Genomic DNA, 57395 nt, shown 5'->3' on the forward strand with positions numbered 1-57395 from the left:
GAGCAAACTGGCCCGGCAGGAAACGAGATCCCGCCGTCCGTCCACACCAGCAACGAGATGCCGCTGTCCGTCGCCCCGCGGATCACGTCGGACCTGCCGGTGCCCGTGCAGATCGTGCAGGGCACCGCGACGATTTCGTTGAACTGTGTGCCGCAGGTCCGTCCCGACCAGCGCGTTTCGCTGCTGCTCGGCAGCCGCGAGATCCCGGCAGTGCCGCGAACCGCACAGACCGGCCAGCTCGCGTTCGTGGTCACCGACGCGGTTGCCGGAGAGTTCTGGATCCGCTTGCGCGTTGACGGTGTCGACAGCCAGCTGGTCGATTATTCAAAGTCGCCGCCGATCTTCATGGACAAGCAGAAGGCAAAGCTCACATGAGCGAGGCGGCAAAATGGGAGGCGCTTAATTCGCGCCATCTCGCGGCCGCCCTGAAGCGGTTGAAGCAGCGGCTTGAACGGCTTGCGAGCGGAGAAAAGTCGAAAGCACAGGACGCGGGCCCGGCTACGCCGGCCGCCAAATCAGGCGAGGGCGGCCTGCCGGCGTTGCTGCTGCTCGAACGAGCGCTCGGCCTTTCGCCTTTCGAGCGCGATCTATTGCTGCTCTGCGCTGCTGCGGAATACGACAGCGCATTTCCTTCCCTGTTCGCCAAGGCGCAGGGCGATCCCGGCCGCATCGCGCCGACATTCGCACTTGCCCTGTCGCTGCTCGACGATCCGACCTGGGATGCGCTGTCCGCGGAGCGACCGCTGCGCTATTTCAAGCTGATAGAGATCAATCAGCCCGGAGCCCAGGCACTGACGGTCAGTGCGTTGCGGGCCGACGAGCGCATCGTCAACTATGTCAAGGGCCTTAATTATCTCGACGATCGGCTGGCGCCCTACGTCGCCGCCGTCGGGCCCGATCAGCCCGCGGCCGAAATGCCGCCTTCGCAGGCCCAACTCGCCCGGCAAGTCACGGCACATTGGCGGCTTGCCGCCGCCACGGCGCCGCCGCCGATCGTTCAGCTGCTGGGAGCCGACGCCGCCAGCAAGGAGCTCGTTGCGCTCGATGCTGCCGCGCAGCTGCAGCGGCAGCTCTATCGCTTGCCGGCCGACGCGCTGCCGGCGCAGCCGGCGGAATTGGAGATGCTGGGCAGGTTGTGGCAGCGCGAGAGCCTGCTGTTGCCGGTCGTGCTCTGGATCGACGCGCAGGAAATCGACGCTTCGGATGCGCATGCCGCGACGATCCGCCGATTCCTGGCCCGCTGCGCAGGGTTCGTGATGCTGTCCGTGCGCGAGCCGTGGCCGCGACTGCCGCGCGACTGCGGCACGGTCGACATCCTCAAGCCGACGATGGACGAGCAGCGGGCGGCGTGGCAGCGGATCTGCGGCGTGGCTGATGCGCAGGGACCAGCGACACTGGCCAGTCAGTTCAATCTCAATATCGGCGATATCACCAGGATCGCGGCGCTCGCGAACGCGAGGCAGGGCTCCGGAAACGCCCCGTTGCGCGACCGGCTGTGGGACGCTTGCCGCGCGCGGGTGCGGCCGATGCTGGACGCACTGGCTCACCGCATCGAGCCGAAGGCGTCCTTCGACGACATCGTCCTGCCTGCGGAACAAACCGGTCTGCTTCACCAGATCGCTGCGCAGGTCAACCAGCGCGGCAAGGTGTATGGCGAATGGGGCTTTGGCGCGAGGGCGAACCGCGGGCTCGGCATCAGCGCGCTGTTTGCCGGCGACAGCGGGACCGGAAAGACCATGGCCGCCGAGGTCATCGCCAACGCGTTGCGGCTGAATCTCTATCGTATCGATCTGTCGGCTGTGGTCAGCAAGTATATCGGTGAGACCGAGAAGAATTTGCGCCGGCTGTTCGATGCCGCCGAGGATGGCGGCGCGATCCTGTTCTTCGACGAGGCCGACGCGCTGTTCGGCAAGCGCAGCGAGGTCAAGGACAGTCACGACCGCTACGCCAATATCGAGATCAACTACCTGCTGCAGCGCATGGAAGCCTACCGCGGGCTTGCGATCCTCGCCACCAACATGCGCAGCTCGCTCGACAACGCCTTTACGCGGCGGCTGCGTTTCATCGTCAATTTCCCGTTCCCCGGCGTCGTGCAGCGGCGGGGCATATGGCAGAAGGCGTTCCCGCCGCAAACCCCCGTGCGCGCACTCGACTACGACCGTCTGGCGCGCCTCAACCTGACCGGCGGCAGCATTCACAATGCCGCGCTGAACGCAGCTTTCCTCGGCGCCCAGGCAGGATCCCCGGTGACGATGCCGCTCGCGCTCGCCGCCGCGCGCGCGGAATTCGTGAAGCTCGATCGCCCGGTCAATGAGACCGACTTTCGCTGGCTCGAATCCAAAGAGGCCATGGCATGAACATCCGCCTGCATATCGAACGCCTGGTGCTCGATGGGTTGCAATTGAATGGGCAAGACAGAGCGCAGCTCAAGGCGTCGCTCGAAGCCGAGCTTGGCCGCCTGCTGTCGGAAAGCGGCATCAACGGCGGGATCGGCGCGGGCGGCGCGCTGCCGCGCATCGATGCCGCGCCGATAAGGGTGAGACGCGACGCGACGCCTGCCCAGATCGGCAGCGGAATCGCGCAGTCGATGTTCTCAGGGATGGGGAAACAATGAGCGGACGTACTCTTGCCACTGCACAGAAGCAGAGCGCGATGGCACCGGCGACGGGCCGTGTTCTTCAACGAAAGTGCGCTTGCGGTACTCACGCCGGTGGCACCAGTTGCGACGAGTGCGCCAGGAAGCGGTTCAATTTGCAGCGCAAGCTGACGATCGGGTCAAGCAGCGATCCGCTGGAACATGAGGCGGATCGCGCAGCGGATCGAGTTGTCGGTACATCAGGTCCGAGCTTCGCAGGCCAAACGCAGGGCTTCCAGCGCTCCGCCGGTATGCCCGCACACGATGGGGAAGTTGTGCCTCCCATCGTCGATCGTGTGCTGTCCGGTCCGGGCGTGCCGCTAAACGCGGAGTTGCGGCGCGACATGGAGCGCAGTTTTGGCTACGATTTCTCGATGGTGCGCGTACATACAGACGAAGCGAGCGCGCAATCGGCACGGGAAGTAGGCGCGAGGGCTTACGCCGTCGAAAACCATATTGTCTTTGGATTGGGACAATTTGCACCGGCAAGTTTTGGCGGCCGATGGCTTCTTGCACATGAACTGGCTCACGTGGTGCAGCAAGGAGCCGTACCGGCTTCTGGCGCCCGCTCTGCGGAGGCTCGGGTCTCTGCCTCATCGAGTGGAGCACTCCGCCCGTCTTCGTCATCGCGAAGCGTGCTGCGGCGTGACGTTACAGGATGCCAAGACTTGCTCAATAGTCCCGGCCCGCCCGTGCCGCCTGCCGCTGGCACCTTCATCCATAGGGCCGTGCTCGCGATTTTCATGGCGACCGTACCGGGAGCAATCAGGATATTCATTCCGGGGGCGTCGGCAAATCCGCAACGCACCGGCGGAGGGAAAACGGTGAAGCCGGAGAAGATTGGCGGCACCAGTCCACAAGCCGGAAAAGGCACGCCCGATCTGGCCGCGCTGAATGCCGCAGGAGTTCTCCAGGTTGCCGAAATAAAGCCGGCAAACTGGAATCAATTGCTCGAAGGCGAAACGCAGGTCGCCACGCGCTACATTGACCAAGGAAATGCGTCCGACTCAGCCCAAGCGGCATGGAGAGCAAAGAACGGTATCAAGGTTGTCGCACCGATGCTGCCTCGGACATTTCCAGTGTCGTCGCTGTTCTTTCCGACGCCAACGAACGTGATCGAAATCGTCCTGAGGTGGTGTCAATCGGGCGTGCTGGCATATGCATTGCGCGCCCACCGTCTTCCCGAAGGGAGCCGAGCGGCGGAGCGAGCACGCGTTCCAAACACCGAATCCCAGCGCCAACAATCTCCGCAAATCGCCCCGCGTCCGGAATCGCTTCAAGGTCCATCAGCGACGCCAAAGCCCGCGCCTGGTCCTTCCACGGGACCAAAGCCAGAGGAAGGAGGCAAGGTCATTCCATTACCCGGAGGGAAAGCACCGGAAGGCAAACCTGGACAGGAAGAACTGCCCGTTGCCGCGAGGTCGACCGTCGACAAGATTCTCGAGTTCATTAAGGACGTGATTGCCAGTGGCGCAAGCATCGAGCAGTCGGTCACGAAGTTCCTCAAAGAGAACCCAAGCGTTCTCGACAACATCGAACTCGCCGTTGCCGCTATCGTGGCTGGCGCCGTCCTTTCTGACGTTGCCTCTCTCGGCACTGCAATCGCGAAGGATCCCGTCGTTCTGGCGATTCTTGCTGCAATGTTGCGAATAGCGGATTCGTTGCGTCCGCTTGCACCTTCGTTGGGTCGTTAATCAATCCGGAGCTGAGCCATCGCCATGACCTCCTTCCCCGGCTCACCGAAATTGCTCAAGGGCGGCATCGTGCTGCTCAATCCGGATTCCGGCGTGCCGGTGCAGATCGTGGTGCTGCAGTACAATCCCGACACGTTGAGCCGCACCCTGCAGCCTCAGGGCATCGGGCCGGAGCCGGGCGACCGCCTCGAGGCGCTGCGGCTCAAATCGCCGCCGCTCGAGACCATCAAGCTCGAGGCCGAGATCGACGCCACCGACCAGCTCGAGACGGCGGCTCCGATCGTCGGCCGGCTCGGTATCTTCCCGCAGCTCGCCGCGCTCGAGGTGATGATCTACCCGACTAGCGCGCAGCTCAACGACAACAACAGTCAGTCGCGGCGCGGCGTGCTCGAGATTGCGCCGATGGAAGCGCCGCTTGCACTGTTCGTCTGGAGTCAGGCCCGCGTGCTGCCGGTGCGGTTGACCGACTTCAGCATCACCGAGGAAGCCTTCGATCCCAATCTCAATCCGATCCGCGCCAAGGTCAGCCTCGGCATGCGCGTGCTCACCGTCGGCGATCTCGGCTTCGCCCACAAGGGAGGCAACCTGTTCATGGCCTATCTGCAGCAGAAAGAACAATTGGCCCGCGTGGGCGCGCAGGGCGTGCTCGGCGCGCTCGGCCTGAGGGGCATTCCATGAAAGCCATGTCGAACCAGATTGCCCCGGCGAGCGCGCAAGGAACGCCGTTCGGGCCCGCAAGCCGCTATTTCGGTCTGGCCACGACGTCCCTGCAGACCCGGGACGGCCTGACCGTCGTCTACCTCACCCGCCGCTTCCTGCCGCAGGCCGATCAGTTCGCGCTGCTGCAGATGCACAGGGTGGTGCAGGGCGAGCGGCTCGACAACATCGCCGCACAATTTCTCGGCGATCCGGAAGCCTTCTGGCGGCTATGCGACGCCAACAACGCAATGCGTCCGAACGAATTGACGGAAACCATCGGCCGGCACCTGCGCATCACGCTGCCGCACGGAATACCGCAACGCTAATGCTGAAGGGATTCTACCTCACGCTTCTGATGGGGCCGACGGTGCCGGTGCCGGCGCCGCAGCCGGTCATTGACGCGCTGACGAGCGCGCAGGTGACGATCAGCGCCGGCCAGGCCAGCGGCTTCCAGCTGACATTTGCGATGAGCAAGAAATCGCCGCTCAACACCCTGCTGCTGCCGGTCGGCGCGTTCGATCCCGGCATCCGCGTGATTCTCGTCGTGACGGTGAACAGCCTGCCCACCGTTCTGATGGACGGCATCATCACCCAGCACACGGTGACGCCGAGCAACGAGCCCGGGCAGTCTACGCTGTCCGTGACCGGCCAGGACATCAGCCTGATGATGGATCTCGGCAATGGCGGGGTGATCGGCGGCCTGCTGGAGGTCGCGATCCCGTTTCCCAGCCTGCCCACGGTCGGGATCGTCGAACTCTTGCTGCTCAAATATGCTACCTACGGCATCATTCCGCTGGTCGTGCCGCCGCTGCAGGTCGACGTTCCCCTGGTTACGGACGGGTGGCCCACCAAGACATCGTTCGACAGCGATCTCAATTTCCTCAAGAGCGCGGCCGAGGACGTTGGCTACGTCTTCTACATCGATCCGGGCCCGGTGCCTGGGACCAACGTCGGCTATTTCGGGCCGGAGATCAGGATCGGCGTCCCGCAGCCGGCGCTCAACGTCGACATGGACGCGGAGACGAACGTCGAGTCCCTCAATTTTACCTATGACGGCATGGCACGGGAGCAGCCGGTGATCACCATCATGGACCCGATCACCGGAAAGATTCCGATCCCGATTCCGATTCCCGATGTCAGCATCCTGCGTCCGCCGCTGGCGTTGCGACCGGCCCCGGCGATGCGCATGACTCAGTTGGAGGATGTCGCAGACCTCGACCCGATCCCCGCGGCGCTGCTCGGCATTGCCGCGTCGGCGAAGCCCGACGCGATCACCGGCTCGGGCTCGCTCGATGTGCTGCGCTACGGCCGTCCGCTCAAGGCGCGGCAACTTGTCGGGGTCAGGGGGGCGGGGACCGCCTATGACGGCCTGTATTATGTCAGCAGTGTCACCCACAGCATCAAGCGAGGCGAATACAAGCAAAACTTTAGCCTTGCGCGCGAAGGGCTAATCTCGATTGCCCCGAGGGTGATCCCATGATGCGTGCCAGGACTAAGAAGCGCTTTTTCGGGAAGTATCGTGGCGTCGTCGAGATGAATGCCGATCCCGAGTTGAAGGGCCGGATCCAGGTGATGGTGCCGGACGTGCTGGGGACGGTACCGACCACTTGGGCGCTGCCCTGTCTGCCGAACGCGGGCGTCAAGAGTGGCGTTCATGTGATCCCGGCGGTCGGCACCAACGTGTGGGTCGAGTTCGAGCATGGCGATCCCAACAAGCCGATCTGGACCGGTTGCTTCTGGGGTTCGACCACGGAAGCGCCGGTAACTCCGCCGCCCCAGAGCAACCCCATCGTGCCTCCCGACGTCGTGGTGCAGACGGTCGCGCAGAACACCATCCTGGTGAGCGGAAATCCTGCAACTGGAATCACCCTTTCTTGCGGTCCGCCGCTGCTGCCGACCTCGCCGCGCATCACCATCTCGCCGGCCGGCATCATGATGACCGACGGCAAGGGCGGATCGATCAGCATCATCGCCGGCGTCGTTGCCATCAATGAACTGGCTCTCGTCGTGAAGTAGTCGCACCGGAGTAGGAACAGTGCCTGGTTTTCTGGTCAATCTCTCGACAACCGTCACCTGCACGCATCAGGGGCCTGCGAAGCCGACCATGACCGCCCCCAACGTCCTGGTGATGGGCGCGCCGGTGGCCCTGCAGACGTCACCCTATGTCGTTACGCTCTGCACGCTGCCGCCGCCTCCGGCCGCCAACGGTCCCTGCGCGACAGCGCCGACCTGGTTCAACGCGGCCAAGAGGGTATTCGCAAATGGAGTGCCTGTGCTTCTGCAGGACAGTCAGGCGCTGTGCGTGCCGACCGGCACGCCCTTGATTATTTCGGCCAACCAGGGCCGCGTATTCGGGACGTGAAGCCATGAACATCGCTTTTCCGTTCCGCTTCGACAGCCATGGTCGCACCGCCGCGGCGGATGACGATACCCATGTCCGCGACATGATCGAGCAATTGCTGTTCACCAATTCCGGTGAGCGCATCAACCGTCCCGATTTCGGCAGCGGGCTGCTGCAGCTGGTATTCGCGCCCAACAGTCCGGAGATGGCAGCGGCACTGCAATTTTCCATGCGTGGCGCGCTGCAGCGCTGGCTCGGCGACGTGATCGAGCTTCAGGACCTGCAAGTCACGAGCAATGATTCGACGCTGACGATCGCGATTCAGTACGCCAGGCGCCAGACCGGCAAGACCGAGGTCGTGCAGATCACTAGGACGGTGTAGGCCATGGCATCAAGTCCCCCCGAAATCTGCCGCGAGCCGCAACGCCGTCGGAAAATCCGCAGCAGCAGTTTCAGCGGCATTGACTATATCGAGGTCAGCGATGACCGGTTGACCTTGACGGTATTTTTCCTGACCCGGATCGGAAGGCCGATCGTTCCGGCAAATGTCAGGATTACCGGCGGCGCGCGGGTGCGCGACATCAAGGTGACTGGCGTTCGACTGCGTGGTTCCGAGGATGCCGGCGGCGACAACAGCATGGAGGTCGCGATCGACCGTGCGGGCGACGGGTCGACCTATTCCTTGAGCCTGGTTGACCTCGATGCCGACGGTGAGCCGACGGACGAGGTCCTGCCCGGGATCGATCCGCGCTATGCGGGAGCCAATTTCAGTTTCCGACTGGACGAGGTCTCGGATATCGACTGCAAGCAGCCGCCGGCCGCTTCGAATGCGGTCCTGCCGCTGCCCGAGATCAACTATCTCGCCAGGGACTACGGCTCCTTCCGCCAGTTGATGCTGGACCGCCTCGCGGTGACAGTTCCCGCATGGCAGGAGCAGCACGTGCCCGACGTCGGCATCACACTGGTTGAAGTCCTCGCCTATGTGGCCGACCACCTCAGTTACTATCAGGATGCGGTCGCAACCGAAGCCTATCTTGGCACCGCGCGCCAGCGCATTTCGGTACGGCGTCACGCCCGGCTGGTCGACTTTGCCATGCATGAAGGCTGCAACGCGCGCGCATTTGTCTTCGTCGATACCGGTTCTCAGGATGTCACCATCGAGGATCCTGCCTCCATCCTCTTCGTAGCCGGCTACAACGGACCTCAACCTGCCGAGGGAGGCCCGCTTCTGCTTGAGAAGCTCTCGTTCGGGCCAACTGACAAGCCCGTGATATTCGAACCCATGGCCGAGCGGCCAATCCAGCTCTACGCCGCTCACAACAGCATTTCGTTTTACACCTGGGGAGATCGCGATTGCTGCCTGCCGGCGGGTGCCACGTCCGCGACGCTGGTTGACGGGAAGGCTACGGTCGCGGCAGAAACTCCCGGACCCGGTTACACCGAAGCCAAGACCGAGTCCAAATACACCGAGCCGAAGCCGCAGGCGCAGGAGATGCCCAGTTCGCGCAAGCGATCGGCCAAATCGTCGGCCGCATACGCGGCAAAGAGTGCGCCGCCAAAGGAGCCGCCGCCACCTGCATATGTAGCTGAGCGCGTGCTCAATCTGCGGCCGGGCGACATTCTCCTGTTCGAGGAAATCAGGGGACCGCAAACCGGACTTGCCTCCGATGCAAATCCCGCCCGTCGCCATTTCGTGAAGCTGACCGAAGCCAGGCAGAACCTCGACCCGCTATTCGGCCAGCCGGTGCTGGAGATTGCCTGGGCCCCGGAGGATGCGCTTCCGTTTGCGCTTCGGCTGTCGAGCGCAATGGAGCCTGCGGCCGGCGATGATTTCAGCGTTGCCCGCGGCAACATCATTCTTGCCGATCACGGCAACTGGACGAGGCAAGGCAGCCGGATCGTCTGGGAGGATTTGTCCACGCCGGTGCCCGGGAAGAAGTTCCGGCCGCCGCTGCAGGCGGGGCCGCTGACGTTCCGCGATCCGAAGCTCGATCCGGGCGCCACCATGAAGCAATTGTTGCAGAATCCCAGATTGGCGGTCCCGCAGCTCGTCGTCTACAGCATTGCTCCGCGGCTCGACGGGACGGCCCCGCTTTTCGACTTCGCAGATCTGCAGCATCCAGCGCAGCTTGCTGCACAGCTGGACCAGGACCAGCCGGATCCGAGTCGCTCGGACAAGACTCTGCCGGATAAGGAAAAGGAGCTGGCCTGGCGCAATTTTCGCGACCGGCTGTCGTTCGCTCCCGAGGAACCGGCACGAACGGCGGATGATCCGGCGACCCCCGGGAAGTCGGCCGGAGCGCTGACGGACAAGCTCAAGTCGCTGCTGCGGGTCTGGACACCGCAGCGCGACCTGCTTGCGAGCCGCAATATCGACCTTCACTTCGTGGTCGAGATTGACAATGAAGGTGTAGCGCACCTGCGCTTCGGCGACGGAAAGAACGGCCAGGCGCCGGAGGTCGGGGAAAAGTTCACGGCAACATATCGGGTGGGCATCGGCGCGAGCGGAAACGTGGGGGCCGACTCCATCACGCAAATCGTCACGAGTTCGGCGACCCTGCACGAGGCTACGATCAGTGCGCGCAATCCGCTGCCGTCGATGGGGGGGACCGATCCCGAGCCGATCGAGAAGGTGAAGCTGCTGGCCCCCAAGGCCTTTCAGGGCGGGCTCGTCCGCGCCGTCAGCGGGGACGATTACGCTCGCCTCGCCGAACGTAACCCAAGGGTCCAGCGTGCCGCGGCCGAGTTGCAGTGGACCGGAACGCGGTACGAGGCGCATGTCGCGATCGATCCACGCGGAACGGAGCAGGTGGATCCGGAGCTGCTTCGGCAAATCCGAGCTTACCTGTTCCGCTACCGGCGCATCGGGCACGACGTGATCGTGGTCCCGCCGACCTATGTTCCGATCGACGTCGCCATGACGGTGCACGTACGAAGCGGGTTCGCCGCGGGGCATATCGAGACGGTGCTGCGCGGCATCTTCTCCGGCCGGACGTTGTCCGACGGGCGGCTCGGCTTCTTTCACCCCGACAATCTCAGTTTCGGCGACAGCATTTATGCCAGCAAGCTGCTTGCGGCAGCGCAAGCCGTCGAAGGTGTGGAGAACGTCATCGTCGTCAGGCTGCAGCGCCGCTTCCAGGTTCCCGACGAGCAGGTTCACGAGGGTGTCCTGCCGATCGGCCCGCTTGAGATCGCCCGCCTCGGCGGCAACAGTGCAGCCCCCGAGAATGGCCGGTTTGTTCTCACGGTGCGAGGTGCGCAATGAACGAGTCATGCGACTGCTGCACGACGGCCGCGGCGCGAGTGCCGATGCCGACGGCCAACCGTCCCGGGCTCAGCGCGTTGAACTACCGGATCGGAAACTATGCGATCTTCGTCGAGGCCATGAAGGCCGAACTCTCTCAATTCGATTTGCCCGGCTTGAAGACCCGCGAGCCTGAAGATCCTGCCATCGCTTTGCTCGACGCCTGGGCGATGGTCGCAGATGTCCTGACCTTCTACCAGGAGCGCATCGCCAACGAAGGCTTTCTGCGGACGGCGGTCGAGCGCCGTTCGGTGCTTGAGCTTGCGACCCTCGTGGGCGCAACACTGCGCCCCGGCGTTTCGGCAACGGTGAACGTCGCATATACGCTAGATCAGAATAGCGCTGCGACGATTCCCGTGGGCAGCCGGGTTCAGAGCCTGCCTGTGCAGGATCAACTGCCCCAGATGTTCGAGGTCTCCGATAACCTCGATGCACGGGCGGCCTGGAACAATCTGGCGCCGCGTCTGACGAGGCCGCAAATCCTGGATGCGAAAGGGGGGCGGACGATCTATGCGGCCGGGCTCTCGACAAATCTCAAGCCCAACGATCCACTGCTCGTGATCGCCGGCGACCAGATGGTCAGAACCGTCGCGACCATCGAGCCCGAACCGCTGCAGGCACGCACCAAGATCGGCCTGTTCAGCCAAGAGGACGAGAAGCCCTCCAACACGGACGATGCCGTGCCGCCAGCGTCGCGGATTACCAATTTCGTTGCGTTGCTGGAACCTCTCGCCAAACCGCCGGCGGCCTTGCCGGCAGCCCCGCTTGATGTCGATCACCGCCTGCCGCTCGCTTTTGCGCCGGGTTCAGGCGCCGTGCCGTTGATGCTTCGACTGTTGAGACCCGAAGCGCGAACGCAGTTCTTCGATGCCTTGCGCCACGCGACGGTGGCGCCGCCCCCAGGCGGTTCGGTTCACGCATTTCGGGTCAAGGCGGCTCCATTCGGACACAACGCACCACCGAAGCCGGTCACCGATGAAACCGGTATCGTCATCGGGAGCGAGGAGTGGCCGTTGTCGGACGCGGTGGCGATCCGCATTGTGATCTCGCCCAAGACGCGGCGCAGGCGGGATAGGGGCGCCGTCGTTGACATCGAGGAGCTGTTCGACGACTCGCGCAAGTCGGTTCTGGTGCAGATTGCACGCGGACCGGAAACGGCGAACATGTCCTTCGAGCTGCCGAGCCGGGACACGAAGGTCCAGGTTGGCCGGTGGCAGGTTATCGCCACGTTCGATGATCGCAATCGTACCCTCACCCTGGAGTTCGACGAATTCGCCTGGTTTTGCAAGATCAGCCATGATGCAGAAAATGCGGTCCTGACCGTGAATACGAACGGGCGGACGTTCGAAATGCCGATCGGTCACACAGCCGAAACCGCGTCTGGCGGCGAACGATTGCGCGTCTCGACGATGCATGCCCTGGCGATTGATCGCGAAGCGGCGGCAGAGCCCACCCGGCGGAACGTGATCGATCTCGATGCGGCCTATGACCAGATTGTTCGCGGCAGCTGGATCGTGATCGATTTCGGGGAGGCGCGCCATCTTCCGGAGCCACGCCGGCCCGTGATCACGCAGGTCGACAAGGTAGAAAAGGCCTCGGTTGCGAAGTACGGCATTACGGGGCGGGTGACGCGTCTGCATCTGAAGGACGACTGGCTCGACAAGGACGCCTTGATGCTGTCGGCCGTGCGGGGGGTGTCCGTGCTTGCGCAGAGCGAAAGGCTCGAGCTTGCGGAGGCGCCGATCGAGGAGGAGATCTCCGGCGACACAATCGAGCTCGCCGAATTCTATGGCGAGCTTCCAACCGGCCGCCGGCTCATCGTCGAGGGTGAGCGCACCGACATCGAGGGAACTCGCGGCATCAAAGGTGCGGAACTCGTCACCGTCATGGGAGTCGAGCTGCTTCCAAAGGACGGCGATCCAGCCTCCTATCCGGGTGAACGCGTTCATTCCCGGATCAAGCTCGCAAGCTCGCTCGGCTACCGCTACAAGCGCGACACCGTCGTGATCCACGGCAACGTTGCCTCGGTTACTCACGGAGAGACCAAGCGCGAGGTGCTGGGCAGCGGCGACGCGTCGCGGGCGACGCAGCAGTTCACTTTGCGGCAAGGACCAGTCACGCACCTTCCCGCCTCGACGCCAAGCGGAACGAAGTCGACGCTCGAGGTTCAGGTCAACGGCGTCCCCTGGACGAAGGTCGATTCCTTCGTCGATGCCGGCCCATTCGATCGCTGCTACATCACGCAAACCGACGAAGTCGACAAGACGACGGTCATATTCGGTGACGGGGTCAATGGCATGCGACTGCCGACCGGCCAGGAAAATGTCACGGCATCCTATCGAGTCGGGCTCGGCTCCGACGGCAACGTTTCAACGGGGGCCATCAGCCAGCTCGCGACGCGGCCGTTCGGAGTCAAGGCGGTCGCAAGCCCGTTGTCAGCGAGCGGCGGCGTCGATCGGGACATCATCGACCAGGGCAAATCGAACATTCCGCGCGCCACGGTAGCGATGGATCGATTGGTCTCTGTCGAAGACTACGCGGCGTTCGCCAGCCTGTTCGGCGGGGTGGGCAAGGCGGCTGCGATTGCCGTGCCCGGCCGCCGGCCCTTCGTCTACCTGACGGTTGCAGGTCCGACCTGGCAGGACAACAAAGTGTCGCAACACGACAATCTGCGGCAGGCGCTCGCGCGGGCTGGCGATCCCAGCATCCTCTTCAGGATCGACACCTGCGAGCTCATGCTCCTGATCGTCGCTGCGAGGGTCACCGTGGCACCGAGCCGCACCTGGGCCAATGTCGAGCCGAACATCCGCGCCGCCCTGATCGAACGCTTCGGATATGAACGGCGCGAGCTCGGCCAGTCGATCGCATTGAGTGAAATGACGGCCGCCATTCAGGACGTCCCGGGGGTCGCTGGCGTGAATGTGGGCATGTTTGACTCGATGTGCGGATCGGATGCCAACCTCGACAGCAGCCTCCGGCAGAAGCTGGCCAGCCTGGGCACCGCGCCGGTGGCGTCCTCGATTGAGGTCCGCTCCGTGCGGATCGATTCCGAAACGCTGCAACCGCTGCCCGCCCAGCTCGCTTTTCTGAGCGCGGAGCTCTCCGACACCCTGATCCTCTCGGAGGCCGTCCAGTGAACACGACAATTGATCATCCCAAGCCGCCGTTGAACGAGCGTCTCTACAGGCTGTTGCCGGTGATCTACCGACAGCGGGACGCAGAGGTAGGTGCGCCGCTGCGCCAGCTGCTCGGGTTGATCGGCGAGCAGGTCGATCTGATCGAGAGCGACATCGCGCAGCTCTACGAGAACTGGTTTATCGAGACCTGCGACGACTGGGTGGTGCCCTACATTGGCGATCTGATCGGATATCGGCCTCCGGCGGGGGCGGGAGCGGTGGTTGGTGTGGGCGCACAGCCGAACGGCAGGATTCTCTCGGCGCGGAGTGAGGTGGCCAATGCCGTCCGTCTGCGCCGCCGGAAGGGATCGCTGTGGCTGCTCGAGCAATTGACGGAGGCGGTAGCGGGCTGGCCTGCGCGCGCCGTCGAGCTGGGTCGCCGGCTCGCGCACAACCAGTCCATCGATCATCTGCGGCTGCGCCATGGGGGAACGATTGACCTCCGGTCGACGGAGCGGCTTGAGCTGCTCGGCACCCCCTTCGATTCCGTGCGCCATGGGGTCGAAGTGCGGACCATCGGCTCCGATCGATCGCAGGGCGCCTACAATGCGGCCAACGTCGCGGTCTATGTCTGGCGGCTGCCGATCTATCCTGTGACGCGAACGATCGCCTACTGCCTCGAAGAGGCCGGCGATCATTGCTACACGTTCAGCATTCTCGGCAACGATGCTCCGCTCTACACTCTGCCGGTCACCGACCCCGAGCCCGAAGACATCGCCGACGAGAGAAATTTGCCGGTGCCGTTGCGGCGTCGCGCGCTCGAGCGGCGCGTAACGATCGACGGCGTCGAGGGGATCGAAGCGTCGGAACACAATTACGGCGAGGGCAGAAGCGTTGCCGTCTGGGCGCCCGGCTGGGCGGGATACTCCGACGCCGCACCCGTGCCGGCATCGCGCATCCTCCCGGCAGATCTGAGCGACTGGCGGTTTCGTCCGCCGCACGGTTACGTCGCCGTCGATCCTGAGCTCGGCCGCTTGGCGTTTCCGCCAACGCAGTCGCCCACCCGGGACGTCATCGTGTCGTACTATTATGCGTTCGGCTGTGACATCGGCGGTGGTGAATATCAACGCACGCCGGATGTTCCGTTCGGCGCGCGAATCTACCGCGTCGGCAAGGGCACCGAGCATGAGACCATCCCACACGCGCTCGAGGTCTGGAAGGAGGAGGGGTGGGAACGTGCTGTCATCGAAGTCGTGGACAATGGCGTCTATGGGGAGGAGATCAACATCGAGATCGGTGCGAAGCGCAGTCTCGAAATTCGAAGCGCCAATCGAAGGCGTCCGGTGATCAATCTGCTTGATCGGCGCGCGGGACGCTCTGACGCCTTCATGGTTCACGGCGAGCCGGGAAGCCGGTTCATTCTCGACGGTCTGCTCGTGAGCGGGCGCGGTATGGAGTTTCGCGGTACTTTCGACGAAATCGCGATCAGGGACTGTACCCTGGTCCCAGGTTGGTCGATTCAGGGCGATGCCAGGCTTCGCCGCCGCACCGAGCCGAGCCTTGCGCTGACAAATGTCTCGGCGTGCCTCAGGATCGAGCGCAGCATCGTCGGAGCCATTCACGCCGTACAGGAGGACGCCGCGGTCGATCCGGTCACGCTGCATGTCAGCGACAGCATCGTCGATGCGACCAGCGATGACCTGCCGGCGATTGGCGCAGATGAAGGCGCGGTTGCGCCGGTCACGCTGGCCGCAAAGCGCGTAACCTTCCTGGGACACGTCCATGTCCACGCGGTCGCGTTCGCTGAGAACTCCATCTTCGCCGATCACGTCAGGGTGGCGCGGCGTCAATGGGGCTGCATGCGCTACTGCTACGTGGCGCCAAACTCGCGTACGCCGCCGCGATACTATTGCCAGCCGGATCTCGCCGAAAAAGCTCTTCAAGAGAACGCGCAGGAGGCGGAGCATCTTTCGCCCGCGGAACGGCAGGCGTTGCGGCACGCGGAACGGCTGCGCGTCGCGCCCAGATTTGCGACGGTCCATTTTGGCGAGCCGGATTATGGCCGCTTGGCCACGGACTGCGCAGAGGAAATCAGGCGCGGCGCCGAGGACCGCTCGGAGCTCGGCGTATTCCACGATCTATTCGAAGCCCAACGTGCGGCGAACCTGCGTACGCGACTTGCCGACCACGTTCCGGCCGGAACCGAGGTCGGGATCGTTTTTGCCAGCTGATGAGGGTATCATGACGGGTGATTTTACGCGTGACAGTTTCGCACCGGAAAAGGGCTTCACACGCGTTCTGATGCAGCAGGGACGCCCGCAGCTCGATGCCGATCTGAATGAGCAGGTCGCTATCTTCTGGCACTATTGGCGAACTGTGCTGACCGATCTGGTTGGACCTTATGCCGGCCCGTATGATCGATGCGGCTTCGGCGTCATCACGCGCGAGGTAACCGCCGATGCGCTGTCGCCGCACGAGCGGGAGGAGTTGCGAGCGCTCTTCAAGGATCCGGGTGAATTCCTGCTTAGCCCCGGACGGTACTATGTCGGCGGCATCCTGTGCGAAAACAGGCATTATCTGGCCTATTCCGCTCATCTGGGGTATGGCGAGAGCCTGCTCGCGCCCAAGCGGAACGTGCCTTACCTTGTCTATCTCGACGTCTGGGAGAGACCGGTGACCTCGATCGAGGACGAAACGATTGGCGAGCCGGCACTCAACGGAATAGATACCAGTCTGCGCGCCAAGGTTGCTTGGCGCGTTCGGATCGCGGAGCTGGACAAGAGCGTATACGGCAGCGGCGATTGCAACAAGGTCAAGGAGCATTGGTCAAGAATCACCCAGGCTTGGCAGCCGGAGCACCGGGGGTGCCTCAAGGTGCGCGTTTCCGATACGGCTGAGGGCGCCGACCGCGATCACCGGCATCAGGAAGCCGGCTACCGCGGATCGCACAATCATCTTTACCGTGTGGAGATTCACCATGGCGGCGTGGCAGGCGGCGGCGCGTCGGGGGCGACCTTCAAAGTTTCGCGCGAAAATGCGTCGGTGATCTTTCGGATTGCCGAGATCGAGGACAATGTCGTCACGCTCGATACGTGGGGCCGGGATATGCGCTTCGGCCTGCGCGCGGGTGATTGGGTCGAACTCGACGATGCGGCCGGGCACGGTGCGACGCCGGGCCATCTGTGGCAGATTCAAAAGGTCGATATATCCCGCCGCCAGATCACGCTGAACGGTTCACCTCGACATGGCAATCTTTCGAATCGGCCCCATCTACTGCGGCGATGGGATCACAAGGCGGGCGATTCCAAACGAGGCGGCCTTGAGCTTCGCGATGGGGCCGTGATCTTGAAAGAGGGGGACGGCAATAACAACTGGCTCTCGCTGGAGAACGGCCTGCGGATTCAATTCCACAAGTCAAACCCTGCCAATGTCTATCGGCCCGGCGATTATTGGTTGATCCCGGCGCGCGTCGCGGCTGGCGCGATGTGGCCGCAGGAACACGGCCACCCCAAGGCCCTTCCGCCACACGGCATCGAGCATCACTATGCGCCACTCGCCATCGTATCGTTTGGGTCGGCTGGCGTACTCGAGACACGAGGCGATTGCCGTCTCAAGTTCAACGTACCTGTGGCTTTCTGAGGTCGCGCGGCCGTGATGGACGAGGCCGCCGCGGACGTGATCCAGCCCGACGGGCCATGGGCGGACGGTTACGCGGCTTTTCCGTCCTTTTGCAGGCACCGATCGTTCCGTGTCTCATCTCGCAGGATGTCCGATCGGCTCGCCGGCGCTGGTGCTCCTGCTGGAGACCGCCCGCAAGCCGACGATGCGGGTCTGGGCGGAGCAGACCGCGTTCGAGCTCAAGGACTTGCTGACACGCAGAGGCTATCGCTGGAACGACGGGAGCGACGGGCGCCCCAAGTCCTGGTTCATAGACGTCGACGAGACCGCCCTCGACGACGAGATTGCGTTCCTGCGCAGCCAAATCTACATGCAGGACGTCGAGCCAACCGTGCAGAGGCTGACGGCGTTCACAAGGTTTTCCGGCCGCATTGAGGCGGCCTAGCGTCCGAGACGCTTCGCGACGCTCCTGCGGGAGTTCGGAGGATTCGCTATGGCCATTGATGCGTTCGCCGGCACCACGCCGCTGTTTCTGCCCGAGCAGTTCTTCGTCGGCCGCCTGGAAGGATGGGCGGTGGTCGAGAGCTCGTCGGCGGGCTTCTGAAGCGCGCGTCGATCGCGGCGCATGGCGAATTGGACGCGGACACCGACACCGTCGTCCTGACCGAAACCTACACCTTCGATGACGGCCACAGCGACACGCTGCGCTGGACCATTCACAAGCTGGGCGACGGCCAATACACCGGCCATGAAAATCGCCTGGACGGCGAAGCCACCGGTGAGCAGGCCGGTTGTGCCTTCCATTGGACCTACACGCGCGACACGCCCCAGGGCGATGGCAAGTCGTTCAAGCTGAACTTCGATGATTGGTTCTACGCGATCGATGACCGCGCCTGCATCGTGCGCGGATCCGCCGGGCGCGCCGGCATCCCGTTCGCGACGGCGCATGTGACGTATCGGAGGGTTTAGGTTTTGGCGACGCGGGCTGCAGCCATGCCTGCGCGCTTCTTTCTCGAACTTAACATTTTTGAATCGCGAAGGCACCGAAGCAGAGTACGGTGAGCGTTTCCCGTGAGGGGATCTTCTGGCGCTGATTGATCCAGGGCGGGGGCGGGGGCGTGAATTTCCAGGTGACGGTTTTGAAGATCCTGGTGAGCTATCCGGACGGCTTTGCCGTCATGGACGACCTCAAGCGCGACATGGCCATCCTGGCGACCAGCGGCCGCGATTGGGCCGACCGGACGAGGCGTCTTGCCAGCCGGGTGCCGGACCTCGACATCTTTTCGCAGGGGCTGGTCGAGCGCATCAGCGGCGGCTGGAGACTGACGTCCAAGGGGCGGGACATATTGGCTTTCATGGAAGCCCGCCCGGCACCAAGCGAGCCCAGTCTCGCGTCCCTCGCCAATGAGACGTCCCAGCCGGTATTCGAGATTGCTCCGCGTCCCCCGCTCCCGCAGCCAGCCGACCGGGCCAAGCGCCGGCGCGAGCGCCGAGAGCGCCGCCGCGAAGCCCGCGAACGGGCGAGGGCGAGCGCGTCCTGAAGCGGGTTGAGGTCGGCACTGAATAAGCGGTCGATCGCTCGCGACACGTGCACGTGGCAGCTCGTCCCTCGTGGGGTCCGGATTGCGGGCGGTCTTTTCCTGGTCATCAGCATCCGAGATCGCTTGGCCAAGATGGAGGGCCTCGAGCGCAGTCGGACGCCCCGAAAGAGCCTGACTATAAGCCGGGCCGTGTGTTGGGCGGCAGAAAATGGTGATCGTTGGGGATTACAGGAGAAACTTGGTTCCCTAGAAAGTTGAGGTGGGGCCTTATCCGCACCAGGAGCGCGAATCGGTCCGGGGCTGTCGATGGCGACATTCTTCAACGAATTCTTTAGGGTCACCGCTGATACGGTCGATGACTACGGGGCTTTCAATGTCTCGCTCATCAACGATCTCCCGCTTTTTATTGACCCTTTTCTGCTGTTCAACAGTGACAAGCCCGAGTACCGACAGCTTCATGGCGAAATCTTGCGGTACATGATCTTCCTCCGCGACAAGGTCGTTGCAGACAAGATCAATCCGGACCTCGTCAAAGCCTGGTTCATGTTTCCGGAAGTGAAGCAGAACTGGCTCGGCTTCTCGCTCCAGGGAAATGGAGGTAGCGGTCTAGGAAAGGACTTCGCCGAAGCTCTGAAGGTCAATCTCGAAAAGCTGTTCGCTGATTTCGGGCAGGAGAAAATCACGAGGAGTAGCCACATCGAAAAGGTCTGCCTCGTTCGTAGCGGTGTGGGTCGCGACATGATCAGTGACTTCACCACCAACCTGCTGAAAGACTACCTGTGCCGCTATACAGAGCGCTTCGCCGTCGCGCACATTAATGCTTCGCTCCGGCGTAAGGTCCCGGTCAACAAGGCCATATTCAACTATGAAACGGAAACGTGGGAGCGTCGAGTTTACGATCTGCCGTGGATCGCTGATTTCGTTCTGCTCACACCAAAGGACATGCTGACGCGGGATGAAAATTGGATCAACCGCACCGACATGATCCGCGACTTCGAGAGCATTCCTGTCGCCATTCCGGACTCCGAACTACGCGGCCAAGTGTTCAACTATTTCCAAAACCAGCTCATTCGCCTCCGCGATCGGCCGATCACGCAACGCGAGAAAGATGAAGCCGCTGCCCGCACGATCATGCAGTTTCCTGAGCTGGTCGATTACTACATCAGAAAGAAGGAAAACTCAGGGGAGGAAGCCAAAGACATCAGTTCAGAGAAGGTGAGCGAGACCAAACGGGCGTTCGAGACGCAGGTGAAAGAGTTGCAGGCTGCTCTCGCGCAAGAAACGACCTTCTACAAAACTGGAAATTCAACTTACGCAGAGGCTCACCAGCGTCTGGCCTACCTGAAGGACGTTATCGAGAACAAGGGAGGCCATCGGATTTTCTATCATAAGGGCAAGGCAGTGCAGCGGGAGAGCGATCTCCAGATCATCTTCCGTTTCGTCTGGTTTGGCTCCCCCTCAGACGTTGGGACCGAGGCAAACGATGGGCGAGGACCGGTCGATTACAAAATCGCTCGCGGTGCCAAGGATAAAACCTTGATCGAAATGAAGCTTGCCAAGAACACTGGTCTCGAACGCAATCTAGAGAAGCAACTACCGATCTATCAGGCCGCCAGCGACGCTAGGAACGGTATCAAAGTCATCATCTACTTCTCTGAGGAAGAAAAACTTCGTGTCGATGCCATCTTGCGCAAGCTCAAGCTGACCGATCACAAAGACGTGGTGCTCATCGACGCCCGAAACGACAACAAGCCGTCAGGCTCGAAAGCCTAGACAAAATCACGCGTAAAAATGAATCCCCGCATTAGGCGATCACTTCGATGTTCGCTGTGATGAACGTCTACACTGAGGACCAGGCCAAGCTGACGCTGCAGGTCGCGGAGTGGTGCCACTACCTGGAAGACTTCCTGATGTACGCGATCTACAAGGCCGCGAAGTGGGCCGTGGTCGGCCGGACCAAACTGCCCAGCGTGGCTGAGTTCATCGCAGATGTGCGGCTGGCTATCGGGAGTGGAGTGTTGGCGAGGGACCGGCTGTTGCGAGGTCTGTTGTCCAGCAGGGCTGAGTTAGTTCCGCGGCGCCGGGAATATATACCTCTGGCGAACAACCTCACGCTGTGCTTGATGACGCCCGTGGTCAGCGCTGGCTGTAATCCACATAAGCCGTCGTGCACGGCGGCGGAAAGGAGACGAGATGCTCATCAGCATCAAAATCGTGGTCACAATCAAGAAGTGATCACCGGGGCCAGGATACTGGCCCCAATTTAGGAAATTGGTCTGGTTGAAGATTATCCTAAGAGGCCGTCCTTTGGGGCGGCCCTTTTCATTTTCGGCGCCTCGAAACGCTCTCGCTGCATCGCAGCAAGTGTTCGTCATGTGGTCACGAGGGGCCCTGCGTACTCTCATTCAAGGATACGCAGTTATGAACGACTCCATCGAACTCACTCTCCTCTGGGGCACCAAAATCAAGGCGCTGGTCGTCTACCCTGCATTTTGGGTTTCATTCTGGGTTTGGGCATTCTACTTCTGGCCCGCTTCTAGCCCATTGACCCTGCGTGCTTGTTTCGTTCTATTTGGTCAAATCCCCGGTTAGAACATGCCCACACTCGAATTCATCCGCTCGGACATCGACCGTATGCGCGCGCAAATTGGCCGCCAGCGGAAGGAAATCCTCTAGCTCCAACGGGCCGGGATAGGGAAGGCTTCGGCTGAAGCTCTCCTGGCCCGAATGCAGGCGAAGGTGGACGACCTTGTTACCGGCGGGATGAGATGAAGAAAGCCGTGCCGCCTGAGACGAAGCGGGTGCTGGGTGGCCGGAAGTGGTAAACCACCGATTGAGCCGTCGTGACCTCCCGGTAATAATGAGCCGGGGGGAAGCAAAATGGAGTCATGGCTTATCGTGCTGGTGATCGCTGGCGGGTGGTACCTGTGGCAGCGCTCCAAGAACGTCGAGCGGGCAAAAGTCGCCAATGAGCGACTGGCGAAAGACAACCGCCTTTACGAGCGTATCAAAGCGGGAATGCGCGAATACCACTGGCGGGAGCGGGACCAGCCCCTCTGGCGGGCCAAGCATTGCGAGATGGTGTTCGAGACCGCACATCTTCAGGCCTTCCACCTCGACAATTTCGCTGAGACCCGCGTGGGGTTCTATTTCAAAGACATCAACGAATACGGGATGTACAGTTTCTTCGCCGGCAACGGTGACGATTTCATCGAGAGCTATTACCGGACCGACAGCACCTTCCAGAAGGAAGGGATGCTTCTGCACGACGGGGACTGACGATGGAATGGGGATACATCCTGATTTTCGCCATGGGGGCGCTTGCTGGCTACGGGTATCGTCCCAAGGCAAAACCTGCGTCGCAGGACACCTCCGTGTCATCGCGGGTATCGGCTGTCGACCGCGGCAACCTCATCCACGCATATGCACGCGAGCTGTCCAACTACCTCATCGAGCTAAACCCGGATCGCTATTACACCATCTATACCCGGGCGCTGGCAGAGCAGGAAAAGCTCTTCGCAGCGGATGCAAAAGTCCGAGAGGCCCAACTCCTCATCCTAACCGAGCGATACCCCGTGTACGAGAACTTCGACTTCGTTGGGACGCGCCCCTATGTTCTCTACCGGGAGACCCTTGAACGCTATAGCGAGGACGACCTTGAGGAGCACTTCTTCAACCTGGTGCGATTCCACTCGCTGCAGCGTGCGGCGTCAGACGAATGGCGCATGCAGATGCCGATGCTCAGCAAGAAAGAGGAAGACCATCTATACGGCTACGTGCTGAAGGTGAAGGACGCGAAGTTCAAAGAACGCATGAAGCAAGCGGTAAGGGAGTTCAACGCCGCGCGCAGGAGTGCCCTGACCGAGTTTCAACTGTCTGACGGTAGCCAGCTCTACGAGTCGGCCGAGATGGCGGTCTACAAGCTCTATGACATCGCGGAATCGGTGGAAGGATTCTGGTTCAAGGACACCAACGAGTACGGCGTCCATTCCGTGTTTTACGGCGATGATAAATCGTACGAGAGCTTTTACCGGAGCGATCGGACCTTCGAGAAGCGGGGAGTCCTGCATACGCTTTGACGAAATGGTTTGGCGGGATACATCGCAGCCACATGGCTGATGCAAGCCGCAGCTCCCATGTGGAAACCGCTGGGTTTCTTGGAATGAGCGAGAAGACACTTCGTGAAACTTACGGACACCATCACGCTGACTTCCTGAGGGGCGCCACGAACGCCATTGGTACACGGCGGACACCGAACAAGAACGTAGGGTTGGTTGATCGATTGGTTGAACGAAACCGCCCGCTCTGAAAACCTCCCAACCTCTTGAAATCACTAGTGGGCCCGGCAGGACTCGAACCTGCAACCAGACCGTTATGAGCGGCAGACTATCGATCGCCTTCGTTGATTTTACTGCGGTTTCGCCTGCGTTCGATCGCGTTTGTTGCGCTTCGATGAGGTCCTTTCGGGTGCGAAACTGGTGCGGTTGCCAGTTCGCGGTGCGGAGGTGATTGGCTCAACAGTCTCGACCTCTCCAGACGCTTTGCCGTCGTACTTGGTTCGGTGCCCCTGGCCGACAGTCAACTAACACAATAATCATCTGAAATTAAAGACATTTTCATGTTGGGTTGCGTCGAATACCGACAGGAATACCGACAAACCGGCACGCGATATTAGCTGCGAAATTTAAATGTTGGCTCGACGGCAGCTAGGCGTGCGTCACGCCGTTTCCATCTGTAATCGTCTCGACCGGAATCGAACCCTGACTGGAAATCGCGACAGGGGGATTGCTTCCGGTTCATCCGATTTGCGCGCTACGGCTCGCTGCGGTTAGCGAGAGAATCAGAGCGTCTTTTATTCTGCACGAAGGCGCCTTAGCCGTCGAAATATCTATCTCACTCCGCGGGGGGAGATTCGATTTGTGGCAGAGATCATTGAAGTGCTTGCGGAAATTATGGTTGACAGTGACAGTATCAAGCGGCGCCGGCTCGTCGAATTCAAGGACGGTTGCCGCTATGGCAAATTCGGGGGGACTAAGGCTTATGAGCTGATCGCCCACGACAGGATCAGGGCTTACAAGATGGGAGGTAAGACGATGATCGATCTCGACAGCGTCGATGAATACCACGCTTCGCTGCCAAGGGTTGAAACAAGGGCAAGCTAGGTCGCCGATCTACACAGGTAGGTGCATCGCCGTGCGAGACATTGAGCAACCAGCCCAATACTGCACTGAACGCTGGCGCAGCATGCAGTAGTCGCCGCCATGTCGCGCGCAGTAAGTATTGGTGCTTACCTGCGCTTGCCGCTTCTAACCTCACGGGCTCTGGTTAGGTCCTGTTGCGCCTGTTGAGGTTCGCCGAGCTTGGCCTTGCACTGAGCGCGTTGATCGTACAGCTCAGCAAGGAATTCAGCAGAAGCCAACGGCGAAGTTGCTTCAATGGCATTGCCTAAGTCCACCACGGCTTCGCGCACCCTGCCCATTTTGAGATAGATGTCGGCACGGTGCTTGAACAAGCCTGGTGGGTTTTCGGGATAATAAGCATCGGCGGCATTAAGGTCATCGAGCGCGAGTTCAAGCTCACCGTATTGCTGGTGCGCCTCGCTCCTGGACATCAAGGCCATGAACTGATCGTCCTTGCTGCCGAACTCGATGGCCTTGGTGAAATCAGCCAGCGTTTTCGCCTTTCCGGCCGCTCCCTGTTTTTGCCACAGCAGGGCACGGCAGTAGTATGAGCTGGAGAGAAGATGGTTCCCGTCGATGGCTTTGTCATAGTCGGCAATCGCGGCTTGGTCTCGCCCCTGTGAGGTGTATAGGCCGGCTCGCTGGAAATAGCCCTGCGCAAAGTCGGGATCGATTTCTAAGGATCGCGTGTAATCGTCGATCGCGTGTTGTAGGGCGTCCGGGTTGTGGCCTTTGTTATGGTACTTGTTGCTCCAAGCCACGCCGCGATTGAAATACAGGTCGCGGTCGTTGGGTTTGATGCGGAGCGCAGCCGAAAATGACTCGATCGCGGCTTCCAGATTTTGCTTTCGCAGGTTCGTTTGGCCTTGCTCGATAAGCCGGTCAACCGGATTGCGTGAGGCCTCGGCTGTATCCTGTTCTTGTTTCAACAGGGCCGCAAAGCCGGCGATCTCTGCGTTGGAGCGCAGGTAGTGCGAGATGGCCGAGCCCTTGCTCAAAATGAACGTCCGGTCGTTGCTGACCGTCAGGGTGAAGCCCGCCGCTTCAGCCCGCAGCAAAGCGTCGATCGCCGCGTCGGTAGTGCGCTCACCCGTGGCTGTTTGGCTGAATTGCTCGCGCTTGTACCGCTCGCGCAGCCGTGCAAGCTCCTGCCTGAGCAGACCGATGTTTAGAAGGCCATCCTTATCGATGGCTTTGGCGATGTCGCTGGCCAGGTTCATCATCGCGACCCCGACTTCCTCAAAGGAGTAGCCTTTGTTGGTGTAGGTGGTGGCGAAGTCGCCGATCTTTTCGACCAGGAAGTCGTATTGCTGCTGGGGTTGTTGGGGAATGCCGACATCCATGATGGAGGAGCCGAGCGAGCCGAGGGCTTTCTGCGCCTGCTCCAACTGCCGGCTGAGGGAATTGATCGCCTGTGTGATGCCGGCTGGGCCTTTGCCGTAGGCCTGGGCCGACATGCCAAAGGTCAGCAGCGGGTGGGCGATGGCGAGGAAGGTGATCTTCGTGGTGTCGTGTATCTGCACCACGTACTGCTTGAGCGCCGGGACCAGTTCGCCCTCAGCGCTTTTCTTCGACTTGTTGCCAAACAATCCGAACATGGGCGGTCTCGATCCCCTGGAAGCGCCTTGCTTAGCATGGCGCAACCAAATGGAGAACCGGTCTGTGGGCTGCTACCGTTCGGTCGATCCCAGACGAGATACCCAGGCATAGGCTGGCCGGCGAGCGTACCGCTCCAGCGGTTTCCGTTGCGCGGCGGGCGCATCACGTTGCCCACAACTCGATTTCCTTCATGGCGAAATCAATTACCTTCGTGATTTTTCCATCGGTCAAACAAACGGACGTGTCGATGGTATGGAGGATCTTGCTCTTCCAAAAGAGCTCATTGATCCGGTCGCGCTCCGCCTCGCTCGCAAAACTTGATTTTACGAACCTGCCTTCAATGAATTCGCTCTCGAAAGCTAAATGAGGATGAAGCTCGCCGGTAACGTCGTTGCCAGTGCCATCCATGATGACCAGTTCCTCGCATTTTCCATAGTAGACCGGAACGATTGCCTTCAGATCATCGCTGCGAGACGCGATGTCATAAGCTTGCGTCTCGGCTTCGAAAACCTCTAAGCAGTGAGCTAAAGGTTTGCCATCGATAGCTTTGTATATTTTGCGAACCCGCTTGCGGGCCTTATCGACGAACACGACGCCATAAGCGCCTTCGTCAAACCAGATGAACTCTGTGCCCTTGATCCTCAATTTGCGCGCCGCGTTTGCAAAGGTCATGCTGTTTCGTCCGTTTCATCAGCCTTCGACGATGATCTTGATGTTGCCGGGATCAACACCCAGCGAAATAGCAAGACGCCGCTTAGCTTCTGCGATGGTCAGCCCTTCCTCGGCCTTCGCCTCGTCCTCATCGATTTCATTGTCGGCCGAGATCAGCGCTGTCGCGTCTAGAGGAATTTTCGCGAAAGGCGGATACTTATTGCCGGCGCCAGCGCCAACGTGATGCACGGGATTGAAGCTCTCGTTCGCATATAGAGAGAGCCAGACGCCGCGGCCAACCGGAATGGTGTGTCCCGCCTTGAGGCGCGCTTCATAAGTCCGGTTGAACCGGTCGCGCATCTCGTCGCCGGGAAGAAGGTGGATGTTGGCGAACTGAGGGTTCTCCTTATCGTCAACAGAAGCCGCAACGACAGCATCGACCTGGTCGAGAGTGCGCCAGCTCTTGTCGCCTTCGACGCGGGGGAACGCGATCGAGCGATCCTGCGTCGTGCGAATCGAGACGACCTTGCTGTCTTTGCCTTTGGTGATGCGGCGAACGCTGGACTTGCCGCTGCCGGCGACGCGCGAAACCTTCCAGCCGTCCTGTTCGAGCGCGGCCACGGCCGCAGCGAACAGGGCCGCTTTCATCGTGATTTTCTTGGGCGATCCGTAAACATTTGCCATAAACAAACTCCTTTATTGAAAGAATGGGCTTCGTTATTCGTTTATGGGAAAATTGTCAATTTGTTGATATAAACGAATCAATAAACAAATTCTTGTTTATGGCGACTGGGCTCGAACTCATTTTGCATCAATGGTTTAGGCCGGTGGGGCGCCAATCCCATATTTGTCCTCCGAGGAGAACGATGATGTCGAACGTGAGTGCTTGGCGTGCCCTGCTGGATCGGATCGTGGGCCGAGGCAAACTTGTATTCGATAACGCCTCAGTGCCTCTCGGCGATAAGGGCACGAAAGACCCCAAGGTGTGGGCGCTGGCGCTGCTGGCTCGCACCGTCAGCAATATTGACGGCGCGATCTTGTTGCTTGATGCCGGGCATGTCGTTGAGGCCCGCACGCTGATACGCTGTGTGTACGAGAATTTTTTCTGCGCCGCTGCGATCGCCAAGACCGGCGACGACTTCATCCAAACCATGGAGCTTGATGACGCGGCGAGCCGCAAGAAGCAGGCAAAGCGCCTGCTAAATTGGTCAGGAAAGCAAGACCAGCCGCTAGACTTCGCTGAAAAGCTCACGGAGTTTGCCGCGGCATTGGACGCCAAACACCCAACGGCGCCATATCTCAATCACCAGAAGACAGCAGAGTCTGGCACGGTAGCCGACGCTTATATCTTCTATAACGTTCTGTCGAACGACGCGGCGCACCCATCGGCGACCTCGCTCAGCCGCTACATCACTTGGAATGACGATGAAACAGAATGGACGCTCTCAGCCTATCGGTCCGACGATCTGGATGAAATAGATGAAACGCTAGAGCTGGCGTGCGGCGCGATATTGGGCGTAACCGTGGCAGTCAATGAAGCTGTTGCTGGCGGCAATGTTGGCGAAAGTCTCTTCAGGCTCAGCGACGACTTCAAGACGCTAAGCAACGCAAGTAAGGCAGCTCGCGACAACAAGGCCGCTTGATCGGCGTGGAGGCGATCATGGAAGGGCCGGACGCCTAGGGGCGCAACGGCAGAACGTGATGGCAGACATTGTGGGACGCGTTGCGCGGTTTTCAACCGGTCTCGCCGAATTGCATCTGCAAGAGTGGCGTGTTGCACGAGTCAAAATATATGCAACAGGGGTAGGCACTCGCTTTTGCACGCTTTGACTGTTGCATAAGTCTGTTGCAAGTTAGGGGCACTGAAATACGGTTATGCCCGCGTGTCGACCTCCGAGCAGGATCATGCTGCGCAGATCGACGCCCTTAAAGCAGTCGGCGCCGTCAAGGTCTTCAGCGAAAAGATCAGTGCAGCGAAGGCCGAACGGCCGCAGCTGGCCCGGGCCATTGAGGCGCTGGACCAGGGCGACGTGCTAGCGGTGGTCCGGATCGACCGTCTGGCGCGTTCATCGCGCGACTTGCTCAACATCGTGCATGAGATCGAGCCTCGGGGCGCCATGTTTGAATCGTTGACCGAGCCATGGGCGAACACCAACAGCCCGCAAGCCGCCGCGATGCTGACCATGCTGTCCGCGTTCGCGCAGCTCGAACGGGCGTTCATCCTGGCCAGGACCAGGGAGGGCAGGGAGCGGGCCCGTGCGCAGGGACGCCGGTTCGGGCCAAGCCCAAGCTCAGCGAGCAACAGATCGCGCATGCGCGGGATCTGCTCCGTGAAGGGCGCGGGTTACGCGAGATTGGCGCATTGATCGGCTGCCATGCATCGACGTTGTCGCGCACGCTCCAAATTAAAAACGAAAAGAGGAAGAAACCGCATGACGGCCATCACCCTGAAACGTGTCGACCAGCAGCGGAATATGTCGCGCTTCTATAAGCTGGACGTTCAACCGACGCTGTTGGGCGGTTGGTCGCTTATAAGGGGGTGGGGCCGCATCGGTCGTGTGGGCACCGTGCGCATCGAAGCGCACCCCACGCGCGGCCTTGCTGATATGGCACTGATCGCGGCCTGGGCCAGGAAACGCGGCCGGGGTTATCGCTAGCGTCACGGTGCATCACGGCGGCCCAGATAGAGCGTCACCAGCACGACCACGATAAAGGCCGCAAACGTCCAGCCATTATTGATGGCCGGCAACAGCGTCATCAGATCAGAAGGCTTCATTGGTCTCTCCGCGTTGGTGCGCGGCCGTCCGATCTCATCGCTTCGGAATCGGCGGGCGCCAAGTTCAACGCGAACCTAAACCGGATTCGCCCGCGTCAACCGCTCTGGAGGGTCGACGAGGGGGCGAACCAGAGGACGTGCCCTCTAATGGTCTATGAGTATCCTGGATGGTTCTGAACCATGGGTATGGTTCAGTTGACTATACTTTGGGTGTCCCCACCGACGCCCGCCGCCTGTCCTGAAATTCGTCCGCCGGATGCACCAGAATTCGCCCTCGGGCGTCTCAAGATTCGCCCCTCCTTACATTGAAGTCGGAGCGTTCACGCTCAATATGCAGCGGGGCAGACGGCGTTGCCGCAGATCGCATGGAGATATCTATGAGCGAAAATGTTGCGAAGAAAGATGATGTCGAAAAAATCAGAGTCAACGAGGCAAAATGGTCGAAGCCGTTGATGGCCGCCGGCTGGACTGCCATGCCGAGCGTGATCATCGAGAAGCAGGAAGCGCTCGGGCTCGATGCGCTCGACATGAATATCGTGCTGCATCTGTCGCACTATTGGTGGACGCCCGACAACCTGCCGCATCCGTCGGTCGAGCGGATTGCCAAGGCGGTCGGTGTCAAACCCCGCACCATCCAGAAGCGGATCAAGGCGCTGCACGAGCTCGGCATCATCGAGCGCGAGGAGCGCCGGCACACCCGCTTCGGCAGCGATACCAACAAGTATGGATTTAAAGGATTGATTGAAAAGGCAACGCCGTTCGCCAAGGAGAAGATCGCCGAGATCGCGGAGCGGCAGAAGGCCAAGACCGATCGGCTCAATCGCAAGAAGCCAAAACTGACCGTAGTGGCCGGGGGCGCCAGCTGACCGCTGGCGACCGCGCTATCGTTCGCTGACCTGGGCGCTCTGCTCGAAGGTGATGCCGGTGGGGCCGATGTGCAGCCGGTAGCCGCTGTGGGCGGCGATCATCACCAGCAGCGGCGCGATCGCCGCGGCGACAGCCTACGTGGAGCTGTCCCTACTTCAAGAGATCGGGATTGTCCGTAGCCGGCGCAGGACGGCCCCCATTTTTGGCCGTGTCGGCCGGCGACCTAAAGACAGGCCGTCGGTGTCTGTCGTAGGGTAGCGGGAAAATGCCTCGAAGGACGTGACGTCGGATGGATAGCCAGGAGATCAGGGACGCCGTCGAAGCTGCCGGCGCCGGTTGGAAACTGACAGACTACGGCGGCAGCGACGCTTTCCGCTCGATGGTCGGGCTTTCGTTGGGATCCGAGACCGCGCGGCTCTTGGAGCCGGCGAGCCGCGCCGCGCACGAGTTCAAGGCGCCCCACCTTCCGGATCGGTTCGATTGGCGCCATCATCAGGGCGGGGATTGGGCCGGACCGGTCCGAGCGCAGGGCAGTTGCATGAGCTGCATGAGCTTCGCCGTGACGGCCGCCATGGAGGCGGCGATCCGGATCCGATCGGGCCGGTCGGGTACCGAGCTTCGACTTTCAGAGGCCGACCTGTTCTTCGGTGCCATGGGCCGCTGCGACGTGGCATGCGTGGAGCCGCCGGCCATCCTGAATAGGGCGCGCGATCATGGCGTATGCCTGTCGTCCGACTTTCCGTACGAGCCGAGGCAGCTCCCGCACCGCCAAGTTCCTCCCAAGTACAAGCTCGCCTTCTGGCAGGCGTTGCGATCGCGGCCGCAACGACGGGCGGCCATCGCGGAGGACGGTCCCATCGTCGCATGCATGCAGATATTCGAGGATTTTCTCGTCTATGGCGGAGGAGTGTACCGCCACGTCGCAGGAAACGAGCTTGGGCTGCACGCGGTCTGCCTGGTCGGCTACGATGACGTCGACAAGTATTGGATCGCCAAGAACAGCTGGTCGGAAAGGCACGGCGAAGGCGGATACTTCCGGATCGCCTACGGCGAATGCGGCATCGACGACGCGCTTTCGTCATACGCGATCACTCTGGGCGACGAGTTGTCCTGACGATGAGGATGCTCACGACAGCGTCGGACAACGAGGTCGCGATTGGCGAAGATTTCGAGATCGCGATCGAGGAGCCGGGCGCGTCGGGATATCGGTTTCGCGCCTCGTTCGACGAGCGGTTTCTGTCGCTTCTCAGCGAACGCCACTCGGTCTCGAAGCCGTTCGGGAATGACTGCACGGCCCAGTTCAGGTTCCGAGCCCGGGCGTCCGGCAATTGCGAACTAGCGTTCACTCTTTGCGCGCCTTGGGATCCGGAGCCCGGCGCCGTGCGAACTTTTCTTTTGCGTATCAAGGGCAGTCAGGATTGATTTCGTCGAGCCGACGGCATAATGCATATTCATTATGCCGACTGACGTCGAGTTGATATCCGCCTTGAGAGACCGCATCGAAGCGAAGCTGGCGACCCAGACCTCGCTCGCCGCGGAGCTCAAAATGTCCCAAGGCCACTTATGTAAGCTATTGAAAAAACAGAAACTTGCTAAGAAATCGCGAGGTCGGATAACGGACTATCTGCAGCGGCCCGATGTCGCCGACGGGTCCAGCGACGAGCTGATCGTGACGCGTCGCGTGCTTCAAAGATGTCAAACAATGATGCATAATATGCAATATTTATTGACCGACGTGCAACGAATGTGTGATCAGATCGCTTCTACCGGGCAGAAAGCGAAAAAATGAGCGAGCGACCCAAACCGAGCAGCGCGTCCGTTGCCTCCGCGGAGCAGTTGCTGTCGCTCGTCCGCAGTTTCGTGAAGCGCGACGACAAGCGCTTCGTGTCCGTGGCGTTGCAGGTCGCGGACAGTGCCGCCAAGCGGGGCCACAATAGGGTCGCCGAAGAGATGCAGGCGATGATCGCGGAGGCGCGGGCATCGCTGTCGGCGGTCGAATCGAGCAACGATCCCATCCCGCTGGTAAGGCCCCGCGGTGAGTTGGCCGGCATCGTCTCGATCTCGTTTCCGCGGCTGAAGCTTGCCGATCTTGTGCTGCCGCACGCGCTTTCCGATCGACTACGCAAGATCGTCAAGGAGCATACCGCGCGGGCCCGTTTGGGCGACTTCGGCCTGCAACCGAGGCGTAAATTCCTGCTGAGTGGACCTCCGGGGACCGGAAAGACGATGACCGCCGCCGCGATCGCCGGCGAACTGCAGCTCCCGCTCTTCACGGTCCTCTTGGACGGTTTGATCACGCGATTCATGGGTGAGACGGCGGCGAAGCTGCGTCTGGTGTTCGATGCGATGGCGAACACGCGAGGCGTCTACTTCTTCGACGAGGTGGACGCGTTGGCGACGGCCCGCGGGGCCGGCAACGACGTCGGTGAGGCCCGCCGCATATTGAATTCCCTTCTGCAGTTCCTCGATGAGGACAAGAGCACGAGCGTCATCTTCGCGGCGACCAATCATCCCGAATTGCTCGATCGAGCCGTGTTCCGCAGGTTCGACTCGCAGCTCCGCTACGCGCTGCCCGGCCGCGATCTGGTCCGACCGCTTCTCGAAAACAGTCTGTTGGCTTTCGATCTCTCTTCCATCGAATGGGAAGCCGTCGAGCGCGCGGCGGAGGGGTTGAGCCAGGCCGACCTGGCCCTGAGCGCCGACGATGCGGCGCGCGAGGCCGTTCTCGAGCACAACGGCGTCCTCGGCTCGGAGCTTCTGGTCTCCGCGCTGTCCGAACGGGGAATGCATCACCGGTAGTCGGTTTCCGGCTTTTGGGATGCGACGAGCCAGCCCTGGCCCTCTGTCCCGGCCGTCCTCCGACGATAAGGACGGGGAAAACCGAAAATCGGCGGGGAATCCCGGATTGCCCAAGTTTCCGAGTGGGTTAGATACTGCGGACCATGGCGTCCGATGACAAGCATCTGATTCTCCCTCGGCTCGGCAGAAGCATCGCTTTCACGCCGGTAGGCAAGCCGATCCATCCGATCGTTCCCGAGCCGGTGGACGACCGGCCCGAGCATGCGCGCAATCTCATCGAACGGCTTCACTCGGCGCTCAGAGGATCCTCGGAACGTCTGGACGCGCAGAGCGAGGTGCTGCCGCGCGACAGAAGAGGCCTTCTGTTGGTGCTTCGGCCCCGCGACGGATCAGAGATCGACCTGTCCTTCTTCCGCGGCACGTCGCACAAGATCGAACTTCTCGCGGCGAGCGGGAGAGGGCGCCGTCAGCGGGTGCGGGTTTTCGTGCCGGAGCGGCGGGTAAGCAAGATCACCGAGGCCATCGCCCAGTACGGCGATTGGGAGGAAGGAGAGCGAAAGCCGAGGTTCACGGACTTCTTCGAGCAGCTGGGCGACATCAATCTCGCCGCTGTTTCCAGATTCTGGAATGGGCCGGAAAATGCTTCGATGCCGTCCAAAAAGGACGTCGCGGATTGGGAAGTATGGATCAGGCCAGCAGTCGCCGAGGACGTGAAGCGCGTGGCCCCGGAATTCGACGTCTCGGTCGATCCTCACGCGACGAGCTTCAGCCGCGTGGTCGTTATGCAGATGCGCGCGCGGTTCGCGAATCTCGAACGGCTCCTGATCGCCACCGCGTCGGTGATCGAACTTCGTCCGGCGTCCGAACTCACGGTGCCACCGATGTCCATGACGCCTGTGCAGCGGAGGAATCTAGCGAGCGCGCTAGCGGGTCGCATCGTTCCGGCTCCCGAGGGTGCGCCGCTCACCACGATCTTCGATACTGGCGTCCGATACCAGCACGCCATGCTGAGCGCTTCCCTGCCGGAAGCTCGCGCTCACACTCTACTTCCCGCCTGGCAGAAGGACGATACCGACGGTCACGGGACGCAAATGGCGGGCGCCGCGCTGTTCGGCGACTTGGAGAAGCTGATCAGAAAAACTGATCCGATCGTGCTCCAGACCGCGCTCGAGTCCGTGACGGTCTTGGGCGCATCGGGTTCGCGTCGATTTAATCCGAGCCATCAGCTTCGCGAGGCCATCCGGCGGGTCGAGCGCACGCCGGGACGTCGCATCTATTCGCTTTCCCTCGGAATGCCGAACAATCGGAACGACGGACTTCCCACGGAATTTTCGAGCACCATCGACCAGCTCGCGTTCGGCGACGACACGCACAAGCGGTTATTCTGCGTCGCCGCGGGCAATCTGGCCGAGAGCGGCGATCTCGTCGTCGGCGACTACATCGGAACGAACGACGCGACCGGGATCCAGACTCCCGGCCAGGCCGCGAATGCGCTAACCGTCGGCGCCTACACGGAGAAGACGGACGCTGAGTGGGGCGAGCGCGCGCACGCCCCTCGCGGCGATCTGTGTCCCTCTTCGCGAACCGCGATTGCCTGGCGCACGCATCTCGCCCACAAGCCCGACATCGTCATGGAGGGAGGAAACCGCGTCGTGGAAGCCGACGGCGTTTCGACCCGCATGGCCGAGAGCCTTTGCGTGCTGACGACCCATAACGAGATTCCCGGTCGGCCGTTCGCCGCCGCTGCCGAAACGAGCATCGCCAACGCCGCGGCCGCGGGCATGGCCACGAGGGTCGCGGCGCTCTACCCCGAGCTCTGGCCCGAAACGATCAGGGGTCTCATGGTCCATTCGGCCCGGTGGACGCCCGCCATGTTGAACAGGTGGGAGGGATCGACCCGAGCGGCCGCGCAGGACATCTTGCGCAGATTCGGTTGGGGCGTGCCCAGCGAGGAGCGCATGCGGCGTTCCGTGGACAACGTTCTCACGCTGATCGAACAGGACCGCCTGTCGCCGTTCACGCAGAGGCCCGGAGGCAAGCCGACCTACGACAAAATGAACTTCTACCGATTGCCATGGCCGCGCGAGGCGCTCGACTCGATCGCGAGCGAAAAGGTGAAGCTCCGCATCACGCTCTCGTACTTCGCCGAGCCGTTCCCCTCGGCGATCACGTTCGACAGCGAGCAGGACTATTTTTCGCACGGACTCACCTTCGACGTCTGCGAGCCGGACGACGACGACAACGAGGCGATCGCGCGGATCAACGGGCGGCACCGCAGGGCGGGCCACAGGCCCGGCGGAAAGCGCCGAAGGAGCAGGTGGATATTGGGATCCGAGGCGCGTGCCGTGGGAACATTGAGACAAGACGTCTGGGAGGGCACCGCGGGAGATCTCGCCACCATGAACCGGATATCCGTCGTTCCCGAACGGGGATGGTGGTCTTCTTTTCGGACCGGGAAGGATGCGGACGAGACCGTACGGTACGCTCTGATCGTCAGCATCGAAGCGCCGGAGGCGGCCGTGGATCTTTTGACCGAAACTTCGCAGGCCATCGCGCAATTGCGCACGCCGGTCGAGGTCTGACCGGTCCGCTGGTGGGCGATGGAAAAGCAGGGAGGACACCAGCTTGGAGGCCGGTTTGGCCTCTCTTCTGTTCGTAAGTATCCGATCCGTTGCAAATTGGTGGATATCCCAATGCAAGGTTGCTATGGGAACAAAAAGTGATCCCACTGTTCGAGGTCGGCTTTGACGGACAATGTTCTTTTGCGCTTCCTGACCAGAGGTTTGATCGACGTTGGCGGCGACGACGCCAAGCTCGACAGGCTCGGGGCGACGGCGGCAGATCTTGCCCGGGTGCTCGAGAGCGCGCCTGCCAAGGCCATACCGTTCGCGTTAATCGCGTTCGACCCCCAGGCGCCTGCCGGCGATCCGGTGGTGAAGGAGGTGCTCGAGATTCTGCAACAGAAGTGGACGACCTACGTCAACACCTTCTCCGGAACGCCCGTCGGAGTTGTGAGGGCATTGCTGCTCGATGCGCTGGCGCAGGCCGCGAAGAACGACGATCGCATCGGCGCAGCCTTCGTGGCATCGGCGCGCAATACGTTGCCGTTGATGGAAGCGGGCCACGAACAGGAGATTTGGGACGAACTGGTCCGCGAGATCGAGGCAAGGATCGATGCCCGTGCCGAGGCGGAATGGGCGACACCTGCGTCCATCGTCTTGCCGGCACTGGACTTCGAATTCTCGGCGCCGGAGCCGGGGCAGCCGAAGCGAAAGCCTGTCGATAGAGAAGCCCTCAAAGCCGGGATTCGGGCTGCTTCGGGCCCGCAGTATCAGAATGCTCAAGGCGCTCAGGCGACAAACGGCAACCCGCAATGGCCCGCGAATAATCAGGCCTGGGTCACGGAATTCGGCGAACGCCTGGCGAAGTCGATCGCAGATGCGGTCGACGTCTCGGTAGGTTCGCTGGTTCTCCCGGAAATCGACCTGTCGGAGCCCCTCCAGACGCTGGCTGGAGACGTTGCGGGGCACGTGGACCAAGCGCTGAACGCCGTCAGCGCCGCCACGGCCGGTCTCCAGCGCAGGGCCAACCTTCTCTGGTGGAAGGAGGCCCGCTATTCGCCGAGCGCGCAGGCGAGCTATCGCGAGCTATCACCCCGATCCGCCGCGACCTTGATGGCTTTCGACATGCAGGGGCACGTTCCGGTCTATTCGCCCGCGAGCGTTCCGGCCTTTCTCTTCGAAGCGGTGATCGGCCTTCCTACCATCGAAGCGAAGCGGAGCTACGGCATCTTCGAACTCGTCGACGACGCACAGAAGGATGACCGGCTTTCGTCGCTCCGTGAAAAGCTCGCCAAGACGTTCGCGCGGCCTGCGGGCCGGACCCCTGTCCTGTCGCTCATCGCCTACCCCGACCTGCTGGCGTCGAAGAAACCCGAGGACTTCCGTCGCCTGACGGGCGTTCCGGCCGAGACCGAACTGACGTTGCCGCAATGGTCGACTTGGGTCTTCCGCGAACTGCAGGGCGCGGCGGCCACGACCCTGAAGGCCGAGGCGAAGGCCGCGCCGCGGGAAGCGCCGGCCGCATGACGCAATGCAGCCAAAAGAATTGCAACGTTCCGGATCTGGGGTGCGACCTCGGATATCCGAACTATATGGTTTGCCCCCAATGGCAGGGGGGCGCGAAGGCCGAATCCCAAACCCAGGCGTCGTTGGACGAAGTGCTGCTTCCCTGGTCGGGAAATTCGTTGGGCTTGGCCGATCTGGCGTTCGTCTCGGGGCGTGCGCGGCCGTTCCTGGTGGGCGTCGTAGGGCCACAGAACGCGGGAAAGACGACGCTGCTCGGCGCCTTCTACCTTCTTCTCGGTCGAGGCGCGATCGGCGCGGATGACCGGCAGTTCGCCGGTTCGTTCTCGCTGGCCGGCTGGGAGGCGGTAGCGGGCACTTTGCGATGGAGCCCGGGACAACCGCCCACCTTTCCTCCGCACACGACCAGCCGCGGGGGGCGAGCCCCGGGTCTGCTGCACGTTTCGTTTTGGGATCCTCGGCGGAGCTTGGCCGCCGACTATCTGTTCGCCGATGCGCCAGGCGAATGGTTTCAGAAATGGTCGGTCAGCCGCGATTCTCCCGAGGCGCTGGGAGCTGCCTGGATCGCGGATCGCGCCGACGCCTTCGTGTTCACCGCCGACTGCGAATCGCTTTCCGGATCCAGCATGGGGACGGCGCGCGGAGAACTCCAGCTTCTCGCGAGACGTCTGGCTGCCGAGAGAGGCGCCCGTCCGGTCGCCCTCGTCTGGACGAAAACCGACGTCAAGATCTCGCCCGAGATGGAAAAGGCGGTCCGTCGCGCGGTTTTCGACCAGATGCCCGACGCCAAGGAGTTTTCGGTCAGCGTGATGCCACCGGAAGCCGATCCGCTCGGCATCAGCACCGGTTTGATCGAGCTGTTCCGGTGGATGCTGAGCATCCGGAGGCCACGGATCGAGCTTAAAAATCCCTCGAGCAAGCGAAGCGATGCTCTCTTCAGGTTCGGAGCATCGTCACCATGACGGAACGTCACAATTCGATACTTCTATTGGGCGAAAGCGGAGTGGGCAAGACCCACTACGGCGCTCAACTGCTCAACCGCCTGATGAACGTCGAAGGTGTTCTCCGGATGGAAGGGCAATCGACGAACCTGCTTCCTTTCCAGTCGGCGATGAACAGTCTGCAGGAAGGGCGGGCGGCTGATCATACGGCGACCTCGACCTACTCCGAAAGCGTCTGGCCGATCAAGGACGGTACCGGTCGCCGCGCGGATCTTGTTTGGCCCGATTACGGAGGCGAGCAGATCAAGCGGATGATCGAGACCCGCCGGATTCCGAACGCCTGGCGAGAACGGATAACAACTTCGCCGGCCTGGCTGATGTTGGTGAGGCTGCAGGCGCTGCGGATCGGGGACGACATCTTTTCGAAGCCGCTCGCTGCGCTGCGGAGTTCGTCGGCCGTGGCGGCCGACGGGCAGGTCTCGGACCAGGCGAGAATGATCGAGCTGCTGCAGATGCTGCTGTTCGTCGGATCGATGGGCGACCGGCCACTGGAGCGCCCGCGTCTCGCCGTTCTTCTCACGTGCTGGGACGAGCTCGGCTTCGAAGGCGCTCCGGAAGCCGTACTGAAGGAAAGATTGCCGCTGTTCTGGACCTTCATCAGATCCAGTTGGCGCGCGCCGACGGTGCTGGGCGTTTCGGCGTTGGAGAGGCCGCTCAGTCCGAACGAGCGCGACCTCGATTACGTCGCGAAAGGTCCCGAGAATTTCGGCTACGTGGTGCGCGCGGACGGATCCCGGTCGCCCGATCTGACTTTGCCGATACAGCTCCTTCTGGACGACGGGAAGTGATCGCGCAGTTTCGTACCGAGGCAGTCGCGTGAAGATCTCCCAGGCGTTATTCGGCGAGGTGAGAGGTGGCCATCAGCTGAAGGCGGCCAGCGAGGGTCTGAGCGTACCTGCGGAACTGTCCGCGCGCCTGGATCTCCCCGATACGGCTCCGCCGGGCACCGATTGGTCCCCTTTCGTGTCGGGCTTTCCGAGCGGCGATCGGTACGTCGTCGCCAGGACCTTCCGCGATGCCGCAGCGAGCCGATCGGGCATGGTGGTTTCGCATGCGCTGATCGCGCCTCTCGACGAGCTTGTCGGCGTTTCGAATCTGAGCTTCCTGTTCGAGCGGTTGATCGCGTCGCCCGATGCACCGCCCAACATGGACAACCTCGATCTTGAGCCGGTCGAAGACATGCCAACGGCGTCTCCCGAGTTGCAGGCAGCTGCGGCCCTCCTAGCCGAGCGGGGAGAAGGTCCCGTAGTTCGGCTCGGCCATGACGGATTCGAGGATCTCATCGTATCACTGTGGGCCAACCTATGGTCCGAACTCCGCCGAGGGTTCGCGTTTCGGCTCAGCTTCGGGCCCGGCGATGTCGTGGAGACCCCTGCACCCGTCCTGGTCTGCACGCCTCCGTCCCTGTCCGCGCGTTGGCGAGGGCACCGTCTGTTGGAAGCGACACCCGAAACGATGTCGATCGCGGCATCGATGTTGTCCGGAGGAAGAGAAGGCGAAGTGCTCCGCGCCTTCAAGGCCGATATCGGCGCGAAGGTGTCGGAGTTCGCTGAGCTTCCCTACCTCGAGCAGGCCTATCGGATGGCCAAATTGGAGCCGGAGACGTTGCTGAACACCGTGCGGATCGCTCGTCTGGTGGAGCGCATTTCGCCCGACCCGTCCGATGGCCGCGACGGAAAGCGGAAGGTGCTCGATCGCCTGCTTCTACAGTTCGAATCGGCCGACATGTCGGACGTGCTGTCATTGCGCAACGTCTCGTTCGTCGGATTCTTGCGATCCGAACAACTATGGAGCAGGTTGACGCGCTGGATCGCGGACCACGAGTTCGAGCCGACCGAGGACGTATCGCTCTTCAGGGCCATCGAGGACGCTCTCGCTCCCCGCTCGGACCCGCCGGTGCCCGACTGGCAGGCGTCTGTCCGATCCGGGCTTTTCGAAGCGGCGCGCTCCGCGCGTGCTCCGTTTGCCCGGGCCTTCTGGCGTTTTGCCGAGGCGCGACCCGATCTGGTTTTGGCGCTGTGGGAGTGCATTCTGCCTACGGCCGATCTGGAGGCCCGTCTCGTCGAGACCGTTCCCTCCAAGCTGAGCGTGGATGCCGTCCGGACGCTTGCCCCGCTCGCCTCCGACAAGCGCTTCTACCGCCTTCATGCCGTCGCGGTCGCGGCGGCGTACGAGCCAGCGATGGCCGTGCGGCTCCAGGTCGCTGCCGAACCGGCGCCGCGGTCGGAGGGAATACGTCTTGTGCTGGGACGGGGCTCTCCGTCCGAAGTGGTGAGCTGCGCATTGTCCTTGGCCGACGATCGCGTCGTCGAGATCGCCACCTCGCTTGTGGTTGCCGATCCGACGCTGCTTGCCGACGTCGACATGACGCACCCGGTCGCATGGGAAATCTGGTCGGCTGCGGTGCGGTCCGACGCAGGGGCGTGGAAAGGGCCCTGCGATCCGGTCGGGGTCTTCCATGCCATGCTGACCGAGATTTTGGACGGCGTCGCCCGGTCCGGCCAAACGATCGATGGCTTTTCGCGCACACCGCTCGCCGATCTTGCGACGTTCCCTCGGCGTGCGGATCTATGGCCCCGGATCAACGAGCCGGCGCGGGGCAATCTGATGACGGCGACGGCCAGAGGCTGGATCGAGCGCTGCGCGACGAAAGATCCGGTCTTGCCGATCGAACCGGATCTGCAGGTAGCCGTTCTGCGCGAGCGGAGTCTCGAGGACCTTCTGAGGAAGCTCGCCGCCTCGAACCTGGGTAGGGCCGTCGAAATCGTCGACGAGTTGCCATCGCTGGGCGAGAACCGCTTTTTGGATGCATTGCATGTTGCCGGTGCGCGTTCGGGCGTGATGGCTCCGCACGATGCCGAAGCGCTAGGACGCCTGCTGCGCGATCGCGGCTGGCGGCGCACGGCCGAGGAGCTGCTGCGCTCGCTCCGGATCGGCCGGCAAGACGTGCGACCGGCCCTGAGGGTCTGCGCAAGCCTGCTCGGCTATTGGGATCGTTGGTACTGGGGACTGAAGGAAATCACGGCGGACGAGAAGTGGAATTCTCTCGAAGAGTTGGCCGCGGACCTCTACCCTTGGGGGCCCGACCAGGACGGGCTATGGGAGCGGGCCGGAGGGCGCGGCGCAGATCTCGAGCACACCGGAAGCGGCCGCCATCAGTGGCGCGCTGCGCTCAGCAGACTGCGACGAGGCCAGAGCGCCCCGAGCGTCCGCTCTCTTCTACGGATCATGTTGGATGACTACGCCTCCAACGAACGTTTGAGGTTTCTGGTCGACGATCGCGAGTTCGGCGGTCATCGATAGCTGCGGCAGCCGAGGCGGGCAGGATGTTCGAACGGGGACGAGCCTTGGTGATCGGCGTGGCCGGCTATTCCGACGCGGCACGGCTTCCGGACGCCGTGCTGAACGATGCTCGCGACATCACCTCCGTGCTTCTGTCGCCTGAGCACTGCGGTTTCCTTCCTGCGAACGTTCGCACGATCACCGACGGCGATGCGACGCTGGTCGGCCTGCGAACGTCTCTAAGGGACCTGGCCCGATCCGCCGACCCGGACGATTCCGTGCTCCTCTTCTTTTCGGGCCATGGAGGACGGTTCGCGGGCGATCAGACCAGTTTCCTGATGCCGATCGATTTCAGGGCGGACGACCCGCACGGAACGGTCCTCATGGAGGACGAGTTCTCCGAAGCTCTGGCCGCCATTCCCTCCAGGCGCTTGCTCGTCCTCGTCGATGCGTGCCATGCCGCCGGGGCGGGTACGTTCAAGAGCGCAGGGCCGCAGATCGCGCTACCGGGTCTTTCCGAAAAGGCGCTGCGCACTTTCGCGCACGGGAACGGGCGGGTGGTGATCGCATCTTCGCGGACGGACGAGAATTCCCACGTCCTGCCGGGCGCGCGCAACAGCGTGTTCACCGGCAAACTTCTGGAAGCATTGACGGGTGCCTCGCGAACCGGAAGCGACGGGGGCGTCCGGGTCCTCGACCTGTTCAATTACGTGGCCGAACACGTCAATCGAACGATGAACGGATTGCAGCATCCGGTGCTTCGGGTTCACGACCTCGACGATAACTTTACGGTCGCCTTGACCGGCGCAGACGCCGATATCACGCGACAGGCCTCCCATTCGCCGCGCGACCTGGAAGTCCTGCTGCCCGATCTCTATCCGATGGGGCCGACCGATCGGGATATCTGGCTCCGCGCCGGAGGCGACCTCTCCTTGCTCAATTTGCATGGAACGGGCAAATCGAATTGGTTCTCCGCGTTGCGGGCGCTGCGACGGGGAGGTGGCGGGCGGGACATCGACCGGCGCACGCTGATCGCAGCGGCTCTGGACGATTACCCGAAGCATCGCGAGTTGCTTGCTCTCGACGCGGGCGGATCGAACGGTTAGACGCCCGAACGGGCCCCATGTCGTTCGATCACTTGGCAAGCGACCGCGGGAGTTCAGATTGAAGCACGCCGCTGTGCTGGACGACCTTCCGGCATAGCTTGCTGGCCGCGCCTGTTCATAGTTGAGCTGGTCTTGCGATGCTGGCGAGCGGGTCGCCGAAAAAGCAATACGCCGCGAACGTGTCCTTCGCCTCGGTGTAGGCCTTGTCGCGGATCTGCGACATGATCAGGCTGAACGGCTTGCTCGGATCGTTCTTCACCGCCTCGTAGAACGCCCGCGCGACCTGATGCGCGATGCCGTCGTCCACGCTCCATAGCGGCGCGATCACGGCGGCAGCTCCCAATTCGATGAAGGCGGAAGCGAATCCTCTCACGCCGACCAACGCAGGCTTGAGCCTGCCGATCTCGCACGCGTTCAAAAACACGAGAGGGCGCTTTTCGGCGATGACCGCCGCGAGGTTTGAAATTCCCAACAACGTTGTCGTTGTGATGCTCGAATCTTCCAGGCGTATCGTCTGGTCGACTGCGGACGACTCGCCGTGGCATACGAAATGAATGAGCGATCGCGACTGCGCGAGAAGCTCCTTGCGGAATTCTCCGAACGTCGCCGGATCGACGCGTCGGCCGCCGTATGCGGCGAGCACCATTTCGGCTTCCTGCTCGGCGCTGGCGAGCCTGGCCGCGCCGGAATATCTGGGAGCGACCACGAAACTATCGACGAGCTCGATGCTCCACGCCGGCGATATTAGATCCCGATCGGTCCATCGGCCGATTCCGAACTCGACGCCGAGCGGATTCCGCTCCTGCCACGTCTTTCCGACGATGCGCCGAGGAACCATGAGCTCCCAAGGAAAGAAGGCTTCCTCCGATACGATCGCGATCGTCGAGAACGGAGCGTTCGCGTCGATCAGATCCCAGAATGCCTGCTGGAAGTTTTTCGGCGAGGCGGTGAACAGCTGCTTGCCGGCTCCGCGCAGTTCGTCGGTCAGCATTTCGGAGGGTGTCTGGACCGACGTGAAGCGGTCCATGAATCCTGCGACGATTCGGCTGGTGTCGTCTCCGGGACTCCAGGGCCCCCTCTGTGGAGTTCTGTACTTCTCCAGGTGCGGAGAGCTGACCAGGCAGACGAACTGCCGGCTGCTGCCGGGCGGATCGGCGACGATCGTGACGACGAGATCGGCTCGGGGGGCGTCCGGCGGCGGAATCACCAGCTTGGCCGGCGGGTTCACGGTCGTGCCGGAACTCGAGTCGAACTCCACGATGCGCGCGATCTTGCCGCAGGCGCGTTGTTCCGCGAAGAACACGACGATGAGGCAGGGCGTCTCGCCACTGGCTTCGTGGCCTCGGACGACCTTCAGATGGAACGGTGGCAACGATACCGTAGTCTGCGCGGTTTCGAGAATGAAGGTGGTCCGGTCGTGGCCCTCGATCTCAAAGTGACTGGAGGGGACGAGAACGGCTTCGATGCTCGTTCCGTCCGGTGCGACAACGGTGGACGCGATCTCGCCCGTTCTGGCCGGCGAGACGTCGAGCCATACCTTCACGCTGAGCGCAGAACCGGCTCCCAGCGCTCCCTCATGGGTGATGTCCATATGCGGGGTCCGCTCGACGGTCGGTCGGAGAGGCCGCTCCGTCCGGTCACCGCCCTCCTCATCGGCAGTCGGCAACTGGAAAGTCTCGGGCATCGGGAGCCCAGGCAGATGACGGAGTATCAGCACGTCTCCAGACGGCATAGTCACGACGTCAGAGCTCTTCGTTAGGACGTCGCGCTCTCGCAGTCTCGAGATGACGCTCGTTTCGATGTCGCGCAGCTTCGATACATCATCCGTCGGACCAGCTGCTCGAAGGAGCTGCAAGCAAATATCGAGAATGTAGGCGGAGCAACGCTCGAACCACTCGTCCGATTCGGCGAGACGAACGAAGATCCGGAGTGCCGGCTCCAGCTGCCTGTGTCCAAATAGGTCGATCGCCCGGTGGAAATCGTCGGCAGGCGGCGGATCGGCATCCTGCTCCGTCGCATCACTCATGGCGGCCCGCCCATCGGATCTGCCGGCGGTATGCTAGATGCGTCGCGTCGTGCCGAGTTTCTATCGAGCCCAAGTCGCAACTTCCTACCCCATCACCCGCTGACGCGAAGCATTGCCGCGGTCGTCCGCGCGCGGATCGCGGACACTAGACCATTTTTCCGCAGGAAACCATCCGATCGTTCCGCGCGGTGTTCCACCGCGCACCGGAGAACATCGCAGCGTCAGCGCGAATCCCAGCCCACGCGATGCCGATCAGGTGCCGGAGACGATCGTTCCTCCATGGCAAAGCAATCCATCCTCGTCGAAGTAACGCTCTCGCAGCGAATTGCCGTCGAGGTCGACGACGGAAAAACCCATGTACGCCCAGTGTTCCAAGCCGCTCGCGATGTACCGGCGGTCTTCGAAGGTCGCGGGCGCCGGATAGTCGTCTCCCTCCGCGTGCGTCATGTAGACCGGGACGCCTCCGTTGCCGACGAGCCGTGCGTACTCGAGGCCGCCATGGGCGGAGTGGAGTACGCATCGATGTTCGTGGCCCCAAATCGCGCCGAAGATCGCCTTGTCGGCCAATAGAGGACCGAGCTTTTCGCGCAGAACCTTGCCAACGTTGGGGTCGTCCTCGTATGCGCTGAAGAATTGATGATGCGTCAGCAACACGGCGCGTTGCCGGTTTTTGGCCAAGGTCTCGGCCAGCCAGGTCGCCTGCGGATCCTTCAGACCGTCGTCGTCGTACGCCGTGTCGAGACCGATGAACTGCCAATGGTCGTTGGCGAGACGGAAGAAGCTCGAGCGGGCCTGCCTCGCGAATCGTGCGTCGGCGAGCAGGGTGCCGTAGTACGCATGGCCGCCCGAATACATGTCGTGATTGCCGTTCAAGGACCAGGATCCGATCTTGTTCTCCTCGCCGGGCTTGACGGGCCAGTATGGAAGGAAGCGCTTCCGGTATTCGTAGTCGAAGCCGGAATAGTACACGTCGCCCAGGTGGATGACGTGGCATTCCGTCCCGGCGGTCATCGCCTCCTCGATCAACCGGCGCATTTGAGCGGCGACCTTCTGCGCTCGTGGCAGGCCGCTTCCCCAGTCGCCCACGAACACGAGCCGGCATTGGTCCGCCATGACGTGTGTGGGCGCGGGCTCAGGATTAAACGGATGCGGATTTCGGAACTTGGAGATGCCCATGGCGACGAGGGAGCTCACCCAGCCCGGGTCGGTCACCGAGAACTTGTCGAGGACGCGGCGCGAGGAAGGGGGAAGGCCGGCCGCCAGCGACCTGTCGGTCACCGGCGCTGTCGTCTCAACGCCGCGGCGCGGAGACGCCACGGCGCTCTCGTCGACGTGGTCTCGGCTGTCGGGATGATCGAAGTATTCTTCGAGCGCGCTCTGAGTGATGCTGACGACCGGATCGCTGCTGATGAAGCACGTCTCGTCCAGCGACGCCGAAGCCTGCCCACGCCGCCGCGGTCGAGCTTGGAAACCGGTCGCTCCCGAGGACCGACCCTGCTCGCGGCCCTTCGCCGCTTCGACGTCCGAAACGGCGTTCGAATATTCCTGCTTCTCGACGACCGGCTCGTGATCCGACGCAGTCCCGCCCCGCCGTGCCGACGCTCGCTTCTTGAGTTCCTCAAGCACCGTGTCCATCTGAGCAAGGACGAATTCGCGGTTCAAGACCTCTCTGATCATTCCAACTCCATGTCTCCGGGTGTCGCCCTGGGCGGCAATTTCGTGCGCGACTTTCAGGCGGCGGGCTTCGACGCCATAACGTGGGAATTGTACCTGTTCGCGGCGCCCAGACTCACTCCGTGGCCAAATTCTATCACATCGCAGCCGAAACTGTGTACAAGCCCGGGCCGCAGCGCGTCTTCGGTGCGCCTTGGGCTCGACCGATTCTGCAAGGGAATGTGCGATGAAAAAGCTGGCGGGCGAGGAAAGCATCGGCGGTTACTGACTAATCAAATGGATGGAGTTTCCGGTTACGCCTTCAGCTGCGCCGAGCTGTCTACAAACGCCTAAGCGTCCGCTGGCGAACGCAAGCTATTCCAGGGTCTCGAGCAAGACCAATACCGCTCGCGGGACCCGCCGACTGCCACGGGCAGGCCGCGCAGTTCCGGGTTGTCCCGCTGCTCGATTGACGCATAGAGAGTTGTCCATGTCGACATGGATGATATTGCGCCGATGGGCGGTGGCCCCGTTTGGCCGTCGGTCTCGTCGGTTACGGCGCTGGCTGATCTTCCTTCACGCCGCGGGCGACGATCCGCAGCGATCCGTCCGGCAGGGGCCGCTGCAGCTTCAATGCGTCGTCCGGAGGGGCGGTCATCCAGGTCTCGACTTCCTCCGGCTTCGTCAGGATCACCGGCATTGCCTTTGGGTGGATGGCGCCGACCTCGGCGTTCGGCTCCGTCGTGAGGAAGTCGTTGGTCGTCTCACCTTCCTTGACCTTCCGGACCGACGTCCAGTTGGTCCAGATCCCTGCGAAGCAGGCGAGGGGACGGGTCTCGTCGAGCGCAAACCAGATGTCGCCGCCTTCGACCTTGTTGAACTCGCTGAAGGAGTTGAACGGGACCACACAGCGGTTTTCGACGCCGAGCCAGCGGGCCCAGTGTTTGCTCTTCACGTTGCGGATGTTGGTCGTGCCGCCGTCCGGCTCCATTCTGAGCAATTCCTTGAAATCAAAGGTCTTGCCCTTGGCCTGCAGCTTTTCGGCGCGTTTCTTAGTGGCATCCATCAGCGCCTTTGACGACGACGGCATGCCCCACCGAGCCGTGGCGAGTTCGCGGCCCTCGGCTCCGTTGCGCACGATCGGCGCCGTGTAGTCCGGAAAAACTCCGGGCATCGGAGCCAGATTGCCAACATATCGGTTCACGACGCGGAACAGCGCGATAATGGCAGCTTGGTTGGTCGTGATCGAATAGAGATTGCACATCGGTCAAGCTTCGTTTCGAGGATGGCGAGGCTGCCAGGCCAGTTGTAGCAGAGTCGCGGACGGACGCCGGCCCGCCTTGGCGCATTTGCGGCAGCGCAACCGGCTGGCAAGATCGTGCACGAACGTGGTTGGCGGATGCTTCATCGCCGCAAGGTCGACGTCGCTCGGCGTCTTGCAGCGCGTGCACCTGATCTCGAGCCAAGGGAAGCCTGCGTTCACGGCCTGGTCGATGGTGGGCGACGGATCGATCGGTTCGCCGTCGCTCCACATCCGCTCGTTCCAGCTTTCGCAAAACAGTCTGTCAGCTTGCTGGATCATGGCCTCACCCTTGGCCCGCATCTCCGCCGATTGAGCAGCAAGGATATTGGCCATCGCGCGCGCCTTGCCGAGCTCTTTCGCCAGAGCCTTGCGATCGCCGCCCGACAGCGGTGTAGGGTGATACTTCGGGGCCATCCGGATATCCAGGCGCTAAGAGATCGGATCGGCAATCCGGAGCGGTTACGACGTCTCGAACGCCGGCCAGCACCCGTCTTCTTCATGTCTGCCGGTGCGCTGCTGGCAGGTGTTGTCGAGCAGCCGCTGCGCCATGTCCTTCCAAAGCGCGTTGTCGCCATACAATCGGACCGCATCGGCCACCGTCCGCTCGCAGCGACGGCATGAGATGCGCAGCACGTGGCGTTGAATCTCGGAAAGACGTCGCTGCCGCCTCTCGGCTCCGCTCTCGTCAGCGCGAGGGTCCTTCAGGACCGATTCCCAATATTCCGCCGGGAGCGGCGCATCCGGAGCCGCCGTGGAGGGGCCCGGTCTCCGGGCCGCTTCAGCGGCCAGCTTTTCCATCTGCTTTGGGGTCGGCATGCGCCAGCTCGCGGGTCGATCGGTCATTACGAATTAGAACATATAAAGAACAAATGTCGAGTCCGCTCTGACCCTCATCGGGAAAAAATCATCCTCTTGGGAGGGACGCGGTGTCGGAACCAGGCCGGGCCGTTCGTCTTGAATCCGGCGTCAGTAATGGAGTTCCCCCGCGATGGCCCCGCGCGCGAATTGGAAAGGCTTCCTGCGTCTTTCCCTCGTCGCCTGTCCGGTAGCGCTCTATCCGGCCACGTCGGAATCCGAAAAGGTCTCGTTCAACCAGCTCAACCGAAAGACCGGGCACCGCATCAAGTACGCCAAGGTGGACGCTGATACCGGTGAGGAGGTCGACAACGAGGACATCGTCAAGGGCTACAAGGTCGACACCGACACATTCATCGAGGTGACGAAGGAAGAGCTCGAGAATGTCGCGCTGGAATCGACGCGAACGATCGAGATCGACGAGTTCGTCGACCGCAGCGAGATTGATCCAAGATATCTCATCCGGCCCTATTATCTGCGACCCGACGGTAAAGTTGGGCATGACGCTTTCGCGGTCATCCGCGAAACCATCCGCGAGATGAACAAGGTCGCGATCGGTCGTGTAGTTCTCACCAATCGCGAGCACATCATCGCGCTGGAGCCGCTGGACAAGGGGCTGATGGGGACGCTGCTGCGCTATCCCTACGAAGTCCGGTCCGCGGACGAGTATTTCGACGATATCCAGGACGTCAAAGTCACCAAGGACATGCTTGATCTGGCCAGGCACATCGTCAACCAGAAGGCAGGCCACTTCGAGCCGGACAAGTTCGAAGACCAGTACGAAACTGCCCTCATCGATCTCATAAACCAGAAGCGCGCCGGCAAACCCATCGCCGCGAAGGCGCGTCCCCGCGGGGAGAACGTCGTCGATCTGATGGACGCGCTGCGCAAGAGCATTGGAAGAGAAGGGGCGGCCGCGATAGAGGCACCGAAGAAGCCAGGTAAAAAGCCGCGCAAGGCGGCGGCCGGGCAGAAGGAAATGCTGATGCCAATCGCAGGCAAGAAGCCGGCGAAAGAGGCCGCGGGGAAGAAGCAGGCGGCCAAACCACAGCGGAAGTCGGCTTAGGTGAGCCGCGCATGAGCGATTGGCTTCTTAAGGCACCCCAGCATAGCCTCTGAGCCTGCTTCGTTCGTTTTGTGGTCTTCGGCTCTAGGCGCTCAATTGCTGCGGGACGCGACCATGGGTGCAGCGCACCATCCGCAAAGTTTAGCACGCCTGAATTTCCAAGCGGGCGAAAGCGCGGTAGGATTAGATTTTCCCTTATGGGACAACTCATGTTTGACACGGCAACCACTGCGCTTTTGCGCGCAATTCTTGATGAAGTCTGTGAAAGCGTCTCGCATCGCGAGATCGGGGCACGTACCCACGCCGCCTCGAAAATCCTAGAGGCTGCGACGAGAGGCGAGATCTCCCCCGAGGGCCTCAGACAGGTTGGTCGCGCCGCCCTCTCGCGCGCGCCGACGATGTGGCGCTGATCGCGAGGGCGGCGTGAACTTCCAGGTCACGGTCCTGAAAATTCTGGTCGCTTATCCGGACGGCTTTGCCGTCATGGAGGACCTCAAGAGGGATATGGCCATCCTTGCGACGAGTGGTCGCGACTGGGCGGACCGGACCAGGCGCCTCGCGACCAGGGTGCCCGGCCTCGATATCTTTTCACAAGGACTGGTCGAACGCATAAGCGGAGGGTGGAAGATCACGTCCAAAGGGCGGGAGGTGCTCGAATTGATGGAAGCACGGCCAACGGTGCTGGAAACGGCACAGGCGCACCCCGCTGAGGACACGAGCGCGACCTCGCCTGCGCCAGTTCCTCCGCTGCGGCAGCCCGCCGATCGTGCCAGGCGGCGACGCGAACGACGTGAACGCCGCCGCGAGGCTCGCGAACGGGCGAGAGCCAGCGCCTCCTGACCCGGATTCAAAAATGAAGCCGCCGCTTGGCGCGACGGCTTGATTAGTCTCGGACCGTCGACAGCCTCCCAGCCCCAAGCGTACCGCCGTTACCTTGAGCGGCCATGCCGCTCCGAGCTACCGAACGTGTTTCGATTCGGCTATGGGACGGCGACTTGTGCATGGATCCTTCTATAAACGGCATTGGCGCGAAATGGCGAGGTAGGAAGCCGAAGCCGTGCGGTACCGCCAGCCGCGATGTCCTGCCGGCGACACCCACGCCCAACACTCCGGATTTAAACGAAGAGTCCGCTCCTGCTGACGGGAGCACACGCCGTCTTAGGCGTGCCCGGAAGCATCGAGGAGGACGCAGGGGCCGGGAGACTGCAAGGCTAGGCGGTAGCCTTCAGAGAATCGAGACGCTTGCGAAGGAATGCCAGCACCATGATCTCGTCGGAGGTGAGCTTGGCGTACTGGCGCCTGAACTTCTGGGCGATTTTGGCTTCGATCATCTTCACAAGGTCACCGGACATGTAGGCGCTCAGGACTTCGGGATGCACATAGCACTTCCGGCAAATAGCCGGTGTGTTGCCGAGTTGTCTCGAGACGCGCTCGATGGCGGCGACGATGTTGCGTTTCGCCTCGGCCTGGCTGTCGTACTTCTTGAATTCGGCCAGGGCCAACGCCGCCAGAACTGTCCCCGCCCAAGTCCGGAAATCCTTGGCGCTGAAGTCCTCGCCCGTGATGTCTTTGATGTAGGCGTTGACGTCGCCGGAATCGACGGAGCGTGGCTGTCCGTCGTCGTCCAGGTACTTGAAGAGTTCATGTCCCGGGATATCCGCGCAGCGCTTCACGATCGCGGCAATCCGCCTGTCCTCGACGCGAAGCTTCCAGTGCTTGCCCGACTTGCCGTGAAGTCGAACCGAAGGACGCCGCGCCCGACCGCGACGTGCTTGCGGCGCATGGTAGTGAGCCCATAGGACTTGTTTTTTTCGGCGTACTCCGTGTTGCCGACCCGGATCAGCGTCTTCTCCAGAAGACTGACGATCGTGGCCAGCACCTTCTCGCGAGGTAGTCCGTCCAGCTTCATGTCGGCTTCGACCCGGGCGCGGAGCGCCGGCAGCGCGGTCGCGAACTGGATGATGTGCTCGTACTTGTTCTGGTCACGAAGTTCCCGCCACTTCGGATGGTAGCGGTACTGCTTGCGGCCGCGCGCATCGAGCCCGGTCGCCTGGATATGGCCGTTGGCTGAAGGGCAGATCCACACGGATTCGTAGGCCGGCGGGATGCCGATCGACTTGATGCGCCGGATGACGGCGGCATCGGTGATGCGCTTTCCGTCCTTGTCGTAATAGCTGAAAGTGGTCCCGGTCCGCTTGCGGGCGTAGCCCGGCGCGGAGTCGCTAACGTATCGAAGCCCTTCTTCCGCGATGGTGGCCGCCACTTCGGCGGTGCGGTCCAGAACGTGTTCTTCGTTGCCGGTCTGTCGGAGCATGGGCCTGTCCCTCGGAAGCACCCTGGAACGAGGCTCCACTCCCTCGTAAAGGGATGAAGATACGCGTTAGTTCCGCTCCGGTCGGCAGCCGCGAAGCGTAAATTCGGTGGCCGCCGACAACATTTGGACGTCAGACGGAAGCTGACCCGGTTCCTTTCGACACGGCGCTGCACAGTCGATGAGGGCGTTGGGGGCTAAACTTCAGACAATCGCCACAAAGTCCACCGACACGTTGCTTACAGTCAGTCTCCACCAAGGCCGCTATGTCCCAATATTCGCTCGATGTATTGCGTCAGCGCTATGTCGTCGAGAAAAGACCGCTCGAGACCAGCGTCGAACAGATCTTGCGGGCCGACACCCGCGCGGGAGCCCGCGCCATCCTGGCTTCGATCGACAAACGGCGTTTCGAAAACAGGTCCGAAGGGCAGCGCCTCCGCAAGATGCTCAGCTTCGAGACCTCTCTCTGGGACAGCGGCGTTCATGCCGTGGCCGGCGTGGACGAGGCCGGAATGAGCCCTCTCGCCGGGCCAGTCTCCGCCGGCGCCGTGATCCTGAAACCCGGCACGCGGATAATCGGGATCGACGACTCGAAAAAACTCGACGCCGCGGCTCGCGAGGAACTCGCGAAGGAGATCAAGGCAAAGGCAGAAAGTTGGTGTGTGGCGTTCGTCGAGGTCGAGGAGATCGACGCGATCAACATCTATTGGGCGGGCATTCAGGCCATGCAGCGCGCGGTCAGGGGACTAGGATTGACGCCGCAGCACTTGCTGATCGACGCGAAGCGGTTGAAGGAGATCGACATCCCGCAGCAGGCCATCATCAAGGGCGATGCCAAGTCCGCCAGCATCGCTGCTGCGTCGATCCTGGCGAAAGTCGAGCGCGATACGGTCATGCGGACTCTCGACATTCGTCACCCCGGCTACGGCTTCGCGGATCACAAGGGCTATCCCGTACCGGCTCACTACGAAGCTCTTGCCAGGCTTGGTGCATGCGCAGCTCACCGTCGGTCGTTCGGACCTGTACGCAAGGCTCTCGGGTTGCCGCCCCTGCCGCCGTGGCCTTCAGCAGCAGAGCGCGAAGCAGGCTGACCCCGTCGGACCTCTCTTCTCGGCGGCGCTATTTGCGCGACCAACTCTTTTCGCGAACCACGTCCTTGGCCTTTTTGTCGGACCGCAGGCCGAGATAGACCGGCTGGCGCAGCTCGCCCCTGCTGGTCCACTCGGCGAACTTCACTTCCGCGACCAACGAAGGATGCACCCAGGTCGTGACTTGCTCATCCTTCACCTTGGCTGGGAACGGGGACTTGCCTGTCTTGAGTCTCACGAGCTTGCCGTGAAGCTCTTCGAGAACCTGGTGGCTGAAGCCGGTGCCGACGTGGCCGATGTACCGCCACCGATCGTCTTCACGCACTGCCAGCACCAGGGCGCCGAAGAAGGGCCGGGTTCGCCTCGGCGCCGTGAAGCCGGCGATCACGACCTCCTGCCGCTGCGCGGTCTTCACCTTCAGCCAATCGGCGGTCCGGCGTCCGGACGCGTACGGGCTGTCGGCGCGCTTGGCCATGATGCCTTCGAGATGTCTCCGCTCGGCTTCTGCGAAGAACTTCGTTCCATTGCCTTTGCGGTGGTTGCTGAACGCAATCAGCTTGTGGCGCGGCAGGACGGCCTTGAGCCGCTTCTTGCGATCGAGGAGCGGTAGCGCACGCAGGTCCTCGCCGTCCGCGAACATGAGGTCGAACGCGCAGTACAAGAGTTTGGCCTCATGGCGCAGGGCGTTCTGGAGCAACTGGAAATGCGATACGCCGTCCTTCCCGATGGCGACCAGCTCACCATCGATCACGGCGTCCGCCTTCACGCCCTCGAGTGCTTTCGCGACCTCCACGTAGGAGTGGCTGATGATCTTCCCGTTACGGCTGTAGAGCGCGACCCGACCACCCCGAACCTCCGCGACCATGCGGAAACCATCGAATTTGTCCTCGAAGACCCAATCGGGATCGTCAAACGGCGCATCCGTCAGAGTGGCCAGCATGGGCTGCAGGCGAAGAGGCAAGGTCGATTTTCGGGCCATGGCAGGAGCTCGCTACAGGGCTGGCAGAGGCCGAAACGGGGAGGACGGAAGACGAACCCGCGCGCTATCGCCAGCCGCGACCTGTCCCCCGGACCGGACCACGCCTAGCACCCCGGATTTGAAAGGAGGGCCCGTTTCCGCCGACGAGAGCACCTGCCGCTTGAGGCCGGCCCGGAAGCGGTCGATGAGGACACAGGGCGTCCGCAGACCGGTCAGCTCGACGATTGCCGAGGGACCCAACTCGATGAAGGTGCCGAGCGGCATCCGCTCCAGGTCGAGGCCAGTCGTTGTGATGTTCTCACCCATGTCCCCGGCTGCGACCTCGAAGCCGGCTTCCGAGAGGGACGCAAAGAGCTCGGCCGGGATCAGGTGGACCTGCCGGAGATTGGGCAGGCGTGGCCTGCGGCTGGCGAGATAGCGGTGTCGGACGAAAGGGCCGGCGTGGGCGTCGCCTTGGACGCCGTGGCCTTCCACCAGAACGATGCGGTGCTGGACTGGTTTGCTGAAGTGGTGCCCAGGGTCGGAGGCGACCGCCGCCACCTTTCCTTCGAGCGAGAGATCGTGCGCCTTAGGCATCAGGCGGCGCGGGCCAGCGAGCGCCGCTTCTGGCGGAAGTAGCGCGTGATCTCGGGAAGCTTCGTCGCGTTCAAGACCCGGTCGGCAGGGACGCCGCCCTTGCGGGCCATCTGGACGCCCCAGTGCATGTGGTCGAGTTCGGGGATCGAGTGCGCGTCCGGATTGATGCTCAACATGCAGCCGAAGTCGAGCGCGGCTTGGTGCCAGCGCCAGTCCAGGTCAAGCCGCCATGGATGGGCGTTGATCTCGACGACGACGTCGTGCTTGGCGCAGGCCCGCAACACCTTCTCGACGTCGATTTCGTAGCCCGGCCGCCGCTGGAGCTGCCGCCCGGTCATGTGGCCGATGATGGTGGCATGAGGATCGGAGATGGCCCGAAGCAGTCGCTGCGTCTGCGCTTTGCGGTCCAACTTGAAGCGGCCGTGGATGCTGGCGACCACGAAATCGAAACGCTCGAGAACCTCGTCAGGATAGTCGAGGGAGCCGTCAGCCAGGATGTCCGATTCGATGCCTTTGAGGATCCGGAAATCCTTCCCGAAGCGCTTATTCAGACGGTCGGCTTCCCGCTGCTGCTGCGCGATCGCCTCGACGGAGAGACCACCGGCGTAGTGGGCGGACTTGGAATGGTCGGCCACGCCGAAATACTCGAAGCCTCGCTGGCGCGTCGCCTTCGCCATGGTCTCCAGGGTCTCGGTGCCGTCGGAGGCATCGGTGTGGCAGTGGAGGATGCCACGCAGGTCTTCGTCGGTGACGAGCTTCGGGAGCTTGCCTTTCAGAGCAGCCTCGATCTCGCCGCGCCCCTCCCGCAGCTCGGGGTCGATGAAGGGCAGACCGAGGGCGCGGTAGATCTCGGCCTCGTCGCCGGCAATCAGGGTGCGCCCCTTGTGCAAGCCGTCGGCTTCCAACCGCATCTCCTTTTCGGCGGCCAGGGTCCGGAGCTGCTCGATGTGGGCGGCGGAGCCGGTCGCGAACAAGAGCGCGGCGCCAAAGTGCTTGCGGTCCGACAGGCGGATCTGCAGTCCGTCCGTCGGCGACGGCTTCGCCGCCTTGACGGCCTTGGGGGTCTCGGCAACGATCGTGAGATCGCCGACGAGCTCGCAGCCTCGGCGGAAGTCGCCGGCTATGGTGACGCGCTTCAGCTGGGGCTGGGACTTTCGGATCGAATCCTTGGCGTGCGCCAGCAGGGCGGCGGCCCGGTGTAGATGGAGGCGGCCTTCTCCACGTTTTGCGATGGCCAGATTTTGCAGGATCTTGGTCTGCAGGGCGGCACCAAGCCCCTTAGCCTTCTTGATGCGGTCATCCTCGGCGGCGGCCTCCAACTCCGAGAGCGAGCCGATGCCTAGATCCTTGTACAGTCGCAGCACCTTCTCGGGGCGTAGGCCGGGCACAGCGAGCATCTCGAGCACACCTTCGGGAATCTCCTTGCGCAACTTTTCGAGGCTCGGATGAGTCCCCGTCCTGTGCAACTTCGTGATGATGTCGGCTATAGCCTCGCCGACGCCCGGAATCTCGATAAGCCGGTCCTCGGCGATGAGCACATCGAGCGGGTCGGCAGGGCGGCCAGGGAATCTGCGGCCCGAGAGTAGGCTCTTGCGCGGTACGGATTGCCGCCGCGCAATGCCGTTCGCTGCGCATATTCTCGAAGGAGGCCTGCTACGGCGCGGGTGTCGAGGACTGGCACTCAATGAGCCTCCCGCCCAATGTTCTGCGATCCCGGTGGAGTGACATGACATCGAGCGGTCGCGGCGACGTCAGGCTCCCGATCGAGAGACCTCTCGAGCTTTTGCGCTGCGCGGAAGTCCTCGAGGTGCTGCATGTTCGGAGCGTAAGCGGCCTCTTTCTTGAGGAGGTTATAATTTCGTCCAGCCACAAGCTGCAGATGTTTCATCTTGCCCTGCGGCATCGAACGGGCCTTGCAAAGAGCTCGGACGGCGTAAGCGCGGAAGTAGTCAAAAGCGTCTGACATGATCTTGGTCAACGCTGGAGCGCGCTCATAGTTCGGTAAGGGCCTCATTTGCGGTCAAAGAGGGACAGCGGAGCGCCGCGTCCGCTCACTCTCGACGCGGCGCGGCGGTCCGAGCGGGGCTCCGGAACACATACCAGCTTCCGAAGTTTGAAGACTCGTTGAGTAAGGTAGGTAGCCCAAAGCAGAAGCTGACGAAGACCATCCGGAAACCGAAGGCCACCTGGGTCGAGCCCAAGTTCTTCGCAGACGTCGAGTACCGCGACATCACCTCCGAAGGCCTTCTGCGGGCAAGCTCGTTCAAGGGCTTGAGCAAAGGAACGCGCCGTTCATAGGGGCGTTTGCCTTTCGTGCATCTGGAGTACCGGTCATGGATCCGGACAAGCGAGTGCTGAAGGCGGTGCAAGAGGCTCAGGGCATTCTGGCCCGTCATGTCGAGCCTGGCCCGAGCCAAACCATCAACCAGCTGCTCGATGTGCTCGACAACGAAGCCGTTGTGCAGGCGATCGAGGAGTCGACAATGGAAAAGCCCACGCCAGAACATTGAACTGAAGAGGCTCAGCGCGATAGCGCGCGTGCCCGATGAATCGGAGATCGTGACATCGAAGGAGGAGGCGGAGGTCCGGATCCGCGACCTGAAGGACAAGGCGAGGATGGAATGATGCCGGACAAGCCGATCAATGGCGTCGAGCCCGAACGCTCCGAAGACGATATCCAGCGTGAGCAGCTCGGTCCCCGCGGGGTCCCCGGCCGGTAAAGTCCGGCGAAGATGACGCCCCAGCGGGAGAAGAAGACGCCGAAGGATGTCGACCCCGGACACCCCGCATGAATTCCATGGACACATTCGATCCGGATTGTGCTTGCCAAGTACATGATGGGTTCAACGACCAGATGATCGAATGGAGACCTCAATGGGCCGCGATGTACCGCGAAGACGGCACCACGTTGGATGAAGGGGTCGTATCCTGGGACGGGCTGCTGCTGGACGGGTGGGCTGCCATCGTGCACAGGAATCCCTGCGGCCATTGAGCGAGCTACCGACGACTGGATACGTCTTTCGCTGCGTCCGAAGTGTCTGCGACAAGGAACCCGCGAATCCTTGCGGCGTTGCACCTGCTCATTCGCCAGAGGAGGAGCCAGTGGCTGCTGCGAAGAAGACAAAGACTGCCCGTGGACGCAAACAGGATCGGGCCCGGGTGGCCAAGGGGCAGGATTACGAAGTCCGCTACGAAGCGAAGAAGACGGGCCGCTCGGCATCGGCCGTGAAGAAGGCCGTCAAGA

Annotated in this window: 57 protein-coding genes, 1 tRNA gene and 2 pseudogenes (2 of these 60 running past the window's edge); 46 read left to right on the forward strand and 14 right to left on the reverse strand. The window is 62.1% G+C overall.

The annotated features are described in order from the left end of the window. The 22 genes and pseudogenes from P0R31_RS00540 to P0R31_RS00645 form a co-directional block, all read left to right on the forward strand. On the forward strand, nt 1-375 hold the 3' portion of the coding sequence (locus P0R31_RS00540; protein WP_275512418.1) for a DUF4255 domain-containing protein. The gene continues 897 nt to the left of window position 1, outside the view; the window shows 375 of its 1272 coding nt (coding positions 898-1272); its start codon lies beyond the left edge, outside the window; it ends in the stop codon at nt 373-375. Beyond that, nucleotides 372-2357, forward strand: coding sequence for an ATP-binding protein (locus P0R31_RS00545; RefSeq protein WP_275512419.1), 1986 nt, complete (start codon nt 372-374; stop codon nt 2355-2357). The genes P0R31_RS00540 and P0R31_RS00545 overlap by 4 nt, the downstream gene beginning before the upstream one ends. Beyond that, complete coding sequence (locus P0R31_RS00550) at nt 2354-2614, forward strand: hypothetical protein (protein WP_275512420.1); 261 nt, start codon at nt 2354-2356, stop codon at nt 2612-2614. Before P0R31_RS00545 ends, P0R31_RS00550 begins: the two co-directional genes overlap by 4 nt. Continuing rightward, the gene (locus P0R31_RS00555) at nt 2611-4329 is read left to right on the forward strand and encodes an eCIS core domain-containing protein (protein WP_275512421.1); all 1719 of its coding nucleotides are present in this window, start codon (nt 2611-2613) and stop codon (nt 4327-4329) included. The genes P0R31_RS00550 and P0R31_RS00555 overlap by 4 nt, the downstream gene beginning before the upstream one ends. Nucleotides 4330-4353: 24 nt before the next feature. Beyond that, entirely contained in the window at nt 4354-5007 is a 654-nt protein-coding gene (locus P0R31_RS00560) for a hypothetical protein (RefSeq protein WP_275512422.1), read from the forward strand. After that, nucleotides 5004-5354: a LysM domain-containing protein gene (locus P0R31_RS00565; RefSeq protein WP_275512423.1), complete on the forward strand. Its 351-nt coding sequence runs from the start codon at nt 5004-5006 to the stop codon at nt 5352-5354. Before P0R31_RS00560 ends, P0R31_RS00565 begins: the two co-directional genes overlap by 4 nt. Continuing rightward, a complete protein-coding gene (locus P0R31_RS00570) occupies nt 5354-6508 on the forward strand; it encodes a hypothetical protein (protein ID WP_275512424.1) in 1155 nt (384 codons plus the stop codon). The genes P0R31_RS00565 and P0R31_RS00570 overlap by 1 nt, the downstream gene beginning before the upstream one ends. Then, complete coding sequence (locus P0R31_RS00575; protein ID WP_275512425.1) at nt 6505-7044, forward strand: phage baseplate assembly protein V; 540 nt, start codon at nt 6505-6507, stop codon at nt 7042-7044. Before P0R31_RS00570 ends, P0R31_RS00575 begins: the two co-directional genes overlap by 4 nt. Nucleotides 7045-7063: 19 nt before the next feature. After that, the gene (locus P0R31_RS00580) at nt 7064-7390 is read left to right on the forward strand and encodes a hypothetical protein (RefSeq protein ID WP_275512426.1); all 327 of its coding nucleotides are present in this window, start codon (nt 7064-7066) and stop codon (nt 7388-7390) included. 4 nt (nt 7391-7394) lie between these two features. Continuing rightward, nucleotides 7395-7751: a GPW/gp25 family protein gene (locus P0R31_RS00585; protein WP_275512427.1), complete on the forward strand. Its 357-nt coding sequence runs from the start codon at nt 7395-7397 to the stop codon at nt 7749-7751. A gap of 189 nt (nt 7752-7940) precedes the next feature. Continuing rightward, nucleotides 7941-10634 (forward strand): putative baseplate assembly protein, encoded by a 2694-nt coding sequence (locus P0R31_RS00590; protein WP_275512428.1) that lies wholly within the window; start codon nt 7941-7943, stop codon nt 10632-10634. Beyond that, nucleotides 10631-13810, forward strand: coding sequence for a putative baseplate assembly protein (locus tag P0R31_RS00595; protein ID WP_275512429.1), 3180 nt, complete (start codon nt 10631-10633; stop codon nt 13808-13810). Before P0R31_RS00590 ends, P0R31_RS00595 begins: the two co-directional genes overlap by 4 nt. Further along, the gene (locus tag P0R31_RS00600) at nt 13807-16020 is read left to right on the forward strand and encodes a hypothetical protein (RefSeq protein ID WP_275512430.1); all 2214 of its coding nucleotides are present in this window, start codon (nt 13807-13809) and stop codon (nt 16018-16020) included. Before P0R31_RS00595 ends, P0R31_RS00600 begins: the two co-directional genes overlap by 4 nt. A 10-nt stretch (nt 16021-16030) precedes the next feature. Continuing rightward, the gene (locus P0R31_RS00605) at nt 16031-17428 is read left to right on the forward strand and encodes a DUF6519 domain-containing protein (protein WP_275512431.1); all 1398 of its coding nucleotides are present in this window, start codon (nt 16031-16033) and stop codon (nt 17426-17428) included. Nucleotides 17429-17564: 136 nt separating this feature from the next. Then, nucleotides 17565-17852, forward strand: a pseudogene (locus tag P0R31_RS00610) (3'-5' exonuclease); the annotation flags it as partial. A 188-nt stretch (nt 17853-18040) separates the two neighbouring features. Further along, nucleotides 18041-18376 carry a DUF3833 family protein gene (locus P0R31_RS00615; protein WP_343299289.1) on the forward strand — a complete coding sequence of 112 codons (336 nt, stop codon included), beginning with the start codon at nt 18041-18043 and terminating at the stop codon, nt 18374-18376. A gap of 149 nt (nt 18377-18525) precedes the next feature. Beyond that, nucleotides 18526-18948: a hypothetical protein gene (locus P0R31_RS00620; protein WP_275512432.1), complete on the forward strand. Its 423-nt coding sequence runs from the start codon at nt 18526-18528 to the stop codon at nt 18946-18948. A gap of 306 nt (nt 18949-19254) precedes the next feature. Next, the gene (locus tag P0R31_RS00625) at nt 19255-20721 is read left to right on the forward strand and encodes a hypothetical protein (RefSeq protein ID WP_275512433.1); all 1467 of its coding nucleotides are present in this window, start codon (nt 19255-19257) and stop codon (nt 20719-20721) included. A gap of 47 nt (nt 20722-20768) precedes the next feature. Beyond that, complete coding sequence (locus tag P0R31_RS00630) at nt 20769-21215, forward strand: hypothetical protein (RefSeq protein WP_275512434.1); 447 nt, start codon at nt 20769-20771, stop codon at nt 21213-21215. A gap of 154 nt (nt 21216-21369) precedes the next feature. Continuing rightward, nucleotides 21370-21540: a hypothetical protein gene (locus P0R31_RS00635; protein ID WP_275512435.1), complete on the forward strand. Its 171-nt coding sequence runs from the start codon at nt 21370-21372 to the stop codon at nt 21538-21540. Between the two features lie 288 nt (nt 21541-21828). Beyond that, complete coding sequence (locus tag P0R31_RS00640) at nt 21829-22227, forward strand: hypothetical protein (protein ID WP_275512436.1); 399 nt, start codon at nt 21829-21831, stop codon at nt 22225-22227. A 2-nt stretch (nt 22228-22229) separates the two neighbouring features. After that, nucleotides 22230-23027, forward strand: coding sequence for a hypothetical protein (locus P0R31_RS00645; RefSeq protein ID WP_275512437.1), 798 nt, complete (start codon nt 22230-22232; stop codon nt 23025-23027). 258 nt (nt 23028-23285) lie between these two features. Here the strand turns inward: P0R31_RS00645 and P0R31_RS00650 are convergent. Further along, nucleotides 23286-23352 (reverse strand) — tRNA-Met (locus P0R31_RS00650). Nucleotides 23353-23867: 515 nt separating this feature from the next. Here P0R31_RS00650 and P0R31_RS00655 point away from each other — a divergent pair. Beyond that, a complete protein-coding gene (locus tag P0R31_RS00655) occupies nt 23868-24110 on the forward strand; it encodes a hypothetical protein (RefSeq protein ID WP_275512438.1) in 243 nt (80 codons plus the stop codon). A gap of 125 nt (nt 24111-24235) precedes the next feature. Here P0R31_RS00655 and P0R31_RS00660 read toward each other — a convergent pair whose 3' ends face one another. The 3 genes from P0R31_RS00660 to P0R31_RS00670 all read right to left on the reverse strand — a co-directional run bounded on the left by P0R31_RS00660 (nt 24236) and on the right by P0R31_RS00670 (nt 27062). Beyond that, complete coding sequence (locus P0R31_RS00660) at nt 24236-25726, reverse strand: tetratricopeptide repeat protein (protein WP_275512439.1); 1491 nt, start codon at nt 25724-25726, stop codon at nt 24236-24238. A 163-nt stretch (nt 25727-25889) separates the two neighbouring features. Next, nucleotides 25890-26399, reverse strand: coding sequence for a hypothetical protein (locus P0R31_RS00665; RefSeq protein WP_275512440.1), 510 nt, complete (start codon nt 26397-26399; stop codon nt 25890-25892). 18 nt (nt 26400-26417) lie between these two features. Further along, a complete protein-coding gene (locus P0R31_RS00670; protein WP_275512441.1) occupies nt 26418-27062 on the reverse strand; it encodes a hypothetical protein in 645 nt (214 codons plus the stop codon). Nucleotides 27063-27244: 182 nt separating this feature from the next. Here P0R31_RS00670 and P0R31_RS00675 point away from each other — a divergent pair, with 182 nt between their 5' ends. The 15 genes from P0R31_RS00675 (at nt 27245) to P0R31_RS00745 (ending at nt 42294) form a co-directional block, all read left to right on the forward strand. Next, the gene (locus tag P0R31_RS00675; RefSeq protein WP_275512442.1) at nt 27245-28021 is read left to right on the forward strand and encodes a DUF5677 domain-containing protein; all 777 of its coding nucleotides are present in this window, start codon (nt 27245-27247) and stop codon (nt 28019-28021) included. Nucleotides 28022-28261: 240 nt separating this feature from the next. After that, on the forward strand, nt 28262-28744 hold the full coding sequence (locus P0R31_RS00680; RefSeq protein ID WP_275512443.1) for a recombinase family protein: 483 nt from the start codon (nt 28262-28264) through the stop codon (nt 28742-28744). Next, a complete protein-coding gene (locus P0R31_RS00685) occupies nt 28702-28869 on the forward strand; it encodes a helix-turn-helix domain-containing protein (protein ID WP_275512749.1) in 168 nt (55 codons plus the stop codon). The genes P0R31_RS00680 and P0R31_RS00685 overlap by 43 nt, the downstream gene beginning before the upstream one ends. Continuing rightward, nucleotides 28811-29035: a WGR domain-containing protein gene (locus tag P0R31_RS00690; protein WP_275512444.1), complete on the forward strand. Its 225-nt coding sequence runs from the start codon at nt 28811-28813 to the stop codon at nt 29033-29035. The genes P0R31_RS00685 and P0R31_RS00690 overlap by 59 nt, the downstream gene beginning before the upstream one ends. A 496-nt stretch (nt 29036-29531) precedes the next feature. Beyond that, nucleotides 29532-30020 (forward strand): helix-turn-helix domain-containing protein, encoded by a 489-nt coding sequence (locus tag P0R31_RS00695; RefSeq protein WP_275512445.1) that lies wholly within the window; start codon nt 29532-29534, stop codon nt 30018-30020. 290 nt (nt 30021-30310) lie between these two features. Next, nucleotides 30311-31135 (forward strand): C1 family peptidase, encoded by an 825-nt coding sequence (locus tag P0R31_RS00700; RefSeq protein ID WP_275512446.1) that lies wholly within the window; start codon nt 30311-30313, stop codon nt 31133-31135. Nucleotides 31136-31137: 2 nt separating this feature from the next. Further along, nucleotides 31138-31443, forward strand: coding sequence for a protease inhibitor I42 family protein (locus tag P0R31_RS00705; RefSeq protein WP_275512447.1), 306 nt, complete (start codon nt 31138-31140; stop codon nt 31441-31443). Between the two features lie 34 nt (nt 31444-31477). Then, complete coding sequence (locus P0R31_RS00710) at nt 31478-31810, forward strand: hypothetical protein (RefSeq protein ID WP_275512448.1); 333 nt, start codon at nt 31478-31480, stop codon at nt 31808-31810. Then, the gene (locus P0R31_RS00715) at nt 31807-32820 is read left to right on the forward strand and encodes an AAA family ATPase (protein ID WP_275512449.1); all 1014 of its coding nucleotides are present in this window, start codon (nt 31807-31809) and stop codon (nt 32818-32820) included. Before P0R31_RS00710 ends, P0R31_RS00715 begins: the two co-directional genes overlap by 4 nt. A gap of 143 nt (nt 32821-32963) precedes the next feature. Next, nucleotides 32964-35402, forward strand: a complete 2439-nt coding sequence (locus tag P0R31_RS00720; RefSeq protein WP_275512450.1) for a S8 family peptidase — start codon at nt 32964-32966, stop codon at nt 35400-35402. A 162-nt stretch (nt 35403-35564) separates the two neighbouring features. Further along, entirely contained in the window at nt 35565-36908 is a 1344-nt protein-coding gene (locus tag P0R31_RS00725; RefSeq protein ID WP_275512451.1) for a GTPase-associated system all-helical protein GASH, read from the forward strand. 164 nt (nt 36909-37072) lie between these two features. Continuing rightward, complete coding sequence (locus tag P0R31_RS00730) at nt 37073-37867, forward strand: TRAFAC clade GTPase domain-containing protein (RefSeq protein ID WP_275512452.1); 795 nt, start codon at nt 37073-37075, stop codon at nt 37865-37867. Then, complete coding sequence (locus tag P0R31_RS00735) at nt 37864-38694, forward strand: hypothetical protein (RefSeq protein WP_275512453.1); 831 nt, start codon at nt 37864-37866, stop codon at nt 38692-38694. Before P0R31_RS00730 ends, P0R31_RS00735 begins: the two co-directional genes overlap by 4 nt. A 28-nt stretch (nt 38695-38722) precedes the next feature. Beyond that, complete coding sequence (locus P0R31_RS00740) at nt 38723-41209, forward strand: effector-associated domain EAD1-containing protein (RefSeq protein WP_275512454.1); 2487 nt, start codon at nt 38723-38725, stop codon at nt 41207-41209. Nucleotides 41210-41253: 44 nt separating this feature from the next. Further along, entirely contained in the window at nt 41254-42294 is a 1041-nt protein-coding gene (locus tag P0R31_RS00745) for a caspase family protein (RefSeq protein WP_275512455.1), read from the forward strand. 115 nt (nt 42295-42409) lie between these two features. Here the strand turns inward: P0R31_RS00745 and P0R31_RS00750 are convergent, their stop codons facing one another. The 5 genes from P0R31_RS00750 to P0R31_RS00775 all read right to left on the reverse strand — a co-directional run bounded on the left by P0R31_RS00750 (nt 42410) and on the right by P0R31_RS00775 (nt 48119). Further along, a complete protein-coding gene (locus P0R31_RS00750; protein WP_275512456.1) occupies nt 42410-43885 on the reverse strand; it encodes a CHAT domain-containing protein in 1476 nt (491 codons plus the stop codon). A gap of 687 nt (nt 43886-44572) precedes the next feature. Continuing rightward, on the reverse strand, nt 44573-45982 hold the full coding sequence (locus tag P0R31_RS00755) for a metallophosphoesterase family protein (protein WP_275512457.1): 1410 nt from the start codon (nt 45980-45982) through the stop codon (nt 44573-44575). 544 nt (nt 45983-46526) lie between these two features. After that, nucleotides 46527-47237 (reverse strand): SOS response-associated peptidase, encoded by a 711-nt coding sequence (locus tag P0R31_RS00765; RefSeq protein ID WP_275512458.1) that lies wholly within the window; start codon nt 47235-47237, stop codon nt 46527-46529. A gap of 3 nt (nt 47238-47240) precedes the next feature. Further along, a complete protein-coding gene (locus P0R31_RS00770; RefSeq protein ID WP_157285199.1) occupies nt 47241-47690 on the reverse strand; it encodes a hypothetical protein in 450 nt (149 codons plus the stop codon). Nucleotides 47691-47735: 45 nt separating this feature from the next. After that, the gene (locus P0R31_RS00775; protein ID WP_275512459.1) at nt 47736-48119 is read right to left on the reverse strand and encodes a hypothetical protein; all 384 of its coding nucleotides are present in this window, start codon (nt 48117-48119) and stop codon (nt 47736-47738) included. A gap of 145 nt (nt 48120-48264) precedes the next feature. Here P0R31_RS00775 and P0R31_RS00780 point away from each other — a divergent pair, with 145 nt between their 5' ends. The 3 genes from P0R31_RS00780 to P0R31_RS00790 all read left to right on the forward strand — a co-directional run bounded on the left by P0R31_RS00780 (nt 48265) and on the right by P0R31_RS00790 (nt 50037). Continuing rightward, the gene (locus P0R31_RS00780) at nt 48265-49197 is read left to right on the forward strand and encodes a Ku protein (protein ID WP_275512460.1); all 933 of its coding nucleotides are present in this window, start codon (nt 48265-48267) and stop codon (nt 49195-49197) included. A 209-nt stretch (nt 49198-49406) separates the two neighbouring features. Further along, complete coding sequence (locus tag P0R31_RS00785) at nt 49407-49607, forward strand: hypothetical protein (RefSeq protein WP_275512461.1); 201 nt, start codon at nt 49407-49409, stop codon at nt 49605-49607. Between the two features lie 13 nt (nt 49608-49620). Next, nucleotides 49621-50037 carry a hypothetical protein gene (locus tag P0R31_RS00790; protein ID WP_275512462.1) on the forward strand — a complete coding sequence of 139 codons (417 nt, stop codon included), beginning with the start codon at nt 49621-49623 and terminating at the stop codon, nt 50035-50037. Between the two features lie 371 nt (nt 50038-50408). Here P0R31_RS00790 and P0R31_RS00795 read toward each other — a convergent pair. After that, nucleotides 50409-51511, reverse strand: a pseudogene (locus P0R31_RS00795) (DNA topoisomerase IB). Between the two features lie 263 nt (nt 51512-51774). Between P0R31_RS00795 and P0R31_RS00800 the strand changes: the two are divergent. Continuing rightward, entirely contained in the window at nt 51775-52599 is an 825-nt protein-coding gene (locus P0R31_RS00800) for a ribonuclease HII (RefSeq protein WP_157285195.1), read from the forward strand. Between the two features lie 28 nt (nt 52600-52627). Here P0R31_RS00800 and ligD read toward each other — a convergent pair whose 3' ends face one another. The 4 genes from ligD to P0R31_RS40985 are packed head-to-tail and all read right to left on the reverse strand — an operon-like array spanning nt 52628 to nt 55832. Next, the gene (gene ligD / locus P0R31_RS00805) at nt 52628-53575 is read right to left on the reverse strand and encodes a non-homologous end-joining DNA ligase (protein WP_157285194.1); all 948 of its coding nucleotides are present in this window, start codon (nt 53573-53575) and stop codon (nt 52628-52630) included. 12 nt (nt 53576-53587) lie between these two features. After that, nucleotides 53588-54151: an MOSC domain-containing protein gene (locus tag P0R31_RS00810; protein WP_157285193.1), complete on the reverse strand. Its 564-nt coding sequence runs from the start codon at nt 54149-54151 to the stop codon at nt 53588-53590. Beyond that, nucleotides 54151-55581 (reverse strand): PHP domain-containing protein, encoded by a 1431-nt coding sequence (locus P0R31_RS00815; RefSeq protein ID WP_275512463.1) that lies wholly within the window; start codon nt 55579-55581, stop codon nt 54151-54153. Before P0R31_RS00815 ends, P0R31_RS00810 begins: the two co-directional genes overlap by 1 nt. A gap of 53 nt (nt 55582-55634) precedes the next feature. Then, nucleotides 55635-55832 carry a helix-hairpin-helix domain-containing protein gene (locus tag P0R31_RS40985; protein WP_275512464.1) on the reverse strand — a complete coding sequence of 66 codons (198 nt, stop codon included), beginning with the start codon at nt 55830-55832 and terminating at the stop codon, nt 55635-55637. Nucleotides 55833-56131: 299 nt separating this feature from the next. Between P0R31_RS40985 and P0R31_RS40835 the strand changes: the two genes are divergently transcribed. From P0R31_RS40835 to P0R31_RS00840, 4 genes are all read left to right on the forward strand, one after another. Continuing rightward, a complete protein-coding gene (locus tag P0R31_RS40835; protein ID WP_343299294.1) occupies nt 56132-56449 on the forward strand; it encodes a hypothetical protein in 318 nt (105 codons plus the stop codon). Nucleotides 56450-56484: 35 nt separating this feature from the next. Then, the gene (locus tag P0R31_RS00830; RefSeq protein ID WP_275512465.1) at nt 56485-56661 is read left to right on the forward strand and encodes a hypothetical protein; all 177 of its coding nucleotides are present in this window, start codon (nt 56485-56487) and stop codon (nt 56659-56661) included. A 278-nt stretch (nt 56662-56939) separates the two neighbouring features. After that, nucleotides 56940-57143 carry a hypothetical protein gene (locus P0R31_RS00835; RefSeq protein WP_275512466.1) on the forward strand — a complete coding sequence of 68 codons (204 nt, stop codon included), beginning with the start codon at nt 56940-56942 and terminating at the stop codon, nt 57141-57143. A 110-nt stretch (nt 57144-57253) separates the two neighbouring features. Next, a protein-coding gene (locus tag P0R31_RS00840; RefSeq protein WP_050631509.1) for a DUF3606 domain-containing protein crosses the window boundary here: on the forward strand, nt 57254-57395 show its 5' portion. 47 nt of this gene lie beyond the right edge of the window; the window shows 142 of its 189 coding nt (coding positions 1-142); it begins with the start codon at nt 57254-57256; its stop codon lies off the right edge, out of view.

Source organism: Bradyrhizobium yuanmingense (assembly GCF_029167105.1).
GTDB lineage: Bacteria > Pseudomonadota > Alphaproteobacteria > Rhizobiales > Xanthobacteraceae > Bradyrhizobium > Bradyrhizobium yuanmingense_A.

Coding starts and splice junctions, on each gene's coding strand:
- P0R31_RS00545 (WP_275512419.1), top strand. CDS start 372: ATGAGCGAGGCGGCAAAATGGGAGGCGCTTAATTCGCGCCATCTCGCG.
- P0R31_RS00550 (WP_275512420.1), top strand. CDS start 2,354: ATGAACATCCGCCTGCATATCGAACGCCTGGTGCTCGATGGGTTGCAA.
- P0R31_RS00555 (WP_275512421.1), top strand. CDS start 2,611: ATGAGCGGACGTACTCTTGCCACTGCACAGAAGCAGAGCGCGATGGCA.
- P0R31_RS00560 (WP_275512422.1), top strand. CDS start 4,354: ATGACCTCCTTCCCCGGCTCACCGAAATTGCTCAAGGGCGGCATCGTG.
- P0R31_RS00565 (WP_275512423.1), top strand. CDS start 5,004: ATGAAAGCCATGTCGAACCAGATTGCCCCGGCGAGCGCGCAAGGAACG.
- P0R31_RS00570 (WP_275512424.1), top strand. CDS start 5,354: ATGCTGAAGGGATTCTACCTCACGCTTCTGATGGGGCCGACGGTGCCG.
- P0R31_RS00575 (WP_275512425.1), top strand. CDS start 6,505: ATGATGCGTGCCAGGACTAAGAAGCGCTTTTTCGGGAAGTATCGTGGC.
- P0R31_RS00585 (WP_275512427.1), top strand. CDS start 7,395: ATGAACATCGCTTTTCCGTTCCGCTTCGACAGCCATGGTCGCACCGCC.
- P0R31_RS00595 (WP_275512429.1), top strand. CDS start 10,631: ATGAACGAGTCATGCGACTGCTGCACGACGGCCGCGGCGCGAGTGCCG.
- P0R31_RS00605 (WP_275512431.1), top strand. CDS start 16,031: ATGACGGGTGATTTTACGCGTGACAGTTTCGCACCGGAAAAGGGCTTC.
- P0R31_RS00625 (WP_275512433.1), top strand. CDS start 19,255: ATGGCGACATTCTTCAACGAATTCTTTAGGGTCACCGCTGATACGGTC.
- P0R31_RS00630 (WP_275512434.1), top strand. CDS start 20,769: ATGTTCGCTGTGATGAACGTCTACACTGAGGACCAGGCCAAGCTGACG.
- P0R31_RS00635 (WP_275512435.1), top strand. CDS start 21,370: ATGAACGACTCCATCGAACTCACTCTCCTCTGGGGCACCAAAATCAAG.
- P0R31_RS00640 (WP_275512436.1), top strand. CDS start 21,829: ATGGAGTCATGGCTTATCGTGCTGGTGATCGCTGGCGGGTGGTACCTG.
- P0R31_RS00645 (WP_275512437.1), top strand. CDS start 22,230: ATGGAATGGGGATACATCCTGATTTTCGCCATGGGGGCGCTTGCTGGC.
- P0R31_RS00660 (WP_275512439.1), bottom strand. CDS start 25,726: ATGTTCGGATTGTTTGGCAACAAGTCGAAGAAAAGCGCTGAGGGCGAA.
- P0R31_RS00665 (WP_275512440.1), bottom strand. CDS start 26,399: ATGACCTTTGCAAACGCGGCGCGCAAATTGAGGATCAAGGGCACAGAG.
- P0R31_RS00670 (WP_275512441.1), bottom strand. CDS start 27,062: ATGGCAAATGTTTACGGATCGCCCAAGAAAATCACGATGAAAGCGGCC.
- P0R31_RS00675 (WP_275512442.1), top strand. CDS start 27,245: ATGATGTCGAACGTGAGTGCTTGGCGTGCCCTGCTGGATCGGATCGTG.
- P0R31_RS00690 (WP_275512444.1), top strand. CDS start 28,811: ATGACGGCCATCACCCTGAAACGTGTCGACCAGCAGCGGAATATGTCG.
- P0R31_RS00695 (WP_275512445.1), top strand. CDS start 29,532: ATGAGCGAAAATGTTGCGAAGAAAGATGATGTCGAAAAAATCAGAGTC.
- P0R31_RS00700 (WP_275512446.1), top strand. CDS start 30,311: ATGGATAGCCAGGAGATCAGGGACGCCGTCGAAGCTGCCGGCGCCGGT.
- P0R31_RS00705 (WP_275512447.1), top strand. CDS start 31,138: ATGAGGATGCTCACGACAGCGTCGGACAACGAGGTCGCGATTGGCGAA.
- P0R31_RS00710 (WP_275512448.1), top strand. CDS start 31,478: ATGCCGACTGACGTCGAGTTGATATCCGCCTTGAGAGACCGCATCGAA.
- P0R31_RS00715 (WP_275512449.1), top strand. CDS start 31,807: ATGAGCGAGCGACCCAAACCGAGCAGCGCGTCCGTTGCCTCCGCGGAG.
- P0R31_RS00720 (WP_275512450.1), top strand. CDS start 32,964: ATGGCGTCCGATGACAAGCATCTGATTCTCCCTCGGCTCGGCAGAAGC.
- P0R31_RS00735 (WP_275512453.1), top strand. CDS start 37,864: ATGACGGAACGTCACAATTCGATACTTCTATTGGGCGAAAGCGGAGTG.
- P0R31_RS00750 (WP_275512456.1), bottom strand. CDS start 43,885: ATGGACATCACCCATGAGGGAGCGCTGGGAGCCGGTTCTGCGCTCAGC.
- P0R31_RS00765 (WP_275512458.1), bottom strand. CDS start 47,237: ATGTGCAATCTCTATTCGATCACGACCAACCAAGCTGCCATTATCGCG.
- P0R31_RS00770 (WP_157285199.1), bottom strand. CDS start 47,690: ATGGCCCCGAAGTATCACCCTACACCGCTGTCGGGCGGCGATCGCAAG.
- P0R31_RS00775 (WP_275512459.1), bottom strand. CDS start 48,119: ATGACCGATCGACCCGCGAGCTGGCGCATGCCGACCCCAAAGCAGATG.
- P0R31_RS00780 (WP_275512460.1), top strand. CDS start 48,265: ATGGCCCCGCGCGCGAATTGGAAAGGCTTCCTGCGTCTTTCCCTCGTC.
- P0R31_RS00785 (WP_275512461.1), top strand. CDS start 49,407: ATGTTTGACACGGCAACCACTGCGCTTTTGCGCGCAATTCTTGATGAA.
- P0R31_RS00800 (WP_157285195.1), top strand. CDS start 51,775: ATGTCCCAATATTCGCTCGATGTATTGCGTCAGCGCTATGTCGTCGAG.
- ligD (WP_157285194.1), bottom strand. CDS start 53,575: ATGGCCCGAAAATCGACCTTGCCTCTTCGCCTGCAGCCCATGCTGGCC.
- P0R31_RS00810 (WP_157285193.1), bottom strand. CDS start 54,151: ATGCCTAAGGCGCACGATCTCTCGCTCGAAGGAAAGGTGGCGGCGGTC.
- P0R31_RS00830 (WP_275512465.1), top strand. CDS start 56,485: ATGGATCCGGACAAGCGAGTGCTGAAGGCGGTGCAAGAGGCTCAGGGC.
- P0R31_RS00835 (WP_275512466.1), top strand. CDS start 56,940: ATGAATTCCATGGACACATTCGATCCGGATTGTGCTTGCCAAGTACAT.